The following is a 55,825-nucleotide window of genomic DNA, read 5'->3' as shown; positions in this document are numbered from 1 at the left end:
AGGGCAGCGCCTCGGCCGAGACATCCATGCCGCCCAGCGTCTCTAGCACCGCGCGGGCCTTGGGGCCGACCACGGCGATCTGCGCGAATTGCTCGGTCAGGTTGAGCGTGTGGACCTTCCAGTCCCACCACTCGCATTGCAGCCAATCCTCCATCCAGCCGTGGATGCGGTCGGCCCCGCCGGTCGTGGTGTGGCAAAGGAAGGTCTGGTCGTCGATGCGCGCGACGACCCCGTCGTCGATCAGGAAGCCATTCTCGTCGCACATCAGGCCGTAGCGGCAGCGGCCCGGCTTCAGCGTGCTCATCATGTTCGTGTAGAGCATATCGAGGAAGCGCCCCGCATCGGGACCGCGCACGAGGATCTTGCCCAGCGTCGAGGCGTCGAGCAGGCCCAGCCCGTCGCGCGTGGCGCGGACCTCGCGGGCGACGGCGGCCGCAGGCGTCTCGCCCTTTCGCAGGTAGCAATAGGGCCGCCGCCACTGGCCCACCGGCTCCCAATGCGCGCCATGGGCGTCGTGCCAGTCATGCATCGGCGTGCGGCGCAGCGGCTGGAACAGCGCGCCCCGCGCCTCGCCCGCGAGCGCGCCGATGGTCACGGGGGTGTAGGGCGGCCGGAAAGTGGTGGTGCCGACCTGCGGGATCGCCTCGTCCAGCCGGTCGGCCAGGATGGCGAGCCCGTTGATGTTGCTGAGCTTTCCCTGGTCCGTCGCCATCCCGAGCGTGGTGTAGCGCTTGGCGTGCTCGACGCTTTCGAAGCCCTCCTGCGCGGCCAGCCGCAGGTCCGAGACCTTCACGTCGTTCTGGAAGTCGAGCCACATCTTCGCGCGCAGCTTCGGGCCCGCGCCCTGCGGCATCATCCAGACGGCCTCGATCGGGGCCTCCGCGACCGCCTCGGCGTCGGGGGCGTCGATCTCGAAGGCCTCGGCGGCATCGGTCAGCACCTCGGCGGTGGTCAGCATGCCGCTCGCCGCGCCGATGCAGGTCACGAAGCCCTTGCCGTCCTGGTCCGTGGGCGGGCGGTCGGGATCGGGGCGGAACATGACGCGCGCCTCGTCCCACCAGAGTTTGCCGCCGCAATGCGAGTAGAGATGGACCGCGGGCGACCAGCCGCCGGACATGGCGATGGCGTCGCAGCCGATTTCCTGCAGCACCGCGCCTTCGCCCGCCTGCAGGCAGACCGCGACGCCGGTCACGCGGTCCCGGCCCAGCACCTTGGCGATGCCGCGGCCCGCGTGAACGTTGACGCCCATCGCCTTGATTTCGCGAATGATCGGGCTGTCTGGTGCGTCGCGCGCGTCGAGGATTGCGGGAACCTGCAGCCCCGCTTCCAGCAGCACCTTCGCGGTGCGGTAGGCGTCGTCATTGTTGGTGACGATGATCGTGCGGTCGCCCAGCGAGACGCCGAAATTGACCACGTAGTCGCGCAGCGCACCGGCCAGGATCACGCCGGGCGTGTCGTTGCCCGCGAAGCTCAGCGGGCGCTCGATCGCGCCGGTCGCGGCGATGACCTGACCCGCGCGGACGCGCCAGACCCGCTCGCGCGGGCCGTCGCCGTCGAGCGCCTCGTTCAGCAGGACATAGCCGTGATCGTAGACGCCGGAGCCTTCGCAGCGCAGGTGGAGCGTGACGTTGCCGGACTTTTCAAGCGTTTCGACGGCGTCCTTCACCCAATCGGCCGCGGGGCGGCCGTCGATCACGGCGCCATCGACCGGGGCGCGCCCGCCCCAATGGCCCGCGCGTTCGACCAGCATCACGCGGCCCCCGGCCTGCGCCGCGCCCAGGGCTGCGGTCAGTCCGGCGATCCCGCCGCCGACGATCAGCGTGTCGCAGAAGGCGTAGCGGTGTTCGTAGCGGTCGGCATCGGCCTCGGTCGGCGCGGCGCCGAGGCCGGCGGCCCGGCGGATGAACGGCTCGAACACATGCTTCCAGAGCGGGCGGGGATGGATGAAGGTCTTGTAGTAGAACCCCGCGGGCAGGAAACGCGCGCCCCAGTCGTTGACCCGACCGATATCGAAGCCGAGCGCGGGCCAGGCGTTCTGGCTGTGCGCCTGCAGCCCCTCGCGGACGGGCTGCTCGGTGGCGCGGATATTGGGCGTGAACCGGGCGCCCTCCCCGATGCCCAGCAGGGCGTTCGGCTCCTCCGGGCCGCTGGCCACGACGGAGCGGGGCCGGTGATATTTGAAGCTGCGCCCCATGACGAGCTGGCCATTGGCAAGCAGCGCGGAGGCAAGCGTGTCTCCCGCATAGGCCTTCATCCAGCGTCCGTCGAAGCGGATGCCAAGCGGGCGCTTGCGGTCGATCAGGCGGCCACCGGTCTTGAGGCGCTGGGTCATTTCCGGCGCGCCTCGATCCGGGCCATGATCTCGGGCGGCGGGGATTTGGACTGGGCGGGATAGGTGCCGAAGACTTCCAGCGTGGCGGTGTCGCGGGCGGCGAGGAACCACTTGCCGCAGCCATAGGCGTGGCGCCAGCGCTCGAAATGGACGCCTTTCACGTTCTCGCGCAGGAAGAGGTATTCCTCGAAATCGGCGTCCGAGGCTTCGGGCCCGCGCCGCACGAGATGGGCCTCGCCCCCGGGGGCGAGCTCCGTCTCCTCGACGCTGAGGCCGCAATTCGGGCAGGTCAGCAGGAGCATGCGATGCCCCCCTGCCCGGCGCCGTCAGTCCGGGCTGGTCCCCGCGAAGGCCGTCGGCTCGTCGATGCGCACCTTGGGCGCGCCGATGCCGAGATCGAGCGATCCCCCGAAGGCGAGAAAGGCCGTGAATGCGACCGCGACGAGCGTGCCGCCGAGAAGGAAATTGATGCCGCGTGTGCGGCTGCGAATGAAAAGCGCCATGGCAGATGGCCAACTTCAGTTATGGTCCCCACCGGGGAAGATAGCACAAATCCGCCTATCTGGGGTGCCTGAATATGCAGCATTGCAGGAAATTCTGTGTTCATGTCAGTGCGCCACTCCCGCCGCGACTGATTCGTCGATGAAGCGGCCCTCCCGGAAACGCTCCATCCCGAAGGCCTCCGTCAACGGTGAATGGCCCTTCGCGATAAGTTCCGCCATGGCCCAGCCCGAGCCCGGGATCGCCTTGAAGCCGCCGGTGCCCCAGCCGCAATTGACGAAGAGGCCCCGGACCGGCGTGCGCGACAGGATGGGCGAGCGGTCGCCGGTCACATCGACGATCCCGCCCCATTGCCGCAGCATCTTGAGCCGCGAGAGCATCGGGAAGGTTTCGACCAGCGCGCGCAGCGTCTCCTCGATATGGTGGAAGCTGCCGCGCTGCGTGTAGTTGTTGAACCCGTCCGTGCCGCCGCCGATCACCATCTCGCCCTTGTCGGATTGCGACAGGTAGCCGTGGACGGTGTTGGCCATCACGACGACGTCCATACAGGGCTTGATCGGCTCGGAGACCAGCGCCTGCAGCGCCACCGATTCGAGCGGCAGCCGGAAGCCCGCCATCTGCGCGAGGACCCCGGAATGGCCGGCCACGACGACGCCCAGCTTGTCGCAGGCGATCGGGCCTTGCGTGGTCTGGACGCCGCTGACGCGATCGCCGTCGCGGTCGATCCCCGTGACCTCGCATTTCTGGATGATGTCCATGCCCATATCGGTGCAGGCCCGCGCGTAGCCCCAAGCCACCGCGTCGTGGCGCGCCGTGCCGCCGCGGGATTGCCAGAGCGCCCCCAGCACCGGGTAGCGCGGGCCGTCGATAATCATGATCGGGCAGAGTTCCTTGACCTCGGCCGGCTCGATCCAGCGGGTCTTCACGCCCTGCAGGCCATTGGCATGGGCCGTGCGCTTGTAGCCGCGGACCTCGTGATGCGTCTGGGCCAGCATCATCACGCCGCGCGGGCTGAACATGATGTTGTAGTTCAGGTCCTGGCTGAGCGTCTCGTAGAGCGAGCGCGCCTTCTCGTAGAGCGCGGCGGAGGGATCCTGGAGGTAGTTGGAGCGGATGATCGTCGTGTTCCGGCCGGTATTGCCGCCGCCCAGCCAGCCCTTTTCGAGGATCGCGACATTCGTGATGCCGAAATTCTTGCCCAGGTAATAGGCCGTCGCCAGCCCGTGCCCGCCCGCGCCGACGATGACGACGTCGTAGCGGTCGCGCGGCGGGCGCTTGGCCCAGGTGCGGCCCCAGCCCTCGTGGTTGCGCAGGGCTTCCCGGGCGATGGCGAAAGCGGAATGGCGTCTCATCTTCGTCCCCTCGTCGCCTTCGGGCATGCCAAGCGGGGGCCGTCTGCGGGCGCGGGCCTGCGGCACCTGATCGCGGCTTTGCGACATGTCCGATCTGCCGCGCGCGACCTGCCGCCGCAAGAGGTGCCGCAGGGCCTTTTGTCTCACCCGCGGCGGGGGTAGGTCTGGCCCATGTTCTGGACCGCTGCCGCCCTCCTCCTCGTCGCCTGCGTGCTCGTCATCGCCGCCGCGCTCCGCGCCGTGCCCGCCGATCGCGAGGCGCCCGACGTGGCCGTCTACCGCGACCAGCTGCGCGAGCTCGAGCGCGACGCCGCGCGCGGCACGCTCGCGCCGGAGGAGGCCGAGGCCGCGCGGACCGAGGTGGCGCGGCGCCTGCTGGCCGCCGACCGGTCGGGCGGCGTCGCGGCGAAGGGGCCCGGCAACAGCGTTCTGGGCTTCGCGCTGATCGCGGTCCCGGTGATCGGCATAGCCGTGGCGACCTATCTGTCGATCGGGGCGCCGGGCTATCCCGACCTGCCGCTGGCCACGCGCATCGCCGTGGTCGAGGAGAACCGCGCCGCCCGTCCCGGGCAGGAGGTGGCGGAGGCCGAGGTGCCCGACCGGATCGACGACAGCCGCCCCGACCTGACACGCATGGCCGAGCAGCTTCGCGCGGTCCTGGCCGAGCGGCCCGACGACCTGCGCGGCTGGCGGCTGGCGGTGCAGACCGAGGCCGGGCTGGGCGATCTGGAGGCCGCCTGGCGCGCGCAGGTGCGGGTGATCGAAATCCTCGGCGACGATGCCACCTCCGAGGATCACGCCGTGCTGGCGGAGCTGATGATCCGTGCGGCGGGCGGCTATGTCTCGCCCGAAGCAGAGCGCGCGCTGAGCCGGGCGTTGCGGGCCGATGCCGGGAACGGGATGGCGCGGTTCTATGCCGGGTCGATGTACGCGCAGGGCGGCCGCCCCGACCTCGCCTTCACGATCTGGCGCCGGCTAATCGCCGACTCCCGCCCGGGCGATCCGTGGCTGGAGCCGATCTACGGCCAGATCGAGGAGATCTCGCAGCTCGCCGGCGACCCGACGCCGCTGGACCAGCTGCCCCGCCCGCGCGGGCCCTCGCAGGCCGATATCGACGCCTCGGGCGAGATGACGCTGGAGGACCGGATGGCGATGATCGAGGGCATGGTCGAGGGGCTGGCCCTGCGGCTTGCCGATCAGGGCGGGCCGGTCACCGACTGGGCCCGACTGATCACGGCCTACGGCGTTCTGGGCCGGACGGATGCCGCCGCCGCGGTCTATGGCGAGGCGAAGCTGGTCTTCGCCGAGGACCAGAGCGCGCTGGACCGTCTCGCGCAGGCCGCCGACCAGGCGGGCCTGACCCCGTGATCTGCGACACGATCGAGGAATTCGCATCCCGCCTGCCGGCGCGGGGGGCGCTTGTCGGCCTCGACCTCGGCACGAAGACGATCGGGGTCGCCGCCTCGGACACGCACCGCTCGGTCGCCACACCGATCACCACGATCCGCCGGACAAAGTTCACCGCCGATGCCGAGGCGCTGGAGCGGCTGCTGGCCGAGCGGGCGGTGGCGGGTATCGTGATCGGCCTGCCGCTCAACATGGACGGGAGCCACGGCCCGCGCCTGCAATCGACCCAGGCCTTCGCGCGCAGTCTCGCGCGGCGCATCGACACGCCGATGGCCTTCTGGGACGAACGGCTCAGCACCGTGGCGGCCGAGCGCGCGCTGCTCGAGGCGGATACGACACGGAAACGTCGCGCGGAGGTCATCGACCACGTCGCGGCCGGCTATATCCTGCAGGGAGCGCTCGACCGCCTGCGCCATATCGAAAGCACCGCATGACCGAAGACCCGACCTCCGACCGCATCTGGGCCCGCGCCGAGATCGAGAGCCCCTGCGTGCGGGTCTGCGTGGTGCATCCCGAGACGCGGCTCTGCACCGGTTGTCTGCGCTCGATCGACGAGATCGCGGCCTGGTCGCGGATGACGCCCGAGGGCCGCGCCGCGGTCATGGCCGAGCTGCCCACCCGCGCGGCGGCCCCTTCGGCGCGCCGCGGCGGGCGCGCGGGACGGCTGAACCGGGGCTGACCGTCTTGCACAATTCGGGGTAAGGCGCCGTTCGGCACATCCCCAACGTGGGGATCGCACTCAGCCGAGCGCCTTGCGCAGCATGTTCAGCGCGACGAGGAACAGGAAGATCGCGAAGGCGCGCTTGAGCGGCGCGGGGTTCATCGCGTGGGCCAGCTTCGCGCCCAGCGGCGCCGTCAGCAGCGTCATCGCTACGATCACCACGAAGGCCGGCCCGTTCACGAGGCCCAGCGTCAGCGGCGGGCGCGCGCCCTCGGCCGGAAGGACGAGGAACAGCAGCACCGAGGGCACCGCGATCAGCAGACCGAACCCGGCCGCCGTCGCCACGGCGCGGTGGATCGGCACCCCGTGCAGCGTCATCAGCGGCACGCCGAAGCTGCCGCCGCCGATGCCCATGAGGACCGACAGGAAGCCCACGCCGGGCGAATAGATGTATTGCTTCGCGCCCTTGGGCATTCCGGGGGCGATGCGCCAATGCGGGCGCGAGACGGCCATGTAGATCGCGACGATCAGCGCGAGCACCGCGAAGACCGCCGTCAGCGTCTCGGAGCGCAACCCCGTCGCGACCAGGGCGCCCAGCAGCGCGCCCAGCCCGATGCCCGGCCCCCAGCCCCTGAGGATCGCGAAATCCACCGCGCCCTTCTCGGCATGCGCCCGGACCGACCGGATCGAGGTCACCACGATCGTCGCGAGCGAGGTGGCGACGCAGACCTGCATGATGTTGGGCCCGTCATAGCCCAAGGCGCCGAAAACATAATAGAAGGCCGGCACCAGAACGATGCCGCCGCCCACGCCCAGAAGCCCCGCCAGCACGCCCGCGAAGGCCCCCACGGCCAGAAGAAACGCCACCAGCGGCGCAAGGGTGGCGATGTCGGGCATGGGATCTCCTCAGGCTGCCGCCCGCGTCACATGCGCCAGCGCCGCATGCAAGATCTCCGCGCCCGCACCGGGCTTCGCCGCGCCCTCCGACAGGGTCCGCCGCCAGCCCCGCGCGCCCGGCAGACCGGCGAAGAGGCCCAGCATGTGCCGCGTCACCTGCCCGGGCTTGCCGCCTTCGGCCACGTGGCGTTCGACGTAAGGCACCATCCGCAAGGCGGCGGTGACGCGGTCGGGACACGGATCGGGGCGGCCGAAGATGCGGTTGTCGGCGTGCAGCAGGATCGCGCCCGGATCGTGATAGGCCGCACGTCCGACCATCACGCCGTCCATATAGTCGAGCTGCGCCTCGACGGCGTCGAGCGAGGCGATGCCGCCATTGATCGACAGATGAAGTTGCGGAAAGCGCGCCTTCATCGCGTGGACCAGCGGGTAATCGAGCGGCGGCAGCTCGCGGTTCTCCTTCGGGCTGAGCCCCTGCAGCCAGGCCTTGCGCGCATGGATCGTGACCCGGTCCACGCCGGCATCGGCCATCCGCGCCAGAAGGTCGGGCAGCACCGCGGCCGGGTCCTGGTCGTCCACCCCGATGCGGCATTTCATGGTCACCGGCACCGCGCCCGCCGCATCCGCCATGGCGCGCAGGCAGTCGGCGACGAGCGCGGGCCGCTCCATCAGGACCGCGCCGAAACAGCCCGACTGCACGCGGTCGGAGGGGCAGCCGACATTGAGGTTGATCTCGGCATAGCCGCGCGCGACACCCATCGCGGTGGCCTGCGCCAGCTCGCCCGGATCGGACCCGCCGAGTTGCAGCGCGACCGGATGCTCGGCCGCGTCGAAGTCGAGCAGATGCGCCGCCCCTCCCCGGACGAGCGCGGCGGCGGTCACCATCTCAGTGTAGAGCAGCGCCTCGCGCGACAGGACGCGATGGAACGCCCGGCAGTGCCGGTCGGTCCAGTCCATCATCGGCGCGACGGAAAAGCGTGCGGCTTCGGTGGCGGCGTCCAAGGGCATTCGGCTCACTTCATTTGGGCCGTTTCGTTGGATATGCGGCCCGCGGTGAGGACATAGTCAAAACATCGGCGCATCACTACCCCCAGAGGGGCAACGCAAGCGGAATGTTCTGGCTTCAGGCCGTGCCGATCAGGCCGTAGTCGCTGTCGCTGTCGCTGTCGCTGTCGTTGGCGATGCGGATCGCATCCTCTTCGGTGTCGACCGGAATGACGACGCCGACGGGGCCGAAGAGCTCCTCCTGCGCGATGCGCATGTCGTTGGAGACATCGGCATAGACCGTGGGCTGGATGTAGAACCCGTCGCCCTCGGCCACGGCGCCGCCATGGAGACAACGCGCGCCGTCTTCTTCGGCGACCTTGAAGGATTTCTGTACGCGCTGGAATTGCGCAGGCGTGATGATGGGATCGAGATTTTCATCCGGAACAATGGCTTCCACGGATTTCTTCAACTTGTCGAGGAAGGCGTCGTAGACGGACCGCTGCAGCAGGACACGGGTGCCGGCGGAACAGCCCTGGCCGGCGTTCAACGTGAAGCCCTTCACGGCCTCGGTCGCGGCCGTGTCGAGATCGGCATCGTCGAAGACGATGTTGGCCGACTTGCCGCCGAGTTCCAGCGTCAGCGGGATGATCCGGTCGGCCGCGATATGGCCGATGGCGCGCCAGACCACGACCGACCCCGTAAAGGCGACCTTGCGGACGTCCGGGTGGCTGACGATGGCCTCGCCCATCTCCTTGCCGGTGCCGAGCACGATGTTGATGACGCCGTCGGGGAAGCCGACCTCACTCGCCATCCGCGCCATTGCGACCGTAGTCTGGAGGGGATTTCCGAGGGTTCGCGACGATAACACTGCCCGCGACCAACGCCGGCGCGATGGCGCGCGCGGCCTGGTTGAGGGGCAGATTCCAGCGCGTGATGACGCCGACGATCCCGTAAGGCTCGCGCTTGGTGAAGACGTGCTGGTCGGGCGCCACGTCGAAAACGTCGCCCGTCGGCAGCTACACGAAGCTGCCGTACAACTCGAAATAGGCGATCGAGCCGCCGACCTCGGCATAGGCCATCGGCATGGGTTTGCCGGTGTCGGCATGCTCTATCTCGGCCAGCCCCTCGCGCTCCTCGCGCATCATGGCGGCGAGGCCGCGAAACCCGTGGCCTTCGAAGACTTGGGCATTGAGGCGATCTACGAACTCGATGTCGAGGGCATGGCGGTCATCGTCGCCGTTGACAGGCAGGGCAACTCGATCCACAGAATCGGCCCTGCGCAATGGCGGCGAACCCCTGAGCCCGCATGATGCTTCAGACTGTCGGACAGATGCTCGCCACCCAGGCCCGGCTCCAGCCGAACCGTCTGGGCGCGCGAGACCTGGAACGGTCGATGAGATTCGCCGAATGGAACGACCGCGCCTGTCGGCTGGCCAATGCGCTCCTGTCGCTTGGGCTGTCGAAGGGCGACCGTGTCGCCGTGCTGGCCTACAACCGCGTCGAATGGGCCGAGATCTACGCCGCCGTCGCCAAGGCCGGGCTGGTCACTGTCCCGGTCAACTTCCGGCTGACGGCCCCCGAGGCGCGGTTCATCTGCGAAGACTGCGCTGTCTCGGCCCTGATCGCGGAAGAGGCGCTGGCTTCGGTCGCCGATCCCCTGCGCGACGGTCTGGACATCGCGCATTTCATCCGGATCGGCGGCGAAGCGCGGGGCTGGCACGGCTATGAGGCCCTGATCGCCGATGCGTCGGACACCGAACCCGACAGCGACGTGTCCCCCGGCGACCCTTGGTGCCTCATGTACACCTCCGGCACCACGGGGAACCCGAAAGGCGCGATCCGCAGCCATGGCGGCATGGCGATGCTGGCCATGATGACCGAGATCGAGCTCGGCCTGTCGCGCAAGGACGACGCGCTCCTCGTCATGCCGATGTGCCACGCCAATTCGCTCAATTTCTTCACCGCGTTTCTCTATATCGGCGCGGCCGTGACGATCTTCTCCCGCGCGAGTTTCGACGCCGAACTGTGTCTGGAGGCGTTCGGCGAGATGGGCGTCACCTTCTCGTCCCTGGTGCCGACGCATTACGCGATGATGCTCGACGTCCCCGAGGCCAAACGCGAGGCCGGCGACTTCGGACGCGTCGAGAAGCTCATGGTCTCCTCCGCCCCGGCCCGCGTGGAAACCAAGCGCGCCGTCATGGAGATGTTTCCGAACTCGGGCCTGTTCGAACTCTACGGCTCGACCGAGGCGGGCTGGGTCACGTTCCTCCATCCCGACGAGCAATTCGACCATCTCGGAACCGTCGGGCGCGAGGTCGTGGGCTCCGCCCCCGTCCGCCTTCTCGACGAGAACGGCGAGGAGGTCGCGGACGGCGAGATCGGCGAGCTCTACTCCTCCTCGCCCTACGCCTTCGAGGGCTACTGGAACCTTCCCGACAAGACGGCCGAGGCCTTTCGCGGCGCGTATCTGTCGGTCGGCGACATGGCGCTGCGCGACGCAGACGGCTTCATCCGGTTGATCGACCGCAAGAAGAACATGATCATCTCCGGCGGCGAGAACGTCTACCCGACCGAGGTCGAGGCGGTTCTCGGCCAGCATCCGGACATCAAGGATGTCGCAGTCGTCGGGCTGGCGGACGACAAATGGGGCGAGCGCGTCGCCGCCGCCGTGGTGCGGCGCGATGGCTCGGACCTGACCGGTGAGGCACTCATCGAGTGGACACGCGAGCGGCTCGCGGGCTTCAAGCGCCCGCGCCAGGTGATCTTCCTCACCGCCGACGCGATGCCGCGCAACACGACCGGCAAGATCCTTCATCGCGTCCTGCGCGACATGCTGGCCGACAGCCAGAGGACCAAGACATGACCGAACCACAGGACCTCAATCGCGACGAAGACAACGTTGCGGCCTGGATCGCGCATCTGCTGGCCGAACGCGGCATCGACCGGATCTTCGGCCTTCAGGGCGGCCATATCCAGCCGATCTGGGACCACGCCGCCAAGCGCGGGATCCGCATCATCGACGTCCGCGACGAGGGCGCCGCCGTCCACATGGCCCATGCGCATGCCGAGTTGACAGGCGGGCTCGGGGTCGCGATGGCGACCGCGGGGCCGGGTGTCACCAACTGCGTGACGGCCATCGCGAACGCGTCGCTGGCCCGCGCGCCCGTCCTCCTGATCGGCGGCTGCACCTCGCGCCCGCAGGCCAACATGGGGCCGCTTCAGGATATCCCGCACACCGACATCCTGCGCCCCGTGTCGCGCTACGCCCGGACGGCGCGCGTGCCGGAGCAAGCGATCCGCGAGCTCGACGAAGCCATCGCCCGCGCCTTCGGGGATCTCGGCGAACCGGGCCCGTCCTATATCGAGATCCCCACGGACGTCTTGCGGACGCGGCTTCCCTCGACGCTCGTGCCGGCCGACTGGATCGCGGCGAAAGCGCCGCGCCGCGCGCCGCCCGACCCCGCACGCGTCGACGACGCGGTGGCGGCCATCCGTTCCGCGAAGCGCCCGCTCGTCGTGTCGGGGCGCGGCGCGCGCGGCGCGGGCCCTGCCCTCGTCCGTTTTCTCGACGCCGTGGACGCGCTGTACCTCGACACCCAGGAAAGCCGCGGCCTCGTGCCGCCCGAGCACCCTGCCGTGGTCGGTGCCGTGCGCGCGGCGGCGATGGCGCAGGCCGATCTGGTCATCACGCTCGGCCGCAAGCTGGACTATCAGCTGGGCTTCGGCTCTCCGGCGGTCTTTCCGGAGGCGCGGTTCCTTCGGATCGCGGACACGGCGGGAGAGCTTGTCGACAACCGTCGCGGCACGCCGGAACTGCTGGCCTCGGTGCCGCTTGCACTCGATGCGCTGACCGACGCGCTCCGCAACGACCCGGGCACGCGGGATGCGGATTGGCTGAGCGGGCTGCGCGCCAAGCACCGGGACCGGATCGCGAAAGGCAAGGAGACGGCCGGACCGCAGACGGGATCGGACGGCAAGGTCCACCCGATGGCCATTTTCGACGCGATCCGCGAGGTCGCCAACGACGACTACATCGCAATCGCTGACGGCGGCGACCTTCTGAGCTTCGCGCGTGTAGGGCTGGAGGCCGGCACCTATCTGGACGCGGGCGCCTTCGGCTGTCTCGGCGTCGGCGTGCCCTTCGCCGTCGCCGTAGCACTCGCCCATCCCGACCGGCAGGTGATCTCGGTCAATGGCGACGGGGCCTACGGGATCAACGCGATGGAAATCGACACGGCGGTCCGCCACGGCGCCAAGGCGGTGTTCATCGTCTCGAACAACGCCGCTTGGAACATCGAGCGCTACGATCAGGAATACAACTATGGCGGCCGTGTCGTCGGCACGACGCTCAGGCATTCCGACTATGCCGCGATGGCGCGCGCCTTGGGCGCGCATGGCGAACGCGTAGAGGATCCGTCCGATCTGGCGGATGCCCTTCGGCGCGCGATCGAGAACGCCCCTGCGGTGATCGACGTCGTCACGTCGCAGGAAGTGGTGTCTTCGGACGCCAAGAAGGGCCTCGGCTTTGTCCCCGACTACCAGGCGCTCACCGCCTGGGACGATGCCGAGCGGAAACGGAGAGGTCTCGAATGACGGGACCGTCGCGCTCTACCGCTTTGCGGTGATTTCGTCGGCATCGCAGACCGCGACCGCGCTGGGGCGTCGAACAACGATCCGGAACGGCTCCGGTCGAGCTCCGCTCAGCGATCCACGCCCCTGTCTCGGACGATCGCATCTGACCATCCACCCGTGGAAGTCACAGACGAATAGTCACCTGCGTCAGGCAGCGCGCGCTCGACCCTGCTCGCAATGCGCGGCAATCGCAGATCGAGTGGTTACCCATAGGGCATTGTCCGCCACGCAGAGGCGCGCGATTTCGTCGATGGCCCAGGCCGCGGCGGGTCATCCGTAGCAGTGCCCATGGGCGAATTCGCCCAGTATGACCGTCGCCGCCGGTAGCGACTTCACTCCGTTGAGCGCGTCGCGGAAGATCTCGACGAACTGCGCCGGTGTCCGGCCGAAGCGCATGGCATGCGGCAAGTCGTTGAACTCGATCGACATCGGAATTGCCAATATCTCGCGTTCGCCGAAGCGCTGGACATAGGGCAGATCCGCGTCCAGCACGTCGCCGTGCCAGTCGTAGCCATGCGCCGCGAGCATCCGCGGTGTCTCGGGCGAGGACGTGACGCGCGGGCTGATCCAGCCGGAGGGTCGGCGCCCCGTCGTGATCGTCGCCGCCTGCGGCACGGCGACCGGGTCACCTCGATTTGTCTGGGGCCGCCCGCCCCCGCGCGCTAGTCTCCCGCCCGGAGGTACAGGATGGGTGACGAACGCGAATTCTCGCGCCGGCGGATGATGGGGCTGGGCGGTCTGGCGATCGCCGCGGCGGGCATCGCCGGGGGCTGGGCGCTGGTCCGGCGCGACCGCTTCGAAGGCGCGACGCTGACCGCGCCCGAGGCGCTGGAGGCCGTGCGCGCGGGCGAACTGCTGCTGGTCGATATCCGCCGCCCCGACGAATGGGCCAGCACCGGTATCCCCGAGGGGGCCGAGCCGCTCGACATGCGGCGGGATGATTTCGTCGAAGCGCTGGAGGCGCTGGCAGGCGGCACCGATCGTCCGGTGGCCTTGATCTGCGCGCGCGGCGTCCGGTCGGACCGGATGTCGGCGGCGCTGGAGGCGGCGGGGTTCACCACGGTCGCCGATGTCAGCGAAGGGATGCTGGGCTCCTCGGCCGGGCCCGGCTGGCTGGCGCGCGGCTTGCCGGTGGCGCGGCCTTGAGGGCGCTGGCGCTCCTGTTGGCCGTCTGCGCGACCGCCGCGCAGGCCTGTCCGGGCCGCGACGCGCCCTGCGAGATCGACGGGGGCACCTATCGCATCGTCCTGCCCGAGGGCGCGGCCCCCGCGCCGGCGGTGGTCTTCCTGCACGGGTTCGGCGGCTCGGGCGCGGGTGTCCTGCGACAGACCGGGATGGTGTCGTCGCTCACGGCGCGGGGCTGGGCCGTGATCGCGCCCGACGGCCGGCCGCGCCAGGGCCGGAACGGGCTGCGCTGGAGCTTCGACGGGGCCGAGGGCCGCACGGCCGACGCCTTCCTGCGCGCGGTCGCCGCGGATGCCGCGGCGCGCCACGGGGTCGATGCCGGTCGGATGGTCCTGGCCGGCTTCTCGAACGGCGCCTTCATGGTCACCTATCTCGCCTGCCGCGACCCGGAAGCCTTCGCCGCCTATGCGCCGCTCTCGGGCGGGTTCTGGGAGCCGCAGCCCGAGCGCTGCGCCGGGCCGGTCCGGCTGTTGCAGACCCATGGCTGGCGGGATCCGACCGTGCCGCTGGAGGGCCGGCCACTCGGCGGCGGGCGTCGGGTCCAGGGCGACATCTTCGCGGGGCTGCAGCTCTGGCGCGAGACGAATGGCTGCCAATGGGACGACCCGGAGGGCTATGCCACCACGGGGCAGTTCATGCGGCGGCGATGGGATTGCGGCGCGGGCTCGGCGCTGGAGATGGCGCTGTTTCCGGGCGGGCACGGCGTGCCGGACGGCTGGGCGGACCTGATGCTCGACTGGTTCGAGGCGTTGCCCGACTGAGCTATTCCGCCGGGGTCGGCGCCAGCAGCGCGCGCAGCTCCTCGCGCCAGCGCTGTGCGCGGCGGGCCACCAGCGGCGCGCGGACTTCCTGCGGGACGGGCATCAGGCGCGGCGCGGGACGGGCCGAAAGCAGCGAGAGCGGCGCGGCTAGCAGGAGGCTCGCCATGATCGGCAGAAGCCAGAGCGAGACATAGCCGGTCAGCATTCCCGCGAGCAGCAGGGCGCCGAGCCCGGTCTCGACCGCGTGAAAGCGCAAAAGCCCGCCCCAGCCGGGCCGCGATCCCGCCCGCGCCTGCGGCAGCCAGTCGAGCCGCGTGCCCAGGAGCGCGGCCCCGACGGCCAGCGTCTGCTGGACCATCAGGATCGGCGCATAGGCGATGGAGACGGCGATCTCGACGACCAACGACAGCGTGAAGCGCCCGGCCCCGCCGAGCCGCGCGAGCGGCGTGCCCGCGGCCACCAAGGCTGCCGCCCCGATCAGCTTCGGCGCCAGCAGAAGCGCGTAGAGCGCGGCCATCAGCCAGACATGGTTCACCGGCGACATCTCGGGCCAGTTCGGCAGGGTGGGATTGGCGGGCGAGAAATAGTTGATGACGGAGCGGTCGGCGCTGACGCCGATGACCGCCCAGAGGGTCAGAAGCAGGAACCAGAGCGGCGAGAGCAGGTAGCCCACCGCGCCGTGGAACAGATGGAAGCGCGACAGGGCGTGGAAGCCGCGCGTGCCCAGAAGGCCGAGATGCTGCAGGTTGCCGCGGCACCAGCGCCGGTCGCGCAGGACGTGGTCGATCAGCGTGGGCGGCGTCTCCTCGTAGCTGCCGCGCAGGCGGGGCAGGAAGCGCACGGCCCAGCCCGCCCGGCGCATCAGCCCGGCCTCGACGAAATCGTGGCTGAGGATCAGCTGCTCGCGCCCGCCGCGGCCGCGCAGGTGCGGCAGGCCCGCCGAGGCGGCGAAGGCCTGGGTCCGCAGGATGGCGTTGTGGCCCCAGTAATTGCCCTCGCGCCCGGTCCAGCGGGCCAGGCCCTCGGCCAGGGCCACGCCGTAGATCGCGTTGGCGAATTGCTGCGCCCGGGCGAAGAGCGTGCCCGCACCGATCAGCTGCGGGAAGGACTGGATCAGCCCGGCCGCCGGGTCGCGGCCCATCGCGTCGGCGAGCGTCCGGATGGCGCCGGCGCTCATCAGGCTGTCGGCGTCGAGGATCAGCATGGCATCATGCGCCCCGCCCCAATTCGCCAGCCATTGCGCCAGGTTGCCGACCTTGCGGTCGGTGTTGCGCGTCCGGCGGCGATACCAGATCGCGGCCCAGGGCAGGCGCCTGCGCAGCGCGGCGAAAGCGGCCTCTTCCTGCGCGGCGCGATGCGGATCGCGCGTGTCCGACAGGATGTAGAGGGCCCAGTCATGCGCGCCGGGCGCGCGGCCCAGCCGCTCGAGCATCGCGGCGGCGTTGCCGAAGACGTCCCAGGGCGCCTCCTCGTGGACCGGGACCAGCAGGGCCACGCGCAGCGGCGTGACGGGACCGGTCTCGGGGGCGATGCGGCGCTGCATGGCGGCCGCGCCCGCCAGCACGGTCACGAAGGTCAGCGCGATCCAGAAGAAGCCCACGGCGATCAGCGCAGCCAGGAGCCCCTCGGCCCATGTCGTTCCGCCCTCGGCGAAATAGGACAGGAAGGCCCAGGCCAGCGCGCCGGTGGCGAGCGTGGCCGGCAGGAAGGTCCCCGCGCGCCAGCGCACGGCCTGCGGATCGCGGGCCGGATCGGGGGCCGTGTCGTCGCGAAAGGCGCGCCGCAGGTCCTGGCGCGGATGCGCCAGCGGCGCGACGGGTGGCATCTCGGCGGTCATGCGCGCGTCCAGCGGTAGAGCCAGACTTCCGAGACGGCGCGCCCGTCGCGCATCAGCTGCGCGCGCAGCTCGACCGCGTCGCGGGCCGCCGGATCGAAGGTGAAGGCCAGCCGCGCGCCGCCCGTCTCGGGGTTGCGCTGCAGGATGCCGTCCGAGGTGACCGCCCGTCCCGACGAGACATGCAGCGTGATGCCGTCGAGGCTTTCCAGTTCCGGATGCGCGGCGAAGTCGATCGCGGCGAGCCAGCGGTCGCCCTCGAAATTGAGGCCCATATGGGTGTCGATCACCCGGGCGACATCGGCCCGCCCCTTCGGCGTGGCGGCGGCGTCGTGCCAGGACATGCGGTAGGCGAAGCGATGCTCCTGCCCCGCGGCCAGCGGCGCGCGCGGGCGCCAATAGGCGACGATGTTGTCATAGATCTCGCGATCCGACGGGATCTCGACCAGCCGCACCACGCCCGGGCCCCAATCGCCCTCGGGTTCGATCCAGAGGCTGGGGCGTTCGTGGTAATGCGCCTCCAGGTCGGCGAAATCCGACAGCCGGTCGGCGCGCTGCATCAGGCCGAAGCCGCGCGGGCTGTCGTCGACGAAGCTGGAGAACTGCAGCACGACCGGGTTGGCCAGCGGCCGCCACAGCATTTCGCCCGCGCCGTTCCAGATCGCCAACCCGTCGCTGTCGTGGATCGCGGGGCGGAAGTCCTCGAAGCGCGGGCGGTTTGTCTGATCGTAGAGAAACATCGAGGTCAGTGGCGCGATGCCCGCATGGTCGAGATCGACGCGCGGGAAGAGGCTGCATTCGACCCGCATCTCGCAGGCCGGGCCGGGGGTGATCTCGAACCGGAAGGCGCCTGCGGCGGAGGGGCCATCGAGTAGCGCATGCAGAATGACGCGGTCGTCGCCGGGCGCGGGCGTCTCGACCCAGAAGCGGGTGAAATCGGGAAACTCCTCGCCCGAATCCTCGCCGGTATCGAGCGCCAGCCCGCGCGCAGAGAGCCCGTAATGCTGCGCCGCGCCGATCGCGCGAAAATAGCTGGCGCCCTGGAAGACGGCGAACTCGCGGGCATTCGCCTCGCCGGGGAAGCGGTGGCGCAGGCGCAGGCCGGAATAGCCCATCGTCTCGTCAAGAGGCAGCTCGGGCGTCTGGTCGGTCCGCGCGAAGAGGTCGAAATCGAAGGCCAGCCGCGCGGCGCTGTCGCCCTCGACTACCGCCACCTCGACGGCGCGCGGGAAGTAGAGCCCCGGATGGAAGAGATCCATCTCGAAGCCCCGATCCTCGCCGGACCAGACCGCGCGGCGCGGATCAAACCAGATGGTGCGATACTGGTCATAGGTCAGCGCGCGCCAGGGCTCGGGGATGAGGGGGCGTGGCATGTAGGGCTGCGCGGCCAGGTCGCGCGCCATCTCGCGCACCGTGTCGGGACCGAAAGGCCGCGTCTCGATGATGCGCGGCGCGGCGTCCGCGGCACCGGCCAGCGCCAGCGCCGAGACCCCGCCGAGGAAAGTGCGCCGCTTCATCGCTTGGCCCGCCACGGCTGCGACTTGAACCAGCCGGCCGTGTAGGCGCAGGCGATCAGGAGCGCGAAGCCCGTCAGGTTCACCAGCGCCCAGGTGCCCGCGTTGCGGCCGATCAGGTCCAGGACGATGCCGTTGACCCGCGCCAGCACCATTGAGAAGACGAAAACGGCCAGGCTCTGCTGGCCGACCTTGGTGATCAGCCGGATCAGGCCGTTCCAAAGCCGCGCCACGGCCCCCTGCCCCGCCGCAACCAGCCGAGCGCCGCCCGCGCCCGCCGCCGACCAGGCGAGATAGGCGAGCGCGAGGAAATGGACGTAATGCAGGATCGCGAAATCCGACTTGTCGAACCAGTCGCGATGGGCCTGCCGCCAGTCCAAGACCGGGTTGCAGGCGCCGAAGCCGGTCTCGGCGCAGCCCGTCAGCGCGACGTAGGCGCCCTTCACGAGGTCGGTCTGGAAGAGGCGGAACCCGATCGAGCTGAGGACCATGCTGACCAGCACGACCGCCAGCGCCAGGCCGATCAGCCAGGGCCGGACCGGCGGCGCAGGGATCCAGCCGCGCATGAAGGCGAAGCCGGTGAAGAAGACGAGCTGCCAGCCGAACGGGTTGAAGAACCACGCCCGATCGGACCAGGGCTCGGCCGGGAAAGCGAGATGCAGATGGCCGAGCCCAAGCGTGTCGAGCAGCGCGCCTTGCGCGAAGACCCATATCGTGAGCGACAGCGCGAAGGTCAGCGGCAGCGAGACGCGGGCCAGCGCGACCATCGCGGGCATCATCACCAGCACCGCCATGTACATGGGCAGGATGTCGAAATAGTTCGGCACGTAGGTCAGCGTCAGCAGCCCGATCAGCTGCGGCGCGGGATCGGCGAAGAACTTCCACAGGTTGAGCGTGCCGATATAGGTCTCGGACGGGTTCCAGGCGGCCGCGTCGATCGCCGCCAGCATCGTCGCGATGGCGAGGAACATGCAGATATGCGCCCAGTAGATCTGCCAGACGCGGAAGCCCACCCGCGCCGTGCCGAGGCGCCAGCCCATCCGATCGAAGCTGCGCCCGAAGGCGATGGCCGATGCCATGCCCGAGCAGAAGACGAAGATCTCGGTCGCGTCCGAAAAGCCCCAGCGGGCCGGGATCCACAGCGTCCAGGCATTGCCCGGCGTGTGCGCCAGCAGGATGATGAACATCGCCAGCCCCCGGAACACGTCGAGGCGCAGGTCGCGGATGGCCGCGCCCGCCGTGGCGGTCGTCGCACGCGGCGCGCTCTGGTAGGCACGCGAGGGGGTCGTGGTGGCCATGGTCCGCGTCTCTCTGACTCGATGCGGCAACTTACGGGCCGGTCGCGGCGCGCGGAACGGGTTTCTGCGCCTGCGCGATCAATGCGCGCCGCGCCGCCGCATAACCGTCCTCGTGGCCGCCGCGCCGCGCCGCGCGGGCGGCCAGAAGCGCCTCGGCACCGGCAATCTGGCCGGCGCGGAGGCCGGCATCGATGGCCAGCCGCTCGAACACGTCGCGCTGGGCGTGGCTGCCGCCGGCGTCGGGCAGGTGCGGGCGCGCGCGCGACAGCGCCGCGAAGGCGCCAGAATAGTCGCTATGGGCGAAAGCCGCGATCCCGCTCGCCGTGTCGAGGCCCGGCTGCGCCATGCGCGCTTCGACCCCGTCCGCGGGCGCCTCGGCGCAGCGGGCCAGCCGCCCCAGCATGCGCGCGGCGGCATCCTCGCGGCCGTCGGCCTCGAGCGCGAGCAGGTAGTGCAGATCGGCGAAGACGAGGCAGGCATCCTCGGTCCGGCGCTCCGACAGATCGGCCAGTTCGACCCAGCGGTCGCCCACATCGACACCTTCGAGCTCCAGCCGGGTGAGCAGCGAGGTGGCGTTGGCGATGTCGCGGTAATCGTCGGTATGTTCGGCCCGGACCTTCGCATCGTAGAGTTGCAGCGCCTCGTCCAGCCGCCCGAGGTCGAGCAGCATCAGCGCGCGGTGCCACCAGATGTGGAAGCGGAAGTTGTTGCAGCCGGCCGCGGCGTCGCCATGCGCGTCGAGCCAGGCCAGCCCGCCCGCCGCATCGCCGGTCATGTCGTGGACATGGGCCACCGCGTGCAGCGCCCAGGCATCGTCGGCGGCGGCTTGCAGCGCGGCGCGCCCCGTCCGGGCGGCGCGGTCGAATTCGCCCGTCTCCTCAAGCGCGAAGGCATGGCAGCCCAGCACGTAGCCGCGTCCGGCATGGCCCGGCCCATGGTCCGCGAGCGTGCGCTCGACCGAGGCGCGCATGCCCGCCGCGTCGCCCGTCACGAAGCGGATCGCGTGGGAGAGCTTCATGGCCAGCGTATCGCCCGGCGCGCGGTCCAGCGCCGCTTCGAGGGCCGCGATGGCCGGGCGGTAATGCCCGTCCAGTAGCGCGGCCAGCGTGTCGATCAGGGCGCGTTCGCGCGCGTTCGTCCCTTCGGCGCGGGTGCGTGCGGCGTCGAGCGCGACCTGCGCCTCCTCGAACAGTTCCCGGCGGCCGAGCAGCATGTAGAACATCCCCCTGAGCGCGTGCGGCGCGGCATGGCCGGGCGCGGCCTCGGCCAGCTTGGCCAGGTGCAGCGGGGTCGCCGCGCCATGCGCTAGGAAGGCCAGGCAGGTCGCGTTCCAATGCCCGACAGCCTCCGCGGGCAATGTGACCGGCTGGTCGAAGATGTCGTGACGGGTCATGCGGGCCTCGGATCGACGGGGGATACCCAAAGCCTTAACCGTCTGATCCCACGCGCAGCCATAGCCGCACGGCCGGTGTCACGGACTGTTTACGGCGCGTCATCATCCGCGAAGGGGTCGTCGCGGGTCAGCCGGTCGCTATCGGCGCCGAAGCGCGGCGGCGGATGGCGATAGGTGACGGGCGTGCGCGAGAACTGCAGCGGGTTGCCGACCAGCGGCAGGGTCAGGCCGTCGGCCTCCATGTCGAGCGCCATGCCGCGGGCGGCGACCTGCTCGGAGGCGAAGACCTCGGGCAGGGTCTGGACCGGGCCCACGGGGACGCGCGCGGCCTCCAGCCCCTCGATCACCTGCGCGGTGGTGAGCCCGGCCAGCGCCGGCTCCAGGTGTTCGGCCAGCGCAGCGCGATGGTCGAGCCGCGCGGGATTTGTGGAAAAGCGCGGGTCCGCGGCGAGGTCTCCCAGTTGAAGGACGCCGCAGAACCGCTTGAACTGGCTGTCATTTCCGACCGCGACGATGACATGCCCATCGGCGGTCGCGTAGACGCCGTAGGGGACGATGTTCGGATGGCCGTTGCCCCGGCGGATCGGGGCCTTGCCAGTCAGGCGGGTGTTGACGGCCTCGTTGATCGTCCAGGCGATCTGGCTGTCGACGAGCGCCACCTCCACCTGTTGGCCTTCGCCCGTCGCCTCGGCGTAGCGCAGCGCGGCCAGGAGGCCCACGCAGGCATACATGCCGCACATCACGTCGGCGATGCCGACGCCGACCTTCATCGGCTGACCCTCGGGCTCGCCGGTCAGGGACATGATCCCGCCGAAGCCCTGGGCCATCAGGTCGTAGCCGGGCTTGTGGCGGTTCGGCCCCGTCTGCCCGAAGCCCGAGATCGAGCCGTAGACGAGCCTCGGGTTGACCGCGCGCAGGCTGTCGTAATCCAGCCCGTATTTCGCCAGCCCGCCCGGCTTGAAATTCTCGATCACGATATCGGCCATGGCGGCAAGCCTGCGGATTTCGGCCTGGCCCTCGGGCGCGGCGATATCGACGGCGACCGACAGCTTGTTGCGGTTCGCGCACATGAAATAGGCTGATAGATCCGTATCCTCCGCGCCGTCCTTCACGTAGGGCGGCCCCCATTGCCGCGTGTCGTCGCCGCCCGTGGCCGGGTTCTCGACCTTGAGAACGGTCGCGCCCAGGTCGCCCAGAAGCTGCGTCGCGGTCGGACCGGCGAGGATGCGGCTGAGATCGAGCACGCGGACGCCCGCCAGCGGGCCGGTTCGGTCGGGCATGGAAGCCTCCGGAGATCGAGCGGTCACTCGGCGGCGATAGCACCCTGCCAGGCGGCGGGCCACCCGTCGCGCGTCTGGGGCAGCTTCATGTCGAGCGCCGCCGCGGCGATCTGGTTGCGCAGGACCTGCGCCGTGCCGCCGCCGATCGTGAACATGCGCACGTCGCGATACATCCGCTCGAGCGGCGTCTTTGAGCCGTAGCCCTCGGCCCCGAAGATCTGCAGCGCCCGGTCGACCACGCGGACCGCCATCTCGGAGGTCATCAGCTTGGCGCGCGCGGCCTTCACCCGGTCGGGGAACCGCTCGGTCCGGGTCGCCTCGCCGATCAGCAGTCGGGCGGCGTGGATCTCGGTGTCCATGTCGGCGAGCATCCATTGCAGGCCCTGGAACTCGGCCAGCGGCCGGCCGAACTGGTGCCGGTCCTTCAGGCGGGCGGCCGCGAGCCGCGCTGCCTCCGCCGCGACGCCCAGGGCGATCGTCGCCGCGCCCACGCGCTGTGTGTTGTAGGCATCGATCAGCTCGCCGAACCCCGCATCCGGGATCACCATGTCGTCGGGCACGAACAGGTTCTCCAGGTGCAGCTCCGCCTCGGGCATCCCGCAGAGGCCCATCGTCCGCTCCAGCCGCGCGACGCGCAGACCCGCGCCCGGAAGCGCGAGGAAGCCGCGGATCCCGTCGGGCGTGCGCGCGAAGATCAGGTGCAGCTTCGAGACGCCGCCGCCGGTGATCCAGTGTTTCACGCCGTCGAGCCGCCAGCCCCCCGGGACGCGCGTGGCCGTCGTGGTCATCGCCGTCGCGTCCGAGCCGGCACCGGGCTCGGTGATGCAGATGGCGGGCTTGTCTCCGGCCAGAACCAGCTCCGCCGCCAGCGCCTTCTGCGCGTCGGTGCCGAAGGCCATGACGGCGCTCAGCGCGCCCATGTTGCCTTCGACCAGGATGCGACCTGTCAGGGTGCATGCGCCCGAAACGGCCTCGACGATCGGGACGACCTGCGACAGGGGCAGGCCCGGGCCGCCCCAGTCCCGCGGGATGGTCATGCCCATCAGCCCCGCCTCCGCCAGCGCGGCCACGTTGTCATGGGCGTAGCGCCGCTCGCGATCCCAGGTGGCGGCGCGATTGCGGAAGGCAGGCAGCAGGGCCTGCGCATGGGTCAGATGATCGGACATGGCGGCCTCCTTGTGCGAAGGATAACGCCGCCGCTATGTTCAACACCATCGAATTTGCCTGAAGATCAGGATCAGTATTCTTGAACAACCGAGACCTCCTCACCTTGCGCGCCATCGCGCGTCACGGCTCCTTCCGGGACGCGGCGGAGCGCACGAACCAGACGCTCTCGGCCGTGTCGATGCAGATGAAGGCGTTGGAGGGCGCGCTCGGCGCGACGCTGTTCGACCGCGCGACCCGCCCGCCCCGGCTGACGGCGCTGGGCCGCGCGGTGGCCGAGGCCGCGGCGGAGGTCACCGGGGCCGAGGCCCGGCTGCGCGCGCTGGCCGCGCCCGAGGCGGCGCCGGCGGGCCGCTTCCGGCTGGGCCTGACCGCGAGCGCGGGACCGCGGCTCCTGCCCGGCTTCCTGCGCCACGCCGCCGCGGCGCTGCCGCATGCGCGCTTCACCTTCCACACCGGCTTGTCCGAGGGGCTGGAGAGCGCGGTCGCCGATGGCGGCCTCGACGCGGCGATCGTCACGGCCACGGGCATCCCGTCGGGCGCTCTGCGCCACCGCGTGCTGGCCCGGGACCCGCTGGCCGTCGCGCGGCCCGAGGGCCTCGCTCCCGATGCACCCTTCCTGCAATTCACGCCCGAGACCGGGCTCGGCCGCGTCGTCGCCGCCGAACTGCGCGACCATCCCGAGCTCGCCGCGCGCCCGGCGCTCACGCTCGACCATATTCCCGCGATCCTCGCCTGTCTCGATGCCGGGCTGGGGGCGACGATCCTGGCGGCGAGCGACCTGGGCGACCGGCCGTCGCGCCGGCTCGCGCGGCATCGCGCGCTCGTCCTCGTCACCCGCGCCGGCGGTCCGCTGGACACGGCCGGCGACAGGCTGGCCGATCTGCTGAAGCCCTGAGGAATGCGCCCTTGCGAAGCCCCGCCCCCCTGCTTTAGACCCGCCCGCGGAGCGGTGGCCGAGTGGTCGAAGGCGCACGCCTGGAAAGTGTGTAGGCGGGAAACCGTCTCGAGGGTTCGAATCCCTTCCGCTCCGCCACTTGCCCTCGCGAAAGCGTTCTCCCGGTCCGGCTGCGGCCGGATTTTTTCGTTGTTTTCGAAGGTTATGCGGGTGGGGCTGAGCACTGCCCTTGCTGCCAAGTGACCCGGAAGCGGTCTCTCAGGGCGAATATTCTCCGGACCTCATGACTGTGCCGATTTGGTGAATAGCCTGTAAGATATTGGTGTGCAGAGCTTTTCCTCGGTGCTGGGCATAGTACTTCGACGCCGGTCGCGCTCGATAAGATGGAACAGAGATCGAACGTTCGCCATTGCCGGCGTTCGCCACGGCCTGCCTAAACGACCTCGTCGCGTACGAGCCGTACCGGCGCGCCAGCGGGATGGGTGATAGTCCAAATTGCAAACCGACAACGGTCGCGTCGCTGCGGCCCAGCTTTGGTTCCCGCAATCGGTAGTTCGAGCCGCCTTGGATCTTCCCGATCGGAACCCGCACTACTCCACCATTCTCTGAAACTCGTCGTGGCACATTTGTGGCAAGAACGCCGACCGCGCCGCAATCCCTAGTGTGTGAAGTCAAGAATGACGCTACACAAGCGTGTATCCAATGGCTACACTCACTACCTATGAAGGATGCAGGGCTGCGCATACGAATCGACCGGGAGTTGCGCGAGCAGTTTTTGAGCGCGTGCCGGGAAGATGACAAACCCGCGGCCCAGGTCCTTCGTGAGTTCATGAGAAGCTATGTCGAGAAGCGCGCGGCAGCCAAGGCCGTGCAGGCGGAGCAGATCGTCAAGTAAGAAGAAGCGGGACCAGTAAGTGAACGCCGTTGAGATCGAAGAAGCGATATCCGCGCTGGCCGAGCAGCCGTTCGAGCCGGACGAGTTCCCGTTCGCCTTCCTTGAGGCCTTCGGCAACAAGGCGACGACCGTCAAACGGCTGCGGTCCGGTGCGTCCAACAGGTCAGACTGCGGCGGCGTTCTGCAAACCAATAACATCCACATCAAGGCGTGCGACGAGGGCGAGGTCGAGGCTTGCCTGGCACAGCTACGCAGCAGCCCCGCGACGACGCGCGCCAAAGCCAAATTCATCCTCGCGACCGATGGCAGGGACTTTCAGGCCGAAGACGTGAACACCGGCGAGGTCGTCGTCTGCGACTTCGCGGACTTCCCCGAGCACTTCGGGTTTTTCCTGCCGCTGGCAGGTATCACGACCGTCAAGCAGGTCCGCGAGAGCGCCTTTGACATCAAGGCCACAGGTCGCCTGAACCGGCTCTATGTCGAGCTGCTCAAGGACAACCCCGAGTGGGGGACGTCAGAACGCCGTCACGACATGAACCACTTCATGGCGCGGCTGATCTTCTGCTTCTTCGCCGAGGACACCGACATCTTCCCGAAGGACGACGAATTCACATCGACGATCGAGCGGATGAGCGAGAAGGACAGCTCGAACACGCACGAGATCATCAGCGAGCTTTTCCGCGCCATGAACACGAAGATCGAGGACCGTGCGGCGGCAGGCATCCCTCGTTGGGCCAGCTCCTTCCCTTACGTTAACGGCGGGCTGTTCTCGAAGAGCGTCGACGTCCCGCGGTTCAGCCGCATCGCCCGCTCCTACCTGCTGCACATCGGCAATCTCGACTGGAAGAAGATCAATCCCGACATCTTCGGCTCGATGATCCAGGCCGTTGCCGACGACGAGGAGCGTGGCGCGCTCGGCATGCACTATACGTCCGTACCAAACATCCTTAAGGTACTGAACCCACTCTTCCTCGATGACCTGCGCGAGAAGCTGGAGGAGACGGGAGACAACGCGCGCAAGCTTTTGAACTTGCGCAGCCGCATGGCCAAGATCAGGGTTTTTGACCCCGCCTGCGGCTCAGGCAATTTCCTGGTCATCGCCTATAAGGAAATGCGCGCCATCGAGGCCGAGATTAACAAGCGGCGCGGCGAGGCCGATCGCCGCTCTGAAATCCCTCTGACGAATTTCCGGGGAATCGAGCTTCGCGACTTTCCCGCCGAGATTGCGCGGCTGGCGCTGATCATCGCCGAGTATCAGTGTGATGTGACCTATCGCGGCCAACGGGAAGCGCTCCGTGACTTCCTGCCGCTTGACGCGATGAACTGGATCACCTGCGGCAACGCGCTGCGTATTGATTGGAGCAGCATCTGCCCTCCCACGAGAACGGGCGTGAAGATGCACGGCGACGATCTTTTTAGCACGCCGCTCGACCAAGCCGAGATCGACTTCGAGAACGAAGGAGGTGAGACATATATCTGCGGGAATCCACCATATCTTGGAAGCAAATGGCAATCTCCCGAGCAGAAGGACGATCTTAGGCTCGTTTTTGGTGCGAACACGAACAATTGGAAGTCCCTTGACTATGTCTCTGGCTGGTTCTGGAAAGCTGCGGATTACGGGACCAAAACAAAATCCGCTTCGGCTTTTGTTGCAACAAATTCAATTTGTCAGGGGCTGCAAGTGCCCATGCTGTGGCCCCACATTTTCGCCACGGGCCACGAAATTCAGTTCGCCCATACGTCCTTCAAGTGGTCAAATCTAGCGAGCAAGAATGCCGGCGTCATTGTGTCGATTGTCTCCATCTCCAATGACGTGGGAAGATTCAGGAGGCTATATTCTACCGCTGATGACGGAGCTATCGAAGAAAGACAGGTTGAAAGCATTAACTCGTATCTTGTTGCGGGCACGAACACCATTGTTCAGCAAAGCCGATCCCCTCTGACCGAAGTCTCCCCGATGCTGTTCGGAAATATGCCCAGAGATGACGGAAACTTTGTCCTCTCCTCCGAAGAAAGAAGGAGTGCTCTCGAACGCTATCCCGAACTAGATCGGTTCATCCGGCCCTACCTTGGCTCCGAACAGATGATCCAGGGAAAGCCAAGATGGTGTATTTGGATTGCTGAATCGGACCGTGAGTTTGCGGAATGTCACCCTTTCCTGCGAGAAGTCCTGGCGAACGTTCGAGCCTTCCGCCTTAAGAGCGCAGCAAGTTCTACGCGTGATTTTGCCAAACGGCCCCATCGTTTCGTTCAGATCGCCGGGACCGCAAAGAAATATTCTATTGCTGTCTCGAAAGTTTCCTCCGAGAGGAGGTCCTATCTTCCGGTAGATGTGCTCCATGGACGCTCAATTGTGAGTGATCTGCTATTCGCGATCTACGATGCGCCCCTTTGGAACTTCGCGCTGGTTGCCTCCAAGCTTCACACGGTCTGGATCGCTACGGCTTGCGGCAAGCTCAAGACGGACTATCGCTACTCCAATACACTCGGTTGGAACACCTTTCCTCTCCCTCGACTTACTGAAAAGAACAAGGCTGACCTTACCCGAAGCGCCGAGGAACTTCTTCTGGCGCGCGAAGCGCACTTCCCTGCCACTATTGCCGATCTTTACGACCCGGAGAAGATGCCGGATGACTTGCGTGCCGCGCATGATCGTAACGATGAAGTGCTGGAGCGCATCTATATCGGTCGCCTCTTCAAGAACGACACCGAACGGCTGGAAAAGCTGTTTGATCTGTACAAAAAGATGACCACGAGAGGGGCGGCAGCATGAGCCAGTTTGAGCCGATCCCCTATACCGATCTCAATTCGCGGCAGAAGGAAAACTACAACTTCCACAAGGTTGCGGCGAGGATGGCTGACTACGGCTTCAATTGCCTGCGGCTGACAGATGATTGGCAGGGCGCGGACTTTATCGCCTGTCACATTGACGGCGAGACCTTCTTAAGGGTGCAGCTCAAGGGGCGCTTGGTGATTGACCGCAAGTACCGTGGGAAGGGCATCCACATAGCCTTCATTCTCGGCGATGCCGTGTATGTCTACGATCATGATAAGCTTGTCGGCCATCTGGAGACCAATAACCTCATTGGAGATGCCAGCGTGACCTGGCATGAAAACGGGCTGCGAAGCTGGCCATCCCCGCCTTCCTGGGCGATCAATTTCTTGGAAGAGTATATGATTTAGCGATGACCAAAGGTGTTCCCTCTGTTTCTGTTACCTATGCTCGCAACGGCAGTTCGACGAAGTCGAACGAGCTGGGCATGCGTCCGATGCAGGAGCGCGCCTATGAGAAGCGGGGCGAGCAGTATCTCCTGATCAAGTCCCCGCCCGCATCGGGCAAGAGCCGCGCGTTGATGTTTGTCGCGCTCGACAAGCTGGCGAACCAGGGCTTGAAGCAGGCTATCATCGTCGTGCCCGAGAAATCTATCGGGTCGAGCTTTCACGATGAGCCTCTAAGCAAGTTCGGCTTTTGGGCCGACTGGACGGTCGAGCCCAATTGGAACCTGTGCAATGCGCCGGGCAGCGAGGGCGGCAAAGTCAACGCCGTCAAGACCTTCCTGGATAGCGACGACAAGGTTCTGGTCTGCACCCATGCGACCTTCCGGTTCGCGGTGGACAAGTTCGGGGTGGAGGCGTTCGACGACCGCCTCATCGCGGTGGACGAGTTCCACCATGTCTCTGCCAACCCTGATAACAAGCTTGGCGCGCACCTCGCCGCGTTGATCACCCGCAACAAGGTGCACGTCGTGGCGATGACCGGATCGTATTTCCGCGGTGATGCCGAGCCGGTCCTGATGCCGCATGACGAAGCCAGGTTCGAGACGGTCACCTACACCTACTACGAGCAGCTCAATGGCTACAAATACCTGAAACAGCTCGATATCGGCTACTTCTTCTACTCGGGACCGTACGCGGACGACATCCTCAAGGTCCTCGATCCCGTCGAGAAGACGATCATCCACATTCCGAGCGTCAATTCGCGGGAGAGCACGAGGGACAAGCACCGCGAGGTCGAGCATATCATCGACGAACTGGGCGACTGGCAGGGCTCCGATCCCGCGACTGGCTTCCAGTTGGTGAAGATAGCGGACGGGCGCGTGCTCCGGATAGCCGATCTGGTCGATGACGATCCGTCAAAGCGGGACAGGGTGTCGGCGGCGCTCAAGGACCCCGCCCAGAAAGATAACCGCGACCATGTCGACATCATCATCGCGCTCGGCATGGCGAAGGAGGGCTTTGACTGGGTGTGGTGCGAGCACGCGCTGACGGTCGGCTATCGCGCCAGCCTGACCGAGATCGTGCAGATCATCGGGCGGGCCACGCGGGACGCGCCCGGCAAGACCCTCGCGCGTTTCACCAACCTGATCGCAGAACCGGACGCCTCCGAGGAGGCCGTGACCGAGGCGGTCAACGATACGCTCAAGGCGATTGCCGCCAGCCTGCTTATGGAGCAGGTGTTAGCGCCGCGCTTCAATTTCTCACCCAAGAAGCCGGACAGCGGGCCGGTCGAGGGCTTCGACTACGGCGTGGGCGGTTACGATCCCGACCAATGCAATATCGGCTTCAACGAAGACAGCGGCCAGTTCCAGATCGAGATCAAGGGACTCGCCGAGCCGAAGAGCAAGGAAGCCGAACGAGATCTGTCAGGAGGACCTGAACGAGGTCATCGCCGCCTTCGTGCAGAACAAGCCGACTATCGAGCGCGGGCTCTTCGACGAGGAACTCGTACCCGAGGAGCTGACCCAGGTCCGCATGGGTAAGATCATCAAGGACAAGTACCCCGAACTCGACGACGAAGATCAGGAGACAGTGCGCCAACACGCCATCGCCGCGCTGAACCTGACGCAGAAAGCGAAGGAACACGCCCTGCAAATCGCCGAGGAAGAGAAGAGCGCGAATACCGCCCTGATCGACGGTGTACGCAAGTTTGCGATGGACGTCCGCGAGCTTGATATCGACCTGATCGACCGCATCAATCCGTTCAGCGAGGCCTACGCCATCCTCGCCAAGACGATGAGCGAAGAAAGCCTCAAGCAGGTGGCAGCCGTCATCGCCGCGAAGAAGGTGCAACTGACCCCGGAAGAGGCGCGCGACCTTGCCAAGCGCGCATTGAAGTTCAAGGAGGAGCGCGGGCGCCTGCCGTCGATCACCTCGCCGGATGCCTGGGAAAGGCGGATGGCCGAGGGCGTTGCCTTTCTCGCCCGCATAAAGGCGGAGGCGGCAAATGGCTAAACAGTTCACCGACGAAGACGACGCACTGCTTGCCGAGCTCGGGGTCGAGGTCACGGCAAAGAAGGCCGCCGCGCGCACGCCGCGCGAAGAGCGCATCATAGCAGGTTTCGAGGAGATTCAGCGGTTTGTCGACGAGCACGGGCACGCCCCGAAACACGGCGAGGACAAGGACATCTTCGAACGCCTCTATGCCGTGCGGCTTGATCGTCTACGCGCGCTCGAAGAGTGCCGCACGCTGCTTGAGCCGCTTGATCATCAGGGCCTGATCGCTGGCAGCGAGTTGGCTGCTCCGGCGGCTGACGAAGACATGGATGACGATGCTCTGCTCGCGGAGCTGGGCGTCGAGGCAGACAAGCCCGACATCGCCGAACTTCGTCACGTCCGTTCCAGTGCCGAGAAGAAAGCGTCGGAAGAGATCGCCAGCCGCAAGCGCTGCGAAGACTTCGACCGGTTCAAGCCGCTCTTCGAACAGGTCCAGAAAGAGCTCGATAACGGCATGCGCGAGACGCGGCGCTTCGAGCGAAAGTCGGAAATCCAGTCTGGCCGCTTCTACATTCTTGGGGGGCAGAAGGCCTATGTCGCCGACATGGAAGAGCCTTTTGCCAACGAACACGGCAACATCGATGCGCGCCTGCGGGTGATCTTCGACAACGGCACCGAAAGCAACATGCTCATGCGCTCGCTGCAAAAGGCGCTCCAGCAGGACGAGACAGGCCGTAGGATCATCGAGCCCAGTGCCGGGCCGTTATTTTCGGATGAGAGGATCGACGGCGACGAGGCGAGCGGTACTATCTACGTCCTTCGAAGCAAGTCCGATCTTCCGGCGGTCAGGGACAACCGCCAAGTGCTGCACAAGATCGGTGTGACGAGTGGCAAGGTCGAGCGGCGCATCGCTAACGCGAGGCTCGACGCGACGTTCCTGCTGGCCGATGTCGAGATCGTTGCGACCTACGAACTTTTCAACATCAATCGGACCAAACTTGAGAACCTGATCCATCGCATCTTTGATCCGGCGCGGCTCGATATCGAGATCAAGGACCGCTTCGGCAATCCCGTTGTGCCGCGTGAATGGTTCCTGGTGCCGCGATCTGTGATTGATGATGCCGTCGAGCGGATCAAGGACGGGACTATTGCCACATATCGCTATAATCTTGGGTCGGCGGCACTGGAGCCGGTGGTGAAAGCATGAAGTTGTCCTCGTTTTTTCATGGAAGTCACGGCAGCGACACAACCCTGTCAGAGATCAAGCGCGTCAATAATTGGGCTCAATCCGAGGCATTTCTCGGGGCGTATGCATATGCTACCCAGTCAGGTGCAGCAGCCTTTGATCTTGAGCTTGGGGCAGAGTTTTGGGGTATCACTCCGAGTAAATGGATTTTCGGCATCGACTATGGCAGAACACAGCCAGCGGCCCTGCGATTTATCGCTGAACAAAATAGCGCCGCGGTTCGCATTCATGATGGCGAATGGCTGCTGCATCAGCCAGGATTTATTCCCAGGCGCGACTTCCACGCAAAGGCTGCGTTTTTAAATAATGATTCGACAGATCGATATGGCGTTGTTGCTGGGTCGGGAAATTTTTCCGCGAGCGGGCTTCGGAAAAATGTAGAGGCAGGCGTTGCACTTCAAGCTTCATCTCCTTTGGAGCGAGAAAGAACAATGCTTCGCTCCTATCACTTTGCGCAGGAATTGTGGGACGCGGCGACGCCTCTTGAGGATCTCATTGAAGAGTATGAGGAGAAATGGGACGCCCTATTCTCTCTGGATGCCAATGCACCAGACGATGATGAAGTCGAGCTCGCCGACTTCGACGGGATTTTCTGGATTGAAGCCGGTTATGTCACGAGGAATAGAGGAGATTTCCGGCCCGGAAACCAAATTGATCTCCCAAGGGGGATGAGCAAATACTTTGGGTTTGATGTGCCGCCAAATCTCCCACGCAACTCTGTCATTGGAGAAATTTCATTCCGCCCGCCAACGGGTGATAGCGTATCCAGAAACTTGCGACTCGGGAATAATCTGATGGAGAAGATTACTCTTCCAATTCCGGAAACGCACGGTTTTGACTTGTATGATGGGAAAGTAATTGTTTTCTGGCGATCTGGCGACGGATTTGAAATGCGCGCACTGGAAGCCGACGACTTCGAGAAGGCGTTTGCTGATCGGTTGGCCGGGGTACGTTCTATGGCAAGCGGGCGTCGGTACGGCCATATCGTCTGATAGGACGGTCCCCGGCGATTGATCAGACCGACGGAGCCGAGTGGGCTCGAATCTGCTGGTCGCTGCACAGTCACCAACGACCGCTTCCGCCAAACTGTCCGCTGCGGTCTTGTTGGTGCGCCCATTCCACCGGAAACGGCTCCAGCTTCTGCGCGAGCGTCACCTCCGGCCCCTGCTTCCCGTCCAGGATCGCTTCGATGATGTCGGGCGCGAGCAGCGTTAGCCGCAGGACGCGGGTCATGTAGGAGGGTGCGATCCCCTCGCGCTTGGCGAGTCCAGCGATGGTGGCAAACTCGCCCGACTCCAGCATCCGCTTCCAGCGGAAGGCGCGCGCCAGCGCCTTGATCAGCGTGTTGTCGGTCCGTCGCGGTTGCGTGGCGCCTTCCGGCATCTGCATCTCCTTCCGCCCGCCACGCTTCGCGATCCTGAATGGGACGTGGAGCGTGACCGTCTCCGGGGTCGGAGCCCCGCGGGTCATGCGGCCGCCTCTATGCCGCCGGCCAGCATCTCTCGCGCGAGGCCGCTCAGGCCATCCACGCGCAGCCGGACGTTCAGCCCGACCGTGCCAATGTCCACGCGCTCGATCAGCAGCGCCACGATGCGGGCCTGCTCAGCGGGAAACAGTTCATCCCACAGTGGGTCGAGCTGCTGCAGGGCCGCGCGGGCGTCGGATTCGGTGATGTCGTCGGCGTGGGCGCGCGCAGCCTTCCACGTGCCCGCGACGATCTCCGGCTGGCGAAACACGGCGCGAAGCTGATCGATGACGGCCGCCTCGATCTCCCCCGCAGGCACGCGGCCGACCGGGCAAGATCCGGCGCCATGCTTCAGCACCGTCTGGCTGACGTAGTAGCGGTAGAGCCGGTCGCCCTTGCGGGTATGCGTCGGCGAGAAAGCCGTGCCATCGAGGCCGAACAGCAGCCCCTTCAGCAGCGCGGGCGTCTCTGCGCGGGTGCGGGCAGCGCGTTTCCGCGGGCTTTCCTGGAGGATGACGTGGACGCGGTCCCACGTCTCGCGGTCGATGATCGCGTCGTGCTCGCCAGGGTAGCTCTCGCCCTTGTGGACCGCCTCGCCGACATAGGCGCGGTTGTTCAGCATCCGGTAGAGGTACTTCTTGTCGATCCGGTTGCCGCGCGGCGTGCGGATGCCCCGCTTCGCCAATTCCCGCGCCAGTTCCGTGCCCGAGCCAATCTCGAGGAAGCGGGCGAAGATCCAGCGCACATGCGCGGCGCTTTCGTCGTCGATGACCAGCTTCCGGTTCTCGACGCGGTAGCCGTAGGGCGGCACCCCTCCCATCCACATGCCTTTCTTGCGGCTGGCGGCGACCTTGTCGCGGATGCGCTCGGCCGTCACCTCCCGCTCGAACTGGGCGAAGGACAGCAGGATGTTCAGCGTCAGCCGGCCCATCGACGTCGTGGTATTGAAGCTCTGCGTCACCGAGACGAAGGTCACGCCGTTGCGGTCGAACACTTCGACCAGCTTGGCAAAATCCGCCAGCGAGCGGCTGAGGCGGTCGATCTTGTAGACCACCACCACGTCGACCAGCCCGTCCTCGATGTCCTCCAGCAGCCGCTGCAGGCCCGGCCGCTCCAGCGTGCCGCCGGAGATGCCCCCGTCGTCATACTGATCGCGGACGAGCACCCAGCCTTCGGAGCGCTGGCTGGCGATGTAGGACTCACAGGCCTCGCGCTGGGCCTGGAGGCTGTTGAATTCCTGGTCCAGCCCTTCCTCGGATGACTTGCGCGTGTATACCGCACAGCGACGCTTAGGGAATACCTTGGGGACAGTCTGGTCGCTCACCGCGGCCTCCTCCGGTGGTTCCGGAGTCCGAAGAACACCCAGCCGTTCCAGCGCGTGCCGGTGATCGCGCGCGCGATGGCCGACAGCGACTTGTAGGGCCGCCCCTGCCATTCGAAGCCGTCGGCGGTGACGGTCACGACATGCTCAACGCCCTGCCACTCCCGGATCAGCCGCGTACCGATGATCGGGCGGCCCTGATCGGCGCGAACGCGGCTCTTCTTGCGGTCGCCGCCGTCCAGTTCCTCCCCCAGCCGCTCAAGCCGCCGGATCGTCTCGGGCTTCAGCCCGCCATAGGCCAGTTCCTGGATGCGGTAGGCCAGCCGGCTCTCCAGGTAGCGGCGGTTGAACGGCGGCGGCTCGCTGTCGAACAGGTCGCGCCACTGCGCCTTCAGCTCCAGCGTCGTCGCAGTCTTCAGCGCGGCCAGGCGCGCGGGAATGGCATCATGGGTCGTCATGCAAGTCTCCCGTGAGTTGGAGTTGCATGACCGCTCCGGTCGGCCGGAGAGTGTAGCGGAACGTCTCCGCCCAACGCCTCTTCACCCGCTTCTGTGCGCATCCGGAGACGGATCAGGCCGAGGGCGAGGAGCCGGCAGAGTTCGGCCCGGCGTTCGAGCGGGGTCAGGTAATGGGGCGCCAACGGATTCATGCTCCATCCCGCCCAGACTGCATCTGCCCTTCGAATGCTTCGACGGTCGCAAGCTTATATCGAATAGATCCGCCGATATTGATCCACGCAGGTCCATATCCTTCGGCGCGCCAACGCTGCAGGGTGCGCTGTGACACTGCCCAGCGCTCGGCGAGGTCCCGTTCGCGCAGCATCATCGCGCGCCTGGTTTCGCCATTGCTGTTCCGGTCGCTGCTCGACACTGTTTTCGCCCCTCTGGCTGCGAATGGTGGCGGATTGATGCCAGAGGCGGAGCTTCCCGTACGCGGAGTGGAAACGGCCCTCCCCGATTAGGGGAGAAGTTCTATATTTCAGCTACTTGCAGCCAGCCTGTTCGCATTCCAATTAGTCTCCATTTGGCTTCCAGTCGTCCGGGATCGCTTTGGCGCCGATACGGAGATATTTCCGCACCGTTTCATCCGAGATGGACAGACCCAGATTTGCAGCCATGTCCGTGATCTCACGCGGGATGGGGCTCCTCGCGGCCGTTGGATCATAGCCGTAGTATTCGATAGCCATTGCGGTGAACAATTTGGCTATAGAATCAACCTCGCGGCGATCGGATGAGGGCTTATTCGCTTCTCGCGCGGTCACCGCCTTGTCTCGCCCGTGATACCTCCGCAGGTGATCCACGAAATCTCCGTGAACCTCGATCTCAAAATGGTCGACCCAATCAAGGAACTTGGCTGGCTTGACGCGCCAACCGTGATCGGCGGGATCAAACCGTCTTCGCAGTTGCTCGTAGCGTTGGACCAAGAAATTCAGGACCCCGCAATCCTTGAACTTCTTGTCTCTGCGTAGCTCCTTCAGCCGGCGTTCCGAGAACCCGTCGGGCTCGATCCCGATAGAGAGGCAGGTTGTTTCGGCCATGGTGTAATCCGGCATCCTGCTCCAGTATTCGAAGTTCGCCAGGTGATCCGGATGGCCAAATCCAGCCGCAAACCATTCCGGTTCCGCCGATCGCAGGGCGTCGCGTCGAGATGAGGCGAAACCGGACCACTCCGACTTTAGGCGATCGATCCGGTCGGGGGGGTCTCCTCGCGGGATCCTTGCCATAGGACCCGGGTCGACCCTCAGGCGATGCTGCTTCGGAGAAGGGGGGCGCGTGTTCCGAGGGCCAAGGATCATGGCAATCTCCTCATTGCTGTAATCCTGCAGCTTCGCCTTAAACTCGTCGATTGTCTTTTGCCGCTGGGTGTTGAATTCTAGGAATGGCGCCGGATCGAAGGGGCCCACAGTCTTGGAAACCTTCGGAGTCTTCCAGGCGAACCAGCGTCCCAAGCCTCCTTCCAGAAGTTTCTGCCGGTCAGCATCCAAGGCGTCTCGATCGGCTTTCATTCATTCCTCCTGGCGTTGGCGAATGAGCATAGTCTGGCGAATCCGGCGAAGACGATCCAGCGAGCGGAGGATGTTCAACGTCCCAGTCGTCGTTGCGTGTCGGTAAATTTCGAAATATGTCATTCTTACAATAGCTTATGCTGCGTCGTACTGTGGAGGCGTCACGGGTTTGGCCAAGCGAGCTGCTTCGTGGCCCGGTTCGGCGGAGGGTTTTCATGACCGTGGCGCCGATCGCGGACTGGAATGGCACACCACGGGGCGGGGACACATGCCAGGCGCAGTCCGAATGGCCGAAGCGCGTCCCCCGGCACCACACCCGGTGTCGAAAGTAGCGGCCGACCCCGGAACGCGGGTGATTGCGATCCCGGGGGCCTGAAGCGACGGGGCGGCTCCGACCGACACGGACAGCTGAAGGCAGAGGGGACCGGCTTCGGCACGAGAGGCCGGGGCTGGTCGTCCTTTGCCTTCGCTCTGAGGACTCTCCAACCGACACTGGGGACAACAAGGGAGGTACGCGCGCGCGAGGCGGTCGGGCGGCCGACCCGGAGAATGCGGCCGGGCATCGGATTATCGCCTCGTGGAGAAGTTCAAAGGCAACGGGCGCGGTGGGTGAACCTGATCGTCCAGACCCGTTGCAGGCTTTCAGTGTTCTTCCGCCTCATGCTGCCAATTGCACCGATGTCCGCCATGCGGAACAAAGTGTGAATTCGCTGCGGCTGCGCCAATGACCGCAAACCTAACCCGCCTTCGCTCGATACCTTTGGTCTCGCTCAGCGTTTTCACGCCGGAAGGTACAGCCTCTAAACTAAGTCGATAGCAGCCGCTTGGGCGATGCACGGTGGGTTCACGCTTTGACCGATCTTGCGGTCCGTTTTGAACTCAATGTGCCAGAGCTGCGCAGCCACCAATGTCGTCCGCTCACATGACATCAGGCAGCACCAACCCCAAAACTCCGCTTTGCCGCCAAAACCACGCCACAAATAAACTCCATAAAATTAACCGGGGAGAAAGCTGCGGACGCTATTTTGTTCCGACACACCAGAGGATGCAGATAGATGCCGGGATACATTTCGGAAGTAGATTATGACGGCGGTGCCGGATCGGATTTCGTCGAAATCGTGGTCCCTGCAGGTGTCGATACCTCTGCCTATACGCTTGTCGCCTATGACAAGGACGGGACGATAATCGAAACCTTTTCGCTGGGCAGCCCAACCCAAACAATTGCAGGCAACAACGTGTATCTGCTCGACAGTAACGATGCCAATTGGATTGATCTGCACAATGACGAAGCACTCGCGCTGGTTGATGATTCCGGTACTGTGCTGCAATTTATTTCGTTTAAGGCCCCAGTCACTGCCGTCGAAGGGCCTGCGTCTGGAACGACCTCGACGGCAATTGGCGAACATTCTGGCAGCAATCAATCCCTTGAGACCTCCGACGGTGGAAGCAGCTATTCAACCACAACAACATCCAGCCCCGGCACCATCCCCTGTTATGCACCCGGCACAATGATCGACACGCCGGACGGCCCACGCGCGGTGGAAACCCTGCGCCCCGGTGATTTCGTGCTAACGGCGGATCATGGCCCGCAGAAGATCCGATGGGTGCGCAGCGGCGATCACCCCCTTGAAGAAGCCGATGTCGACGGCAAGCCCGTGCTCATTCAATCTGGGGCCTTGGGTCCTAATCGGCCCGCCCAAGACCTGATCGTGTCGCCACAGCACCGCATCATCGTGGGCGCTGGTGGGCAGTTAATGGAGTATTTCGATACGATGGCCTTTACCCCGGCCAAAGCGCTTACCAGTTTACCCGGTATTCGGCACATTAAGGGCAAGACCAAGATCACCTATGTCCACTTTGCCTGCGACCGACACGAAGTCGTCACTGCCAACGGCTGCCAGTCGGAATCGCTGTTGCTGGGGCCGGAGGTTCTCAAAGGTTTGACGCCCGCAGAGCGCCGCACCGTGACCAGAATTTTTCAGACCAGCTGCAGAGCCGGTGATGCATTGAACGGCCCTGCGGCTCGCGTGTGTCTGGCGGTCGGCAAAGTAGGTCGTCAGCTTGCAGTCCGTGCGCCGTTGAAACAGGCCGCTGTGGCAAAAGAAATCCGCAAATGGGACAGGGGCGCCGCAATGGAACGATATGAGGCGGAGCGCCTACGTTTCTCGCAATCGATTTGCGCCGATGTTCTCACAAGCCATAAGCACTCAGCTTTGGGTAATTCCCCCTGAACCGGACTTTCGTCGCGGAGCAGAATTTCGGTAAAGTGGGCTCGGAGCTGCCATTCGCCGCTTAGTGGAATTCATAGTCTGAAAATTACGGTAGGGGCGCGGTCGCTTGCAGTAGCGGGTCCGCCGCCGTCAGTCATCGATTTCGGAATTGTCGCTCCCCGTCCGGGATTGTCGTGAAATGTCATGATTACAATTATTTACCGCCGGCGCTAGACTGACTGCGACCGGCCATCCACGGCTACGTAATTCGAGGCGGGGGTCGTGACCAAGGCAGTCGCAGCACATTACGGCGGACCGAACGGCGCCCGGTCCATCACCCAGGCTCCCGTGGCGGATCTCGTCCCCTACGCCCGCAACGCGCGCACGCATTCGGACGCGCAGGTGGCGCTGATCGCGGGCTCCATCCGCGAGTTCGGCTTCAACAACCCGGTGCTCGTCGACGGCCAGCGTGGCATCATCGCCGGCCACGGCCGCGTGCTGGCCGCGCGCAAGCTCGGGCTCAAGACGGTGCCGGTGATCGAACTGGCGCATCTGACGGAGGCGCAGAAGCGCGCCTACATTCTCGCCGACAACCGCCTCGCCCAGCAGGCCGGATGGGATCGCGCCCTGCTGGGGCTCGAATTGGGCGAGCTGGCTGATCTGGGCGTGGAGCTCGGCGATCTGGGCTTCGACGGCGCAGAGCTCGACGCGCTGCTCGGCAGCGGTGCGGCCCGCGAGGGCGAGGAGGCAACGCCCGAGCCCCCTGCCCGGCCGGTGAGCCGTTCCGGTGATCTCTGGCAGCTTGGGCCCCACCGGTTGCTCTGCGGCAACGCCACGGACCCGGCGGCCGTCGCGCGACTTCTGGACGGCGTCCGCCCGCACCTGATGGTCACCGACCCGCCCTATGGCGTGAACTACGACCCGGCCTGGCGCAACAATGTCGGTGCGGCGAAGACGAAGCGCACGGGCAAGGTCGCCAATGACGACCGGGCCGACTGGCGCGAGGCCTGGGCCCTGTTCCCCGGCGAAGTCGCGTATGTCTGGCACGGCGCGCTGCACGCCTCCACGGTGGCCGAAAGCCTCGCAGCCTCCGGCTTCGACATCCGCTCGCAGATCATCTGGGCCAAGGACCGGCATGTCCCTGAGCCGCGGGCACTACCACTGGCAGCACGAGCCGGCCTGGTATGCGGTACGCGGCACGGGCCACTGGTCAGGGGACCGGTCGCAGTCGACGCTCTGGCAGATCCCGAACCGCGACGAGGACGCCGCGACGGTGCATGGCACGCAGAAGCCCGTCGAGTGTATGCGCCGACCGATGCTGAACAACGCGAGCGCGGGTCAGGCCGTCTACGAGCCCTTCTCCGGATCGGGCACCTCGATCATCGCGGCCGAGACCACGGGGCGCATCTGCCATGCAATGGAGCTGGACCCGGTCTATGTCGACGTGGCCGTGGCGCGTTGGCGGGATTTCACGGGCCGGCAGGCCACGAACGCGCAGGATGGACAAACCTTCGATGCCGTCGCCCGCGCACGCGAAGAGGCCGCTGCATGAACCCGCCGCGTGCCCTTTGGCGCATCGAAACCGCAACAAGGCTCGTGGCTAATGGTAGTTGGAACGTCGTCGTGCAGGTGCTCGTCTTCCCGATGGCGTGTTTTGACATTCGGGCGCAGCAGGCGCTCGTCGGCAGCCTCGCCTTTGCGGTCGCTTCGACCCGAGGCAGTCCTCTCGTTCGGCGCCTGGTTCCGGGATCGCCAGACTGATGGCGCGGCGTGGACCGAAGCCCCGACCACGCGCGTCTGCGGAACTCAAGGAAGGCGGCCTGCCGCGCTGCCCGGCCCATCTCGATGATGTCGCCCGCAAGGAATGGCGCCGGCTGGCCAGCACCCTCTTCGACGCGGGCATCCTGACCGTCGCCGATCGGGCCGCCTTCGCCGCCTACTGCCAGTCCTATAGCAAGTGGGCCGAGGCCGAGCGTCAGCTGCGCGCGGGTCCGAAGTTGATCAAGACGCCCTCCGGCTATGTCCAGCAATCGCCCTGGATCGGCATCGCCAACAAGCAGCTCGAACTCATGGGCCGGTACATGTCCGAACTCGGGATCACGCCGACCTCACGGGCGCGCCTTCCGGATCGGGCCGGCGCCGGAGACGAGACGACGGTGTTCAGGATCCTGTTCGAAGGCGCCGACGGAAGAACACGCGATGCGAAGGGCAACCTCGTCGAGGGCCACGAGAACGCCGTGACGATCGATCCGCGCCTTTGACCGGGCTCGGGCGCTACACTTCGCGTCCCGTTCGAGCGACGTACAGACCTGCGCAACGAACGTCAGGCAGGTGTGTACATGGCCGCTTCCTCATCTCCGCCCCCTGCCCCGGCCCTGCGGCTCGTCGCCTACGAGCGGGTCTCGACGGCGCGGCAAGGACGGTCCGGGCTGGGAATGGAGGCGCAGAGGAAAGCGATCGACGCCTTCGCCGCCTCTCGCGATGCAACATTATTGGACCGCTTCACCGAGATCGAGAGCGGCCGACGGAATGACCGACCGGAGCTGGAGAAGGCGCTCGCCCTCGCCCGGCTGACCGGCGCCACGCTGGTCATTGCCAAACTCGACCGGCTCAGCCGCGATGCCGCCTTCCTGTTAACGCTGCAGTCAAGCGGCGTCCGCTTCCTCGCCTGCGACATGCCTGGGGCCAACGACCTGACCGTCGGCATCATGGCCCTCGTCGCGCAACAGGAGCGCGAGGCGATCTCACGGCGCACCAGGGAGGCGCTCGCGGCGGCAAAGGCACGCGGGGTGAAGCTGGGTAATCCAAACGGGGCGGCAGCTCTCAGGCGCGCCGGTCATGGGGGCGCACCACTCCGCGCTGCCGTCGCCGCCAATGCAGATGCCTTCGCGCAGGAGATCGCGCCGGTCATCGATGCGATCTGGGCGGATGGCCAGAGCACCCTGCGGGCAATGGCAGCCGAACTGAATGCCCGCGGGATCCGGACGCGGCGCGGTAAGCGGTGGCATGTGTCAAACGTAAGGAATCTGCTTAACCGGCTAAGGGAGGCTCACGGCGGATGGCCGAACGCTGGTGCAACCAAGCGCGCGGAAAGAGTCCCTGACTTCTAGGCTTGCCACCGATCGCTCGGTTCGGCGGTCGAAAGCTCGGAGAGGAGCGATGTCCAGTAGCGCCTGGCATTCCGTTGGTGTCGCTCGGTTCGAGCATCAGCATCACGATGATCAGTCCCTAGTCTTTCGCAGCGACGTGACGCAGCCCTATCGTGAGGCTGGCTCTTGATTGTGTCGAAGAAATTCCTCCAGCAATGCATCTCCGAGGGGACGAAGACCCAGATGCCGTTCGCCGAAGCGCGTGAGGGTCGCGTGCAACCCTTTGGACAAGCGCAATGCGTGCGACGACCTCGCGTCCGATGGCCTCGGCATTGAGCTTCGACAATAGCGAAGTATCGGAAGCACGGGCCTGTTCGAGCAGAGGCGCGACGTTACAAGGGGCGGGTTATCGGGATGGCGCTGCCAATGACATTTTCTCGGCGAGGAGACTATCCAGCCGCTCCGAATCCTTCCCGAGCGCCGCAAGATCGAAGCGCGTCCGTGCCTTCTTGACCCGCTCCGAGAATCCATAGGCAAGTCGGTGGCCCGCGCCCTTCAAGGTGACATGGTCGCGCTCGCCTGAACTGATGGGCATTGCTTGTCCGAGCGTCCCCTTTCTAGGAGAGGGCTCGGTCGCCAGTGACTGCAACGACATGGACGGGATCGGATCGCGGCGTCTAGTCAGGATGGAACCTCCGTCCAGCGCCATGCCAGGGGTGGACATCCGAAGAAATCAACCAGAAACCTCATACACATGCGTTATTGTTATCGGAACATCGAAATGAGCTCTCGGCTTTCCGGTGGGTCGAACTGGGCTGCGGCAGCTGGGGACATTAACTATCATTCCGCGGATAGGACACTTTGGTCGAAAAGCGAGTAGACGAACTTTAAAGTTCCCCAAGACCCCCTCACCGAAAGGCGTCGAAATCCAGCCTTCGATATCTTTGCCGTGATGGCTGACTGCAACCCGGTGGCTTTCGAGACGGTCGCACGGTAGGTGCCGGCGTCCGGCAGTGGGAAATCGTAGAGGAAGTCTCCGCCTGGCTCGACGGCCGCTTGCGTCAGACCGGCGACACCGTCCATGGCGTTCTCGATACGAGTCCCATGCCAGTAGACGCTAGATGGCTGCGGTAGTCGTTGACAAATCGGCGAGACACCCGCGTGCCCTCTGCCAGGCGGATTGTCGGTCCTCGTACGGACGCGCCGAAGGCCCAGACCTTCGTCTCCGGATACTCCGCCGGCGCAAGGCGGGCGCGTCCCTCCCCGGCGACGAGGTCTTCAGTCGCATCGGCCAAAGCGATGCGCGGGATCCCGAGGCTCGCCACGGAGCCGAGAAGCGTTTGAAGGAACTGGCGGCGGTTCAATATCGCCATGGGAAATCCCTCGAAACAAGGGAGGCGGTTTGCATCGTTTGTGGTTGCGACGGCGCGTTGTTCGCCCGTTCGGCCGGAGGCGACGTGACCGTCGTCAGGGCGGCGGTCGTCGCGAGAATGGCAAGCACAAGCGCGCCTTCCACCACAATGGACCGGCGTAAGCGCTGCGCGGCGCCCGGCGCGGCCGCCTGCAATTCCGGCGTCAGCCGCACCTTGTTCAGCGCCGCCAAGCCCAACACGCCGGCGAAAAGCGCCAGCTTGATCACGAACGCCTGGCCATAAGGCGTCGCAAGGGCGTCCAGCTTTGTCGCGCCAAGCAGGGCGAGCGTGATGGCCCCGGCGATCACGAGCGCTCCCACGACCCAGAACGCCTTTGTTCCGAATTCATGCGCGAGCGCGCCAGCTCTTGCCGCAGGCTCTCTGCGGCTGGCGCGCGCCAGGGGCGCGAAAGCGCCCAGCCAGAAGGCGAGGCCGGCAATGTGAAGTGTTACCAGCGCGCCGAGCAGCAGACGCGGGTCGCCAAGGGCATGGCCGCGCAAAGCGAACGACGCGCAAGTCACAAGCGCTCCGATGAGTGCGATCCACCTTGCGCCACGCATGGGAAGGAAAATTGCAGGGATCAGCGCCAGTCCAATCAATCGGACGATCACGCTTGCGCCCAGAGGGCTCTCGGTCACGATACCGAGCATCATCAGATCGATGGCCCCATCGATCGAACCGCCCATCAAAAAGCTCGCGCGCACGGGCACGCGCAGCAAGCTCAGAATGGCCGCGGCCAGTGCGCCGATCACCGCCATCCGGCGGAGTGCCCCCCGTCCATCTTCGGTAAGCTCGCGAAGCGACGCCGACACGAGCACGCTTCCGGCCGCGACCAGCGTCGCGGCGTAGGCCAGCGTCTTGACCAAGATGGAGAGCCAGACGGTTGTGTCGGCCGAGGCGAGCGTGTCGATCATTCCGGGCTCAGTCCGCTATCTGGAAAGAGAAGCTTCCCTGCATGGGATGGCCGTCGGAGGCCAGCCCACGCCATTCCACCGTATAGCGTCCTGGCGCGAGCGATTCCGGTTCGGCATGGAACTCAAGCGAGGGCTCCAGCCCGCTACCTCGCGCCATTGGCATTTCAGCACCGTCCGCATTAACCAGTCGCGCCATGGTGACGCGCATTGGGTCGTCGAACACCATGTGGATCATTTCCGGCGTCTCGGTCAGCAGAGCGCCATCCGCGGGGGTTGTGCCTTCCCTTTCGGAATGCGCAAGAGCCGCTCCGCTGACCAGCATGGCTGCGATGGCAATAACGAGGCGTGATTTCATGGTCTTCCCTTTCAATTTATTCCGTTCGCGCGCTGAAGCGCGCGGACATAGGCGGTGATCCGCAAGACATCCTCATCGCGCACTCCCTCGACGGCCGGCATGTTACCGAACCGCCAGTGATGCGCCCGGACACCCTGCTTTGCCGCGAGAACGAACGCCATGTCGCCATGATGGCCCGGCTCGTAGATGTGATGAACGAGCGGCGGTCCCTGGTCGGAACCCGCCGCGTTCTCGCCGTGACAGGCTGCGCAATTCGCATCGAAGAGCACTCGCCCGTCTTCCTGCTCCGGTGTCAGGTCCGGTAAGTTCAGAGAGGCTAGGTCTGTGTCGTTCGCGTCGTCTCCCGTGGAGGGAATAATCTGCCAGCCAACGAAGGCGACGACCGCGAGACCCACGAACCCACATGCGACGATACGCGTGTTCATGCGGTCGCTGTCTTCTCGCCGGCAAGATCGTCGAGGATGGGGCAGTCCGGGCGGTCGTCGCCATGACACCGCGCCACTAGCGTTTGAAGCGTTTCTCGCATGGCTTCGAGTTCTTCGATCTTCCGTGCGATCCGCTCGAGATGTTCGGTGGCAACCTGCTTTACGTCGGCGCTGGCCCGGTCTCGATCTTCGTAGAGCGATAGGAGCGCCCGGCATTCTTCGATCGAGAAGCCGAGCGATCGCGCGCGAGCGAGGAAGGCCAGCTTGTGAGCGTCACGGTCCGAGAAGTCGCGGTAGCCGTTGGCGCCACGCGCAGGCCGCACGAGGTCGATGTCCTCGTAGTATCGGCTCGTCTTGGCAGGCAGACCGCTGGCTTCCGAGACCTGGCCGATGTTCATGACGCCTCTCCGTCCAGCGCCTTCCGCGACGTGTCGAACTCCTCCTTAGTGATTTCGCCCTTAGCGAAACGCTCTCGCAGAATCGCGTGGGCGCGGTCCTCCTGCTGCGCGCCATCTCTCAGGGTGTCCGACCCGAGCAGGCGCGCCACAAGGACCACCGCACCGACGAGGAGCGCGAAGAACAGAAGCATCATGACCGGCCCGTAGAACCAGCCGCCCCATCCCATCATGCTGTGGTGGTCATAGTATCGCCCGTCGCCCGGATCGGCTTGTGCCACGGACAACGTGAGTGCCGAACCAAACGCACCCACAATTGCCAATCTCCCGAAACGATTTCTCGAAGCCATCGGACCCTCCACACTTACCAAATTAGCATAGGGCTTCCAGTTACTGGAGGGTCAATACATGGTTTTCTCTTGACCCTCCAGTCACTGGAAGGACTACCGCTATGCCATCCAGAGGAGCAAATCATGTCCGACACAGCGCTCGACGCCGACACGATCACCCGCGACCCGGTCTGCGGCATGACGGTGGACCCGGAAGCGGGCAAACCGATCGCCTCGCACGACGGTCACGTCTACCACTTCTGTCACGATGGCTGCCGCGCGAAGTTCGAAGCCGATCCGGAGGCCTATATCCAAGCTGACGACCCGGTCTGCGGCATGACCGTAAATCGCGCCACCGCGCGCCACATGGCCAAGCACGCAGGCGAGCGGTTCTACTTCTGCTCGGGCCGGTGCAAGGAGAAGTTCGAGGCCGCGCCCGACGACTATCTCGGCGACCGGCCTGCCTCTGAGCCGATGCCCGAAGGGACGCTCTACACCTGTCCGATGGACCCCGAGATCGTGCAGGAGGGTCCGGGCGACTGCCCGATCTGTGGCATGGCGCTCGAGCCGATGATGCCCTCGGCGGATGCCGGTCCGAACCCGGAACTGATCGACTTCCGCCGCCGACTGTGGATCGGCGCGCCACTCGCGCTCGCCGTTCTGGTGCTGGAGATGGGCGGGATGCTAGGCTTGCCTTGGGCGGACTGGTTCGGCGGCACGGCCGTGCGATGGTTGCAGTTCCTGCTCGCCACGCCAGTGGTCGTCTGGGTGGGGCAGCCTTTCTTCAAGCGCGGCTGGTCTTCCATCGTGACGGGCAATCTAAACATGTGGACGCTGATCGCCATCGGAACCGGTGCGGCCTATGGCTTCAGCCTGGTCTCGCTACTTTTGCCAGGGATCTTCCCCGCAGCGCTGCAGGACCATCACGGCCCGCCGCTCTACTTCGAAGCAGCCGCGGTGATCCTGATCCTCGTCCTCGTCGGCCAGGTCATGGAGCTGACCGCACGAGACCGCACCGGGGATGCGATCCGGGCTCTGATGGACCTCGCACCGAAGACCGCTCGGCGGGTGACGGACGCCGGCGAAGAGGACGTGCCGCTGGATGCGGTGAAGGCCGGAGACAGGTTGCGCGTGCGACCGGGCGAGTCCGTGCCGGTTGACGGCACTGTCGCAGACGGACGCTCGTCGGTTGATGAAAGCATGATCACCGGCGAACCCGTCCCGGTCGAGAAGACCGAAGGGGATGCAGTGACCGGTGGCACCCTCAATAAGACCGGCTCTTTCGTCATGACGGCCGAGGCAGTCGGGAGCGACACGTTGCTGAGCCGGATCGTCGCGATGGTTGCACAGGCGCAGCGGTCGCGCGCGCCAATCCAGGCCTTGGCGGACCAGGTTGCCGGGTACTTCGTGCCGGCGGTGATCGGCATCGCCATTCTGGCCTTCATCCTGTGGCTGGCTTTCGGGCCGTCTCCGGCGCTCGGCTACGCGGTCGTCGCGGCGGTCAGCGTGCTCATCATCGCGTGCCCCTGCGCGCTCGGCCTCGCCACGCCCATGTCGATCATGGTGGCGACGGGGCGTGGCGCGCAGGCAGGCGTTTTGATCCGGGACGCCGAGGCGCTCGAGCGTTTTGCAAAGGTGGATGTTCTCGTCGTCGACAAAACCGGAACGCTGACCGAAGGCCGACCGAGTCTGACGGACGTAATTGCACTCGGCGACCATGACGAGACCCGCGTCCTTGCCCTTGCGGCGGCGCTGGAGCGGGGTTCGGAACATCCGCTGGCGGAGGCGATCCTGGCGGGCGCCGAAGAGCGGGGTGCCCCACACCTTGAAGCGACCGATTTCGATGCCGTGACCGGCAAGGGCGTGCGCGGCAGTGTGGACGGCGCCACGGTCGCGCTCGGCAATGCCCGATTGATGGATGATTTTGGGATCGACCTTGCAGAGGTCGAGTCCCGCATCGCAGGGCTGCAGAACGACGGGAAGACGGCGATGCTGCTGGGTGTCGACGGGCAACTTGCCGGGATCGTGGCGGTCGCCGACCGGATCAAGGAGACAACCGCCGGCGCCATCCGCGACCTTCACAAGGCGGGCCTGCGTATCGTCATGGCCACGGGCGACAGTCAGCGAACCGCCGAGGCGGTCGCGCGAGAGCTGGGCATCGACGAGGTGCGCGCGGGCGTTTCGCCGGAGGACAAGGCGGCGCTTATCGAAGAGTTGAAGGGCAACGGCCTGTCCGTTGCGATGGCGGGCGACGGGGTGAATGACGCCCCCGCGCTCGCCGCGGCGGACGTGGGCATCGCCATGGGCACCGGCGCGGATGTCGCGGTCGAAAGCGCGGGCGTGACGCTGGTCAAGGGCGACCTGCGCGGCATCGTAAGGGCGCGCGTGCTGGCGCAGGCCACGATGCGGAACATCCGTGAGAACCTGTTCTTCGCCTTCGTCTACAACTCGGCGGGCGTTCCGGTGGCGGCGGGGATCCTGTTTCCTTTCTTCGGCGTCCTGCTCTCACCCATGGTCGCGGCGGCCGCGATGAGCCTGTCCTCGGTGTCGGTGATCGGCAACTCACTGCGCTTGCGGGGCATCAAGCTGTGACGAGCCGATACCTTCTTGTAGGGCTTATCGTCGTGATAGGGGTTGCGGCGGTGGGGTGGTTCTGGAGCGGCGCCTCCAGTAGTTCGGCTGTCTCGGACCGTGTCGCGGACCTTGCGCGCGGCGAAGCGATCTATGCCGAGGCCTGCGCCTCATGCCACGGTGCTGACCTCGAGGGGCAACCTGACTGGCGTTCGCCAGGCCCCGATGGACGGCTGCCCGCGCCGCCCCACGACGAAACAGGTCACACCTGGCACCACCCCGACCGGATCCTTCTCGATATCACGATGCGCGGCACGGCGGCGGTGGTCGGCGGCGGCTACGAGAGCAACATGCCGGGCTTTGGAGATGCTTACACCGAAGAAGAACTGCGCGACGTCCTTGAATGGATCAAGACCCAGTGGCCGGAGCGCGAGCGCGCCCATCAGGCCAACGTCACCGCACAGGATGAGGCCACTAGATGAGTAGAAGCGAAGGGGCAGAAAGACCACGCGCCTTGCATCGCCGTGCATCACTTCTCGGCGCAGCGGCGGCGGGTGTAGGAGCCTGGTGGGCATGGCCAAGGATAGCGCACCTCTTTGTCGGCGACTTCAACTTTGAGCTTTTGGACGACCCACGGGGCTTCCGCCGCATCGCAGGTGGCGAGACAAGTGGCATGCCCGGTCCAATCTTCGGGCTGGAGGCACCTGACGAGCAGAAACAAGCCGTCCCCGAGGAGGCAGTACGCGCGGACCTGTGCACAGGTCTGTTCGGGGGTCACCTCCCGCGGGCCTCGTACCAATCGCCTCGTTCTCCGACTACAACTGCCCGTTCTGCCGTGTTCTGACGTAGAGGCTTTCCGATCTTGAAGAGCGCTCTGGCGGAGGTATCCGCATAACCTTGCACGAATGGCCGAGGCTCGGGCCGACCTCTATCTTGACGGCGCGGGCCGCCCTCGCCGCCGACATGCAAGGCGCCTACGCGGCCTCTCACAAGCGACTGATGCGCGGGCGTTTCGTCGCGACGCCGGAATACCTGAAGATCCTGGCTCGGGATATCGGCGAGGATGGGAACCGCTTGCTTTCGGACATAGAGAGCGAAACAGTTTCCGAGCGATTGCGCACCACCGAAGCGGTCGCCCGCACCTTCGGTTTCATTGGCACGCCTGCTCTGGTGGGAGGGCGCACTGTCGTGGTCGGAACTGTGTCCGAAGACATAATCGCAACCCTTGTCGAACAGGGACGTCGCGAGGGTCCGCTCCCTGTTTGCAGCGCGTGAGAGCCGTGCTCAATTCGCCCTCCCGACTTACTTCAGTGTCAAACGCACCCGTCCGCGTTTGGGCCTGGTCAGAAGTCCACGCTTCTCGAGGGCCGCAATGGCGCGGTAGAGCGCGGGTGGCGTGACGTCGAGATCCGCTGCAATGGATATGAGCGACGTCTCTCGCGGCAAGGCGCCAGTCGTGTCTGAAACATCGCTCAGCCGGGCGAGAATCCTTTCGGTCAGAGGGGTAATCGCCCGAAGTTCGAGCAGGCGCCGGGCCGTCATCAAAGACTGCGCGAGGTGCAGACTGAAGACCTGCCCAAGGCCGGGCTGGGTTTCCAGCGCCCCAAGCACGGAACGCTTCGGCAAGAGGCGCAGATGCGATGGCCCAGCCGCGACCGCGTCGCAGTGGCAGCGGTCGGCGAAGATCGACGCCTCTGCAAACGTCTCGCCCGAACGAGCCACATGTATCCGAACACTTCGTCCGGTCGCCGTATGGCGCAGGAGGTCGATTTTACCGTCGGTCACGAACGGTAGCCCGGGAGGATCGTCGCCCTGCTGAAACAGTGGCTGCCCTGGTTCAAGAGAGATGCTGCGCGCGTGGCCTGATTGGCACGCCTGTTCAAGTCTTTCGAAGAATTCCCCAGCTGACATGATCGCGATCATATCCCGGCCATGGGCGCCTTGGATAGGGTGCCACCAACAGGAAAAGGATCTGCGCATGTTTTTCAGGGTGCTCGCAACGACGATTGCAACGTTTGACGCTGCGGTGGCGACGCCATTGGCGGCTCAACACGCGGACCATTCGGGTCACGCGGGCCATGTCATGGCGGTGCCCGGAGCATCGGACGTTCCGTCTGAACCAGGAGACGGCTCGTTCGCCGCGATCATTGAAATCGTGGCGATGTTGTCTGCAGATCCAGACACTGATTGGACCCGCGTCGACATCGACGGACTGCGCGAGCATCTGGTCGACATGAACCAGCTAATAGTCGGCGCCAGCGTGCGCTCCGAGCCTCTGCCCGATGGACTCAGAATGCGGATCGGCACGTCCGGGCGTCCCGGCGTGGCCGCGTCCCGAATGGTTCCGGCACACGCGCCGTTTCTCTCGAATGAGACCGGGTGGCGGTCGGAGGTTGTCAGCGACGGCGATGAAATTGTGTGGACGGTCACCGCGGCCGATACTGGCGCCGTCGCGCGTATCCAGGCACTCGGGTTCTTCGGGCTGATTGCCACAGGCGATCACCATCGGATGCACCACATGGCCATGGCCAGCGGCGAAGCCGCTCACTGAGTCTCAAGTGCGTGGATGATGCCGGGGATAAAGTGATGACCGACAACACACCCGCGGACGGTCCAGTATTACGTCTCTTCGAGGTCAAGGTCCGTGACGGGCATGCCGAGACACTACTACAAAAGCTCTCCACGACCTCGGCGGAAGTCGTTCGCAATGAGGCTGGCAATTGCGGGTACTTCTTCGGTCGCGACATTTTCACCGATGACGGTAAGCTGGTGTTCGCGTCTCTTTGGAAAGATCTCGATGCCATCAAGCAGCGCTTCGGCGAGGACTGGCAGGCGTCATTCTTGCCCGAGGGATACGAGGACATAATCGAAGAGCACGCCATTCGACACATCGACCTTGGCGGCGGCTGGTTCGTGGCTGACCAAGTAGGTCGTGAGCCTAGTCGAGATGCCAACGGGTCTAACTGAAAGCGCGTGGTAGTCTTCAGGCTCGAGCGTCTCAAGAAAAAGCGCTTTTTAAGCCTCTTGAGGGGTGGAGAACGTTGGATCCCGGTCCCGCTCCCTCCGCCACTTGCCCCCGCGAAAGCGTTCTCTCGATCCGGCTGCGTCCGGATTTTTCCGTTGTTTTCGAGGGTTATGCGGTAGGATCTGAGCACCGGCCCCGGGGCCTGGAGGCTCGGAGGCGGTCTTTCAGGGCCGATATTCTCCGGGGCTGTGAACCGCTTCGCATCCGGTGCACAGCGCCAACACCCTGAAACGCATGATTTTTTCAAGCTGCACCCGCATGATAGTTGTGTATTCCTTTCGCCTTGCGAGCGCACCTGAAATCCAAATGCCTGGCGACCTCCTCAGCGGTTCACTCAACAGGATCTGCCTTCTGGGCCCGGCGGAAAATTTCACTGGCGAGGTGCTCGTGCGCCGCGGCGCGGAACTGCTTGTCCGTCATCACACGAGAGAAAATTTCCTCGTTGCCCTCCATGCGGTCGATGAACAACTCGTCTAGCATCCGCTCAAGATACGACGAGAAATTTGCCAAGTTGTTCGCACGCGCAGCTTCCACGATCTTCTCGTCCTGTTCGGCGCTCACGCGTATCTGATCGAAGAAGAGCTGATCGGCCTCAGTGAAATCGGTACCAAAGCGCTCGTTAAGCTTCTCGATCAAGCTAGAGAGAGCCACCTCTTCGTCGGGCGATCGGGCCGTGCCCACGTCCGTTGGACCCTTGAGCGGGTCGGCCTCGCCGTCGGACAGGTCTATCGATCCTTCGGTCATTTGCTGAAGCCGGAAGAAGCGCAGCGCAATCTCGTCGTCCAAGGCGAACGCTTGGCCATCACCCGGCGGGGGCAGCTTCGAGATCAGGTTGCGAACAAAGGCATAGAGCTTCTCGAGATCGCTATCTTGATACGGAATGATCTGCGAGAGGAAGGCGTATAGGTTCCGGTACGCCGTGAGTTGGCCGCGAAACTCCTCCTGCTCGGCCTCTTCCTTATCGAGGAACCTCTGCACAACAGCGTCCAGTACCGAGTTCATCAGCCGGTGATCGGTAGCTGAGTGCTCGCGTTTGCGTCGGTACCAGACCTCGGCGAAGGCGTTCACATCGTCGGGAGCGAAAATCGCCCATTCCAGGAGCTTGTGCTGCAACTCGGACAGTCGGTGCGGATCGGCGTTTTCGCCAATCGGCGTTACCTCGTAGTACGGCTTGAAGGCTTTGTAGATGTCATCTTCTTCGTTCGCGAAGTCGAGGACGAAGGTGCGTGCCTTGCCTGGCGCCATCCGGTTCAGGCGCGAGAGGGTCTGCACCGCCTGCACGCCCGCGAGCCGCTTCACGACATACATTGTCTGCAGAAGGGGCTGATCGAATCCGGTCTGATACTTCTCCGCCACCAAGAGCACTCGGTAGTCGTCACGCTCGAAGGTCTCGGGCAACTCGCTTTCTGCGAGGCCATCGTTCATTGACACTTCGGTGTAGGCGGATCCCGGGTCCTCCGGATCTTCCACGGTGCCGGAAAAGGCGACGAGCGAGCGGATGCCATCGTAGCCGTGCGCCTTGATGTAGCGGTCGAAGGCCAGCTTGTATTTCACTGCGGCCAGGCGCGAGCCTGTCACGACCATGGCCTTCGCGCGACCGCCGAGTTCGTGCATGACGTAGAGACGGAAATGCTCCACGATGACGGAGACGACCTGCTCGATGTTGACCGGGTGCAGCTCCAGATACCGCGTCAGAGCCTTGGCCGCCTTCTTGCGCGGCACATCAGGATCGTTCTCGACCTGCTTTATCAGACCGAAGAAGCGCTTGTAGGTCGTGTAGTTCTGCAGCACGTCCATGATGAAGCCTTCTTCGATGGCTTGCCTCATCGTGTACTCGTGGAACGGCGACGTGCCCGTTGGTCCCGGTTCGTCGAAGAGCGTCTTGGTCTTGAACTTTGGCGTTGCGGTGAAGGCGAAGAAGCTGAGGTTCGGCTGGCGTGCCCGCTTCAGCGAGTCGCGAAGCATCGCTGCCTTGGCGTCCTCGGATAGATCGTCATCTTCCTCCTCAGACAGCTGCGCAGCGATCGCAGCTTCGATCCCGTCCTTATTGAGCATGCCCTTCAGCGCCATGGCCGTTTCGCCGCTTTGCGAGGAGTGCGCCTCGTCCACGATCACCGCGAACCGCTTGCCTGCCGTGTCGATTTTCACGCCAGTCGCTTTGCTCTCCAGAGTGGAGAGGGCTTGCGAGATGAAGGGAAATTTCTGGATCGTCGTGATGACGATGGGTGTTCCGGCCGACAGTGCCCGGGCAAGCTGCTGAGTGTTTTCCTCGATCTTCTCGACGACGCCCGTCTTGTGCTCGAACTGGTAGATCGTGTTCTGCAATTGCTGATCGAGCACGCGCCGGTCGGTGACGACGACGACAGAGTGAAACACCTTCTCGTCATTGGCGTCGTGCAGGCTCGCCAACCGGTGGGCTAGCCAGGCGATCGAGTTAGACTTTCCGGACCCTGCCGAGTGCTGGATCAGATAATTCCTGCCAGACCCATGAGCGCCGGCATGCGCGATGAGCTTTCGGACGGCGTCGAGCTGGTGATACCGCGGGAAGATCATCGTTTCCTTGCGGATCGTGCGGACGCCCTTGTCGGTCTTGACCTGCCTTTCCTTGACTTCCAGGTGCATGAAACGCTGAAGGATATCCATCAGGCTGTCGGCCTGCAGCACCTCGTCCCATAGGAAATGGGTTTTCCAGTTTCCTACCGCGGGCGGATTGCCGGCCCGGTGGTCGTGGCCACGGTTGAAGGGCAGGAAGACCGTCTCGCGCCCCTTCAGCCGCGTGGTCATCCAGACCTCGTCCGGATCCATCGCGAAATGCACGAGCGCGCGCTTCTTGAAGGCGAACAGCAGATCGCGTTCGTCGCGTTCCTCCGCGTATTGCCTGATCGCATCGGCCGCGCGTTGTCCGGTCATCGGGTTCTTGAGTTCCGCCGTCGCCACCGGGAGGCCGTTCAGGCTGAGCGTCACGTCGATGATGCAGCGCCGGTTCTTGCCGTCCGCACGCTTCAGTACTGAGGCGAAGGCAACCTGCCGGGTGATGGTCAGCCGGTTGGTACCATACAGCGCGGCAGCCTCGGGGTTCATGCCCGAGTTCGGGCGGAAGAACGCCATGCGGAAAGTCTTGCCATAGCACTTGAACCCGTGGCGCAGGACGTGGAGCGCTCCCTTGATCTCCAGTTCCTTGGCCAGGCTGTCGAGTACCGTCGCGCTGGTCTTTTCACCGAGCAGAGCTTCGAGCTGGCCCCAGCGCGTCGGCTGGCTGTCCCTGAGAAATCCGCTCACGTCCTCGGGGAAGAGCGCCAGCGCTTCGTCATAGTCGGTCGCCAAGCGCGTAGCGTAGCCGCCGCCTCCGGTCAGTCCGGCCTCGATCGCGGTTTCAAAATCTCGCTCGGTGTGGCCGGACATGGCTCAAATCTCCTGCACCGAAGTGTTCTGCAGGTCGGCCAAAGGCTGACCATTCACCTCGTCAAAGTGATAGTATCGAATGGATGGATCGGCGTTGAGCTGCCGGTTGGGGTCGAGGTATGCGCCGGGATCCTCGTTGTCGGCGAAGACGAACTTGCGCAGCCGGATCCTGCGGTTGTCGCCGGTATAGTGCTCGATGGTCCGCTTCAGCGTGTTCACCCAGCACATCCCGGCTTTTAACTGAGGAACAATTTTCTCCGCCGTGAGGCTCTTCGACTTGAACTCGATACAGTCGGCGTGGAACGAGCGACCGTTGACGTAAAAGATCACGAAGTCACAGCGCTTCGACCACGGCTTCGCAGTATCGTCGAGAAAATGAAATAGTGCCGGTTTAGTCTTTTTCCGCTGCAGTTCGACTTGGTCATGGTCGAGTTTGAAGGCGAGTCCTGGTCCGGGCAAGAGAAGTTGTATTTTGCGAGTCTTGGCGCGCGTCGCGGTCGCTGGGAAATATTTCTCCTGCAGAACGACTTCGCCTCCGCTGCCGTCGTGCATGACGTATTCGCTGTTCACATACGCCTTCAGATGTTCGAAATATGTACCAGCCGCCAGTGTCATTGAGCCTCCGTGAACATTCCAGTCACGGCGGCGGTGATGAGCGCTGACCGATACTCTACCAGTCTGGCGATCGTCTCCTTCACCTTTGCGACAATGATGTCGTCGCGAGATAATGTCCGGCTCAAAAATCTGAGAATACGATTCTGCTCGTCTACTGGCGGCGCAGTAAACAGAAGATTGCCAACTACGGTAGTGTTTAGCCCAGAAAGTATTGCCCCCCTGCGTTCTGCTGAGATCTGTTCAGAAACAAAATGCGCTTCGTGAAGGAGTGCTAGCGCCCATTCTGACAAAAGCCGCGAGTGATTTGGCCGGATTCGGATCGTATCACTATCAGTAATACCTGGCTGAATGCCGTCAGGTACGCGTCTGCAACTCCCTAACGAACCTTTGCGCGTAATAACCAAGTCGCCCGGCACGAGCTGGTATCGCTTAAGTTCGTTGAAGCGTTCTTCCTCAACCCAGCGTCGTCCGCGAGTGAAGTCACCGGATATTGTGTTCTCTTGGCCGTATAGCTTAAATCCTGTCTCGTAATCGGGCAGGTTGGTCAGCATCCCTCCGAAAGGCCCCATTTGGAGACCGATACCATCAGCCAGAAGCCGCTTGAGCGGCAACAATTCCCAATGAGCGGGGATGTCGCCGAGCCAGTCGATACCGGAGGGCTTCATGGGCGCGTCGGGGTTGAGGCCCTTCGTGACGGCGCGGGTGATGAGGACCTGGCGCTTCTCGGCCAGCCCGTCCAGAAGCGCGCGCTTCTTCTCGATCAGTCCGTCAATCTGCGCTGTCTTCTCATCCAGAAATCGTGCGATCCGCCGCTGGCTTTCTATGGGCGGGAGTGCCACTA

55 protein-coding genes, 1 tRNA gene and 1 pseudogene (2 of these 57 cut by a window edge) are annotated in these 55,825 nt (G+C 65.3%); 26 read left to right on the top strand and 31 right to left on the bottom strand.

The features are described 5' to 3' along the window. The 4 genes from P8627_RS16820 to P8627_RS16805 all read right to left on the bottom strand — a co-directional run. A protein-coding gene (locus tag P8627_RS16820; protein ID WP_279965403.1) for a sarcosine oxidase subunit alpha family protein crosses the window boundary here: on the bottom strand, positions 1–2,332 show its 5' portion. It extends 629 nt beyond the left edge of the window; the window shows 2,332 of its 2,961 coding nt (coding positions 1–2,332); the start codon lies at positions 2,330–2,332; its stop codon lies off the left edge, out of view. Beyond that, the gene (locus P8627_RS16815; RefSeq protein WP_279965402.1) at positions 2,329–2,634 is read right to left on the bottom strand and encodes a sarcosine oxidase subunit delta; all 306 of its coding nucleotides are present in this window, start codon (positions 2,632–2,634) and stop codon (positions 2,329–2,331) included. Before P8627_RS16815 ends, P8627_RS16820 begins: the two co-directional genes overlap by 4 nt. 24 nt (positions 2,635–2,658) lie before the next feature. After that, positions 2,659–2,835, bottom strand: coding sequence for a hypothetical protein (locus P8627_RS16810; protein WP_279965401.1), 177 nt, complete (start codon positions 2,833–2,835; stop codon positions 2,659–2,661). 105 nt (positions 2,836–2,940) lie between these two features. Further along, positions 2,941–4,185 carry a sarcosine oxidase subunit beta family protein gene (locus P8627_RS16805; RefSeq protein ID WP_279965400.1) on the bottom strand — a complete coding sequence of 415 codons (1,245 nt, stop codon included), beginning with the start codon at positions 4,183–4,185 and terminating at the stop codon, positions 2,941–2,943. A 171-nt stretch (positions 4,186–4,356) separates the two neighbouring features. On the opposite strand from P8627_RS16805, the gene ccmI reads away from it, so the two are divergent. Genes ccmI through P8627_RS16790 form a run of 3 tightly spaced genes read left to right on the top strand, consistent with a single transcriptional unit; the run spans position 4,357 to position 6,271 of the window. Beyond that, positions 4,357–5,553, top strand: a complete 1,197-nt coding sequence (ccmI, locus tag P8627_RS16800) for a c-type cytochrome biogenesis protein CcmI (protein ID WP_279965399.1) — start codon at positions 4,357–4,359, stop codon at positions 5,551–5,553. Then, positions 5,550–6,026 (top strand): Holliday junction resolvase RuvX, encoded by a 477-nt coding sequence (gene ruvX, locus P8627_RS16795; protein ID WP_279965398.1) that lies wholly within the window; start codon positions 5,550–5,552, stop codon positions 6,024–6,026. Before ccmI ends, ruvX begins: the two co-directional genes overlap by 4 nt. Beyond that, positions 6,023–6,271, top strand: a complete 249-nt coding sequence (locus P8627_RS16790) for a DUF1289 domain-containing protein (RefSeq protein ID WP_279965397.1) — start codon at positions 6,023–6,025, stop codon at positions 6,269–6,271. The genes ruvX and P8627_RS16790 overlap by 4 nt, the downstream gene beginning before the upstream one ends. 60 nt (positions 6,272–6,331) lie before the next feature. On the opposite strand, the gene P8627_RS16785 is transcribed toward P8627_RS16790, so the two are convergent. From P8627_RS16785 to P8627_RS16765, 5 genes are all read right to left on the bottom strand, one after another. Continuing rightward, entirely contained in the window at positions 6,332–7,150 is an 819-nt protein-coding gene (locus P8627_RS16785) for a sulfite exporter TauE/SafE family protein (protein ID WP_279965396.1), read from the bottom strand. A gap of 9 nt (positions 7,151–7,159) precedes the next feature. After that, on the bottom strand, positions 7,160–8,158 hold the full coding sequence (dusA, locus tag P8627_RS16780; protein WP_279965395.1) for a tRNA dihydrouridine(20/20a) synthase DusA: 999 nt from the start codon (positions 8,156–8,158) through the stop codon (positions 7,160–7,162). Between the two features lie 115 nt (positions 8,159–8,273). Continuing rightward, positions 8,274–8,948, bottom strand: a complete 675-nt coding sequence (locus P8627_RS16775; RefSeq protein ID WP_279965394.1) for an aldehyde dehydrogenase family protein — start codon at positions 8,946–8,948, stop codon at positions 8,274–8,276. Then, on the bottom strand, positions 8,938–9,129 hold the full coding sequence (locus P8627_RS16770) for an aldehyde dehydrogenase family protein (RefSeq protein WP_279965393.1): 192 nt from the start codon (positions 9,127–9,129) through the stop codon (positions 8,938–8,940). Before P8627_RS16770 ends, P8627_RS16775 begins: the two co-directional genes overlap by 11 nt. A gap of 24 nt (positions 9,130–9,153) precedes the next feature. Then, positions 9,154–9,279 carry a hypothetical protein gene (locus P8627_RS16765; RefSeq protein ID WP_279965392.1) on the bottom strand — a complete coding sequence of 42 codons (126 nt, stop codon included), beginning with the start codon at positions 9,277–9,279 and terminating at the stop codon, positions 9,154–9,156. Here P8627_RS16765 and P8627_RS16760 point away from each other — a divergent pair. Genes P8627_RS16760 through P8627_RS16750 form a run of 3 tightly spaced genes read left to right on the top strand, consistent with a single transcriptional unit; the run spans position 9,241 to position 12,730 of the window. Continuing rightward, positions 9,241–9,447 carry a fumarate hydratase C-terminal domain-containing protein gene (locus tag P8627_RS16760; RefSeq protein WP_279965391.1) on the top strand — a complete coding sequence of 69 codons (207 nt, stop codon included), beginning with the start codon at positions 9,241–9,243 and terminating at the stop codon, positions 9,445–9,447. The genes P8627_RS16765 and P8627_RS16760 overlap by 39 nt on opposite strands. Next, on the top strand, positions 9,444–11,000 hold the full coding sequence (locus P8627_RS16755; RefSeq protein ID WP_279965390.1) for a class I adenylate-forming enzyme family protein: 1,557 nt from the start codon (positions 9,444–9,446) through the stop codon (positions 10,998–11,000). Before P8627_RS16760 ends, P8627_RS16755 begins: the two co-directional genes overlap by 4 nt. Beyond that, positions 10,997–12,730 (top strand): thiamine pyrophosphate-binding protein, encoded by a 1,734-nt coding sequence (locus P8627_RS16750; RefSeq protein WP_279965389.1) that lies wholly within the window; start codon positions 10,997–10,999, stop codon positions 12,728–12,730. The genes P8627_RS16755 and P8627_RS16750 overlap by 4 nt, the downstream gene beginning before the upstream one ends. A 309-nt stretch (positions 12,731–13,039) precedes the next feature. Here P8627_RS16750 and P8627_RS16745 read toward each other — a convergent pair whose 3' ends face one another. After that, on the bottom strand, positions 13,040–13,384 hold the full coding sequence (locus P8627_RS16745; protein WP_279965388.1) for a polysaccharide deacetylase family protein: 345 nt from the start codon (positions 13,382–13,384) through the stop codon (positions 13,040–13,042). 72 nt (positions 13,385–13,456) lie between these two features. On the opposite strand from P8627_RS16745, the gene P8627_RS16740 reads away from it, so the two are divergent. Beyond that, complete coding sequence (locus P8627_RS16740; RefSeq protein ID WP_279965387.1) at positions 13,457–13,915, top strand: rhodanese-like domain-containing protein; 459 nt, start codon at positions 13,457–13,459, stop codon at positions 13,913–13,915. After that, positions 13,912–14,715, top strand: a complete 804-nt coding sequence (locus P8627_RS16735) for an alpha/beta hydrolase family esterase (protein WP_279965386.1) — start codon at positions 13,912–13,914, stop codon at positions 14,713–14,715. Before P8627_RS16740 ends, P8627_RS16735 begins: the two co-directional genes overlap by 4 nt. 1 nt (position 14,716) lies before the next feature. Here P8627_RS16735 and mdoH read toward each other — a convergent pair whose 3' ends face one another. The 6 genes from mdoH to P8627_RS16705 all read right to left on the bottom strand — a co-directional run bounded on the left by mdoH (position 14,717) and on the right by P8627_RS16705 (position 23,200). Then, positions 14,717–16,552 (bottom strand): glucans biosynthesis glucosyltransferase MdoH, encoded by a 1,836-nt coding sequence (gene mdoH, locus P8627_RS16730; protein WP_279965385.1) that lies wholly within the window; start codon positions 16,550–16,552, stop codon positions 14,717–14,719. Beyond that, complete coding sequence (locus P8627_RS16725) at positions 16,549–18,066, bottom strand: glucan biosynthesis protein (protein WP_279965384.1); 1,518 nt, start codon at positions 18,064–18,066, stop codon at positions 16,549–16,551. Before P8627_RS16725 ends, mdoH begins: the two co-directional genes overlap by 4 nt. Then, positions 18,063–19,361: an OpgC family protein gene (locus tag P8627_RS16720; protein WP_279965383.1), complete on the bottom strand. Its 1,299-nt coding sequence runs from the start codon at positions 19,359–19,361 to the stop codon at positions 18,063–18,065. Before P8627_RS16720 ends, P8627_RS16725 begins: the two co-directional genes overlap by 4 nt. Before the next feature lie 31 nt (positions 19,362–19,392). Then, the gene (locus P8627_RS16715) at positions 19,393–20,754 is read right to left on the bottom strand and encodes a tetratricopeptide repeat protein (RefSeq protein WP_279965382.1); all 1,362 of its coding nucleotides are present in this window, start codon (positions 20,752–20,754) and stop codon (positions 19,393–19,395) included. An 89-nt stretch (positions 20,755–20,843) separates the two neighbouring features. Further along, positions 20,844–22,034 carry a CaiB/BaiF CoA transferase family protein gene (locus P8627_RS16710; protein WP_279965381.1) on the bottom strand — a complete coding sequence of 397 codons (1,191 nt, stop codon included), beginning with the start codon at positions 22,032–22,034 and terminating at the stop codon, positions 20,844–20,846. 23 nt (positions 22,035–22,057) lie between these two features. Next, positions 22,058–23,200: an acyl-CoA dehydrogenase family protein gene (locus P8627_RS16705; protein WP_279965380.1), complete on the bottom strand. Its 1,143-nt coding sequence runs from the start codon at positions 23,198–23,200 to the stop codon at positions 22,058–22,060. Between the two features lie 80 nt (positions 23,201–23,280). Between P8627_RS16705 and P8627_RS16700 the strand changes: the two genes are divergently transcribed. From P8627_RS16700 to P8627_RS16660, 9 genes are all read left to right on the top strand, one after another. Further along, complete coding sequence (locus P8627_RS16700) at positions 23,281–24,096, top strand: LysR family transcriptional regulator (protein ID WP_279965379.1); 816 nt, start codon at positions 23,281–23,283, stop codon at positions 24,094–24,096. 48 nt (positions 24,097–24,144) lie between these two features. Further along, positions 24,145–24,234: transfer RNA gene (locus P8627_RS16695), tRNA-Ser, on the top strand. A 583-nt stretch (positions 24,235–24,817) separates the two neighbouring features. Further along, positions 24,818–24,991, top strand: a complete 174-nt coding sequence (locus P8627_RS16690) for a plasmid-related protein (RefSeq protein ID WP_279965378.1) — start codon at positions 24,818–24,820, stop codon at positions 24,989–24,991. 19 nt (positions 24,992–25,010) lie between these two features. Further along, positions 25,011–27,764 carry a class I SAM-dependent DNA methyltransferase gene (locus tag P8627_RS16685; RefSeq protein ID WP_279965377.1) on the top strand — a complete coding sequence of 918 codons (2,754 nt, stop codon included), beginning with the start codon at positions 25,011–25,013 and terminating at the stop codon, positions 27,762–27,764. Then, positions 27,761–28,174, top strand: a complete 414-nt coding sequence (locus tag P8627_RS16680; protein ID WP_279965376.1) for a hypothetical protein — start codon at positions 27,761–27,763, stop codon at positions 28,172–28,174. Before P8627_RS16685 ends, P8627_RS16680 begins: the two co-directional genes overlap by 4 nt. Positions 28,175–28,176: 2 nt before the next feature. Then, positions 28,177–29,751: a DEAD/DEAH box helicase gene (locus P8627_RS16675; protein ID WP_279965375.1), complete on the top strand. Its 1,575-nt coding sequence runs from the start codon at positions 28,177–28,179 to the stop codon at positions 29,749–29,751. Further along, entirely contained in the window at positions 29,744–30,223 is a 480-nt protein-coding gene (locus tag P8627_RS17100; protein ID WP_279965374.1) for a pseudomurein-binding repeat-containing protein, read from the top strand. Before P8627_RS16675 ends, P8627_RS17100 begins: the two co-directional genes overlap by 8 nt. Further along, a complete protein-coding gene (locus tag P8627_RS16665; protein WP_279965373.1) occupies positions 30,216–31,412 on the top strand; it encodes a GIY-YIG nuclease family protein in 1,197 nt (398 codons plus the stop codon). The genes P8627_RS17100 and P8627_RS16665 overlap by 8 nt, the downstream gene beginning before the upstream one ends. Next, the gene (locus P8627_RS16660; protein ID WP_279965372.1) at positions 31,409–32,443 is read left to right on the top strand and encodes a phospholipase D-like domain-containing protein; all 1,035 of its coding nucleotides are present in this window, start codon (positions 31,409–31,411) and stop codon (positions 32,441–32,443) included. The genes P8627_RS16665 and P8627_RS16660 overlap by 4 nt, the downstream gene beginning before the upstream one ends. Before the next feature lie 70 nt (positions 32,444–32,513). Here P8627_RS16660 and P8627_RS16655 read toward each other — a convergent pair whose 3' ends face one another. The 5 genes from P8627_RS16655 to P8627_RS16640 all read right to left on the bottom strand — a co-directional run bounded on the left by P8627_RS16655 (position 32,514) and on the right by P8627_RS16640 (position 36,242). Continuing rightward, positions 32,514–32,834, bottom strand: a complete 321-nt coding sequence (locus P8627_RS16655) for a hypothetical protein (RefSeq protein WP_456237543.1) — start codon at positions 32,832–32,834, stop codon at positions 32,514–32,516. Between the two features lie 83 nt (positions 32,835–32,917). Then, positions 32,918–34,240, bottom strand: coding sequence for a recombinase family protein (locus P8627_RS16650; RefSeq protein ID WP_279965370.1), 1,323 nt, complete (start codon positions 34,238–34,240; stop codon positions 32,918–32,920). Further along, complete coding sequence (locus P8627_RS16645; protein ID WP_279965369.1) at positions 34,237–34,695, bottom strand: DUF2924 domain-containing protein; 459 nt, start codon at positions 34,693–34,695, stop codon at positions 34,237–34,239. Before P8627_RS16645 ends, P8627_RS16650 begins: the two co-directional genes overlap by 4 nt. A gap of 187 nt (positions 34,696–34,882) precedes the next feature. After that, positions 34,883–35,059, bottom strand: coding sequence for a helix-turn-helix domain-containing protein (locus tag P8627_RS17045; RefSeq protein ID WP_347882304.1), 177 nt, complete (start codon positions 35,057–35,059; stop codon positions 34,883–34,885). 190 nt (positions 35,060–35,249) lie between these two features. After that, complete coding sequence (locus P8627_RS16640) at positions 35,250–36,242, bottom strand: hypothetical protein (RefSeq protein WP_279965368.1); 993 nt, start codon at positions 36,240–36,242, stop codon at positions 35,250–35,252. A 1,055-nt stretch (positions 36,243–37,297) separates the two neighbouring features. Between P8627_RS16640 and P8627_RS16635 the strand changes: the two genes are divergently transcribed. The 4 genes and pseudogenes from P8627_RS16635 (at position 37,298) to P8627_RS16620 (ending at position 41,562) form a co-directional block, all read left to right on the top strand. Further along, positions 37,298–38,473 (top strand): Hint domain-containing protein, encoded by a 1,176-nt coding sequence (locus P8627_RS16635; RefSeq protein ID WP_279965367.1) that lies wholly within the window; start codon positions 37,298–37,300, stop codon positions 38,471–38,473. Positions 38,474–38,785: 312 nt separating this feature from the next. After that, positions 38,786–40,004, top strand: a pseudogene (locus P8627_RS16630) (site-specific DNA-methyltransferase). 208 nt (positions 40,005–40,212) lie between these two features. Further along, positions 40,213–40,713 (top strand): phage terminase small subunit P27 family, encoded by a 501-nt coding sequence (locus P8627_RS16625; RefSeq protein WP_279965366.1) that lies wholly within the window; start codon positions 40,213–40,215, stop codon positions 40,711–40,713. Between the two features lie 78 nt (positions 40,714–40,791). Then, positions 40,792–41,562, top strand: a complete 771-nt coding sequence (locus P8627_RS16620; protein WP_279965365.1) for a recombinase family protein — start codon at positions 40,792–40,794, stop codon at positions 41,560–41,562. 819 nt (positions 41,563–42,381) lie between these two features. On the opposite strand, the gene P8627_RS16615 is transcribed toward P8627_RS16620, so the two are convergent. The 6 genes from P8627_RS16615 to P8627_RS16590 all read right to left on the bottom strand — a co-directional run bounded on the left by P8627_RS16615 (position 42,382) and on the right by P8627_RS16590 (position 45,323). Continuing rightward, entirely contained in the window at positions 42,382–42,624 is a 243-nt protein-coding gene (locus tag P8627_RS16615) for a multicopper oxidase domain-containing protein (RefSeq protein WP_279965364.1), read from the bottom strand. A 277-nt stretch (positions 42,625–42,901) separates the two neighbouring features. Beyond that, positions 42,902–43,867 (bottom strand): copper resistance D family protein, encoded by a 966-nt coding sequence (locus tag P8627_RS16610; protein ID WP_279965363.1) that lies wholly within the window; start codon positions 43,865–43,867, stop codon positions 42,902–42,904. Between the two features lie 7 nt (positions 43,868–43,874). After that, positions 43,875–44,222, bottom strand: coding sequence for a copper resistance CopC family protein (locus P8627_RS16605; RefSeq protein WP_279965362.1), 348 nt, complete (start codon positions 44,220–44,222; stop codon positions 43,875–43,877). A gap of 11 nt (positions 44,223–44,233) precedes the next feature. Then, positions 44,234–44,647 (bottom strand): cytochrome c, encoded by a 414-nt coding sequence (locus tag P8627_RS16600; protein WP_279965361.1) that lies wholly within the window; start codon positions 44,645–44,647, stop codon positions 44,234–44,236. Further along, entirely contained in the window at positions 44,644–45,045 is a 402-nt protein-coding gene (gene cueR / locus P8627_RS16595) for a Cu(I)-responsive transcriptional regulator (protein ID WP_279965360.1), read from the bottom strand. The genes P8627_RS16600 and cueR overlap by 4 nt, the downstream gene beginning before the upstream one ends. Continuing rightward, positions 45,042–45,323 (bottom strand): SHOCT domain-containing protein, encoded by a 282-nt coding sequence (locus P8627_RS16590; protein ID WP_279967505.1) that lies wholly within the window; start codon positions 45,321–45,323, stop codon positions 45,042–45,044. Before P8627_RS16590 ends, cueR begins: the two co-directional genes overlap by 4 nt. 192 nt (positions 45,324–45,515) lie before the next feature. Between P8627_RS16590 and P8627_RS16585 the strand changes: the two genes are divergently transcribed. From P8627_RS16585 to P8627_RS16575, 3 genes are all read left to right on the top strand, one after another. After that, positions 45,516–47,963: a heavy metal translocating P-type ATPase gene (locus P8627_RS16585; protein ID WP_279965359.1), complete on the top strand. Its 2,448-nt coding sequence runs from the start codon at positions 45,516–45,518 to the stop codon at positions 47,961–47,963. A gap of 50 nt (positions 47,964–48,013) precedes the next feature. Beyond that, positions 48,014–48,424, top strand: coding sequence for a c-type cytochrome (locus P8627_RS16580; RefSeq protein WP_279965358.1), 411 nt, complete (start codon positions 48,014–48,016; stop codon positions 48,422–48,424). Between the two features lie 415 nt (positions 48,425–48,839). Further along, the gene (locus tag P8627_RS16575; protein WP_347882282.1) at positions 48,840–49,217 is read left to right on the top strand and encodes a DsbA family protein; all 378 of its coding nucleotides are present in this window, start codon (positions 48,840–48,842) and stop codon (positions 49,215–49,217) included. A 27-nt stretch (positions 49,218–49,244) separates the two neighbouring features. Here the strand turns inward: P8627_RS16575 and P8627_RS16570 are convergent, their stop codons facing one another. Continuing rightward, positions 49,245–49,865 carry a Crp/Fnr family transcriptional regulator gene (locus P8627_RS16570; protein ID WP_279965356.1) on the bottom strand — a complete coding sequence of 207 codons (621 nt, stop codon included), beginning with the start codon at positions 49,863–49,865 and terminating at the stop codon, positions 49,245–49,247. Positions 49,866–49,920: 55 nt separating this feature from the next. Between P8627_RS16570 and P8627_RS16565 the strand changes: the two genes are divergently transcribed. Together P8627_RS16565 and P8627_RS16560 are read left to right on the top strand one after the other, a co-directional pair. Beyond that, positions 49,921–50,493, top strand: a complete 573-nt coding sequence (locus P8627_RS16565) for a hypothetical protein (RefSeq protein WP_279965355.1) — start codon at positions 49,921–49,923, stop codon at positions 50,491–50,493. A gap of 35 nt (positions 50,494–50,528) precedes the next feature. Then, positions 50,529–50,909 carry an antibiotic biosynthesis monooxygenase family protein gene (locus tag P8627_RS16560; protein WP_279965354.1) on the top strand — a complete coding sequence of 127 codons (381 nt, stop codon included), beginning with the start codon at positions 50,529–50,531 and terminating at the stop codon, positions 50,907–50,909. A gap of 388 nt (positions 50,910–51,297) precedes the next feature. Here the strand turns inward: P8627_RS16560 and P8627_RS16555 are convergent, their stop codons facing one another. The 3 genes in view from P8627_RS16555 to P8627_RS16545 are tightly spaced (at most 3 nt apart) and all read right to left on the bottom strand, a layout consistent with a single transcriptional unit that may run on beyond the window. Further along, positions 51,298–54,369, bottom strand: a complete 3,072-nt coding sequence (locus tag P8627_RS16555; RefSeq protein WP_279965353.1) for a type I restriction endonuclease subunit R — start codon at positions 54,367–54,369, stop codon at positions 51,298–51,300. Positions 54,370–54,372: 3 nt separating this feature from the next. Beyond that, positions 54,373–54,984 (bottom strand): hypothetical protein, encoded by a 612-nt coding sequence (locus P8627_RS16550; protein WP_279965352.1) that lies wholly within the window; start codon positions 54,982–54,984, stop codon positions 54,373–54,375. Continuing rightward, on the bottom strand, positions 54,981–55,825 hold the 3' portion of the coding sequence (locus P8627_RS16545; protein ID WP_279965351.1) for a restriction endonuclease subunit S. The gene runs 472 nt beyond the window's last position; the window shows 845 of its 1,317 coding nt (coding positions 473–1,317); its start codon lies beyond the right edge, outside the window; it ends in the stop codon at positions 54,981–54,983. The genes P8627_RS16550 and P8627_RS16545 overlap by 4 nt, the downstream gene beginning before the upstream one ends.

Source organism: Jannaschia sp. GRR-S6-38, from assembly GCF_029853695.1.
Classification (GTDB): Bacteria; Pseudomonadota; Alphaproteobacteria; order Rhodobacterales; family Rhodobacteraceae; genus Jannaschia; species Jannaschia ovalis.
Note: the sequence above shows the minus strand (reverse complement) of the source record. Positions and strands in the feature narration are given on the sequence as shown.

Excerpts from the sequence above, each read along its gene's own strand:
- P8627_RS16755 (WP_279965390.1), top strand. The coding sequence starts at position 9,444 with ATGATGCTTCAGACTGTCGGACAGATGCTCGCCACCCAGGCCCGGCTC.
- P8627_RS16775 (WP_279965394.1), bottom strand. The coding sequence starts at position 8,948 with ATGGCGAGTGAGGTCGGCTTCCCCGACGGCGTCATCAACATCGTGCTC.
- P8627_RS16765 (WP_279965392.1), bottom strand. The coding sequence starts at position 9,279 with ATGCGCGAGGAGCGCGAGGGGCTGGCCGAGATAGAGCATGCCGACACC.
- P8627_RS17045 (WP_347882304.1), bottom strand. The coding sequence starts at position 35,059 with ATGCTGCGCGAACGGGACCTCGCCGAGCGCTGGGCAGTGTCACAGCGC.
- P8627_RS16570 (WP_279965356.1), bottom strand. The coding sequence starts at position 49,865 with ATGATCGCGATCATGTCAGCTGGGGAATTCTTCGAAAGACTTGAACAG.
- P8627_RS16625 (WP_279965366.1), top strand. The coding sequence starts at position 40,213 with ATGGCGCGGCGTGGACCGAAGCCCCGACCACGCGCGTCTGCGGAACTC.
- P8627_RS16740 (WP_279965387.1), top strand. The coding sequence starts at position 13,457 with ATGGGTGACGAACGCGAATTCTCGCGCCGGCGGATGATGGGGCTGGGC.
- P8627_RS16640 (WP_279965368.1), bottom strand. The coding sequence starts at position 36,242 with ATGAAAGCCGATCGAGACGCCTTGGATGCTGACCGGCAGAAACTTCTG.
- P8627_RS16790 (WP_279965397.1), top strand. The coding sequence starts at position 6,023 with ATGACCGAAGACCCGACCTCCGACCGCATCTGGGCCCGCGCCGAGATC.
- P8627_RS16725 (WP_279965384.1), bottom strand. The coding sequence starts at position 18,066 with ATGAAGCGGCGCACTTTCCTCGGCGGGGTCTCGGCGCTGGCGCTGGCC.
- cueR (WP_279965360.1), bottom strand. The coding sequence starts at position 45,045 with ATGAACATCGGCCAGGTCTCGGAAGCCAGCGGTCTGCCTGCCAAGACG.
- ccmI (WP_279965399.1), top strand. The coding sequence starts at position 4,357 with ATGTTCTGGACCGCTGCCGCCCTCCTCCTCGTCGCCTGCGTGCTCGTC.
- P8627_RS16715 (WP_279965382.1), bottom strand. The coding sequence starts at position 20,754 with ATGACCCGTCACGACATCTTCGACCAGCCGGTCACATTGCCCGCGGAG.
- P8627_RS16665 (WP_279965373.1), top strand. The coding sequence starts at position 30,216 with ATGGCTAAACAGTTCACCGACGAAGACGACGCACTGCTTGCCGAGCTC.
- P8627_RS16605 (WP_279965362.1), bottom strand. The coding sequence starts at position 44,222 with ATGAAATCACGCCTCGTTATTGCCATCGCAGCCATGCTGGTCAGCGGA.
- P8627_RS16565 (WP_279965355.1), top strand. The coding sequence starts at position 49,921 with ATGTTTTTCAGGGTGCTCGCAACGACGATTGCAACGTTTGACGCTGCG.
- P8627_RS16720 (WP_279965383.1), bottom strand. The coding sequence starts at position 19,361 with ATGGCCACCACGACCCCCTCGCGTGCCTACCAGAGCGCGCCGCGTGCG.
- P8627_RS16760 (WP_279965391.1), top strand. The coding sequence starts at position 9,241 with ATGCTCTATCTCGGCCAGCCCCTCGCGCTCCTCGCGCATCATGGCGGC.
- P8627_RS16585 (WP_279965359.1), top strand. The coding sequence starts at position 45,516 with ATGTCCGACACAGCGCTCGACGCCGACACGATCACCCGCGACCCGGTC.
- P8627_RS17100 (WP_279965374.1), top strand. The coding sequence starts at position 29,744 with ATGGGTAAGATCATCAAGGACAAGTACCCCGAACTCGACGACGAAGAT.
- P8627_RS16815 (WP_279965402.1), bottom strand. The coding sequence starts at position 2,634 with ATGCTCCTGCTGACCTGCCCGAATTGCGGCCTCAGCGTCGAGGAGACG.
- P8627_RS16655 (WP_456237543.1), bottom strand. The coding sequence starts at position 32,834 with ATGCCGGAAGGCGCCACGCAACCGCGACGGACCGACAACACGCTGATC.
- P8627_RS16645 (WP_279965369.1), bottom strand. The coding sequence starts at position 34,695 with ATGACGACCCATGATGCCATTCCCGCGCGCCTGGCCGCGCTGAAGACT.
- P8627_RS16710 (WP_279965381.1), bottom strand. The coding sequence starts at position 22,034 with ATGCCCGACCGAACCGGCCCGCTGGCGGGCGTCCGCGTGCTCGATCTC.
- P8627_RS16550 (WP_279965352.1), bottom strand. The coding sequence starts at position 54,984 with ATGACACTGGCGGCTGGTACATATTTCGAACATCTGAAGGCGTATGTG.
- P8627_RS16750 (WP_279965389.1), top strand. The coding sequence starts at position 10,997 with ATGACCGAACCACAGGACCTCAATCGCGACGAAGACAACGTTGCGGCC.
- P8627_RS16560 (WP_279965354.1), top strand. The coding sequence starts at position 50,529 with ATGACCGACAACACACCCGCGGACGGTCCAGTATTACGTCTCTTCGAG.
- P8627_RS16610 (WP_279965363.1), bottom strand. The coding sequence starts at position 43,867 with ATGATCGACACGCTCGCCTCGGCCGACACAACCGTCTGGCTCTCCATC.
- P8627_RS16675 (WP_279965375.1), top strand. The coding sequence starts at position 28,177 with ATGACCAAAGGTGTTCCCTCTGTTTCTGTTACCTATGCTCGCAACGGC.
- P8627_RS16615 (WP_279965364.1), bottom strand. The coding sequence starts at position 42,624 with ATGGACGGTGTCGCCGGTCTGACGCAAGCGGCCGTCGAGCCAGGCGGA.
- P8627_RS16810 (WP_279965401.1), bottom strand. The coding sequence starts at position 2,835 with ATGGCGCTTTTCATTCGCAGCCGCACACGCGGCATCAATTTCCTTCTC.
- P8627_RS16805 (WP_279965400.1), bottom strand. The coding sequence starts at position 4,185 with ATGAGACGCCATTCCGCTTTCGCCATCGCCCGGGAAGCCCTGCGCAAC.
- P8627_RS16620 (WP_279965365.1), top strand. The coding sequence starts at position 40,792 with ATGGCCGCTTCCTCATCTCCGCCCCCTGCCCCGGCCCTGCGGCTCGTC.
- P8627_RS16690 (WP_279965378.1), top strand. The coding sequence starts at position 24,818 with ATGAAGGATGCAGGGCTGCGCATACGAATCGACCGGGAGTTGCGCGAG.
- dusA (WP_279965395.1), bottom strand. The coding sequence starts at position 8,158 with ATGCCCTTGGACGCCGCCACCGAAGCCGCACGCTTTTCCGTCGCGCCG.
- mdoH (WP_279965385.1), bottom strand. The coding sequence starts at position 16,552 with ATGACCGCCGAGATGCCACCCGTCGCGCCGCTGGCGCATCCGCGCCAG.
- P8627_RS16680 (WP_279965376.1), top strand. The coding sequence starts at position 27,761 with ATGAGCCAGTTTGAGCCGATCCCCTATACCGATCTCAATTCGCGGCAG.
- P8627_RS16555 (WP_279965353.1), bottom strand. The coding sequence starts at position 54,369 with ATGTCCGGCCACACCGAGCGAGATTTTGAAACCGCGATCGAGGCCGGA.
- P8627_RS16705 (WP_279965380.1), bottom strand. The coding sequence starts at position 23,200 with ATGTCCGATCATCTGACCCATGCGCAGGCCCTGCTGCCTGCCTTCCGC.
- P8627_RS16660 (WP_279965372.1), top strand. The coding sequence starts at position 31,409 with ATGAAGTTGTCCTCGTTTTTTCATGGAAGTCACGGCAGCGACACAACC.
- P8627_RS16600 (WP_279965361.1), bottom strand. The coding sequence starts at position 44,647 with ATGAACACGCGTATCGTCGCATGTGGGTTCGTGGGTCTCGCGGTCGTC.
- P8627_RS16785 (WP_279965396.1), bottom strand. The coding sequence starts at position 7,150 with ATGCCCGACATCGCCACCCTTGCGCCGCTGGTGGCGTTTCTTCTGGCC.
- P8627_RS16635 (WP_279965367.1), top strand. The coding sequence starts at position 37,298 with ATGCCGGGATACATTTCGGAAGTAGATTATGACGGCGGTGCCGGATCG.